Source organism: Streptomyces sp. NPDC037301 (assembly GCF_055602785.1).
The window spans coordinates 1-49,676 of the sequence record NZ_JBVJWD010000050.1 but is presented as its reverse complement, the minus strand read 5'-3'; the positions used below and the strand labels follow the sequence as shown (position 1 = coordinate 49,676).

Below are 49,676 nucleotides of genomic sequence, written 5' to 3'. Positions count from 1 at the left end.
GCGGACCGCGACGGCGAGATGGAGATCCTTCTCTTCCCGGCCACCTACAACCTGGTCCAGCATGCTCTGATCGCCGACACCGTCGTCTCCGTCCAAGGACGCCTCAACGACCGTGACGGCGCGGTCAGCATCTACGGGCAGGAGATCCAGGTACTGGACGTGTCCTCAGCAGAGAGCGGCGGCCGGCCGCCGGTCACGCTGTCGTTCCCTGCTCACAAAATCAACGAGCCGACGGTTTCCGAGCTCAAGCGCATCCTCGCCGCGCACAAGGGCGAGAGCCCGGTACGGATGCGAGTTCAGACGCCCGCGAAGACTGTCCTGTATGAGCTGGGCTTCCTGGTAGACCCGACGTCCGTCGCCTCCGACATCAAGGGAACTTTTGGCCCCGACGCCTGGCAGGGTATGGCCGTATGACAGCGGCCCAAGGGGACGAGATTGTCCTACGGGTTAGCACCCCGCCGCGCTGCGCATGGTGCGGCGGGGACACGCTGCTGCACGTCGAGTTCCGGCAACCCTGGAGCGACAGACATATCGGAAGCCGTCGCCCGGGGCCGCGGGCTGTGCCTGCGGACACCCCTCGCGGCGAAGAGAACCATGCGCTGCGGGAAGCCGTTCTCTGCCCGGCTTGCGACCATGGCGAACCGGCAGCGGACGGCCTCCTGGCCTTCTTCGCCATCAACGCAACGCTCCGGCCCGCTCAACTCGACACGTTCCACTCCCTGGTCGCTGGCTGGGTCGACGTGCTGCGAGGCCGACGCGTCAACGAGCAACAGCTCGACGACGAGTATGAGCGCTGGCGTGCCGGCGATCTGTAGAGAGCACAGGGCGTGACAGCACGACGTTGCCAGCGCACCATCACACGCGGTAGCTACAGTCTTCCTTGAGGAGAGGCTCGGACGCGGGGACGGGTAGACGGTTGTTCATCGCGGTGCTCCTGTATCCGGTCTGGTGATGTGGTGGCGTGCCTGCGCAGACACGCGTCGTTCAGGTGTTGGCCGTGCTGCCGAACAGGGGTTCCGGATGCTCGCCGTCGGGGCCCGGGCAGGCCCGGACGGTGCACCAGTGCAGTCCGGCGAAGGTATCGCCTCCCCACGCGATCAACGCGGCGGCCGTGAGACCGCGGGCCAAGGCGTTGAACGCCTGCGCTGCCTCACCCTTCTTCGGCGACACGAACTGGAGGACGTCTCCCTTGGAACCGATGACGCCGGCCGCCTCCACAGCTATCCGCTGAAGCGCGGCAGGCTTGAGGCGGCTGAGGTCGGCGATGTGGAGTGGAACGGCGATGCGCAGGGTCTCTACCAGGGTCACGTTCTGTGCCGCGGCGGATTCAGCTGCACTGGGACGTGCACGCAGACCGACAGGAGACGGCGGTGTGGACGGGGGGACGGCCATTGGGTTTCCTCGGCGGTCGGCTGCGACTGACGAGGTGGACGATGAGGTCAGAGAGCGCAATGACCTGCAGCGTCGCGAGAATCTGCCGGGCGCATGCAGTTGGCGAAGGGCACGTGCGCCCGAGGGCGGACAGGCGATGCCGTGACTGCCAAAGGAGGGTGCGGACTTGGTGATGAGGCAGAAGTCGTGAACAGCGGCGACGACCTGCCCGGTGGAGACATCAGCTTTCCACTGAGCAGGTCATCGCCGACGGCAGCGGGCCCGCGTCAGGACGTTGACCGGACGACGCGCAAGGCCGCCTGGGCATATTCAGCCGCCGATGCCCCAGGACGGTGGATTCGGGTGATCTCCGCGAGCAGCAGCGTGTACAGGTCCAGCTCCGCCTCGGGAACAGCATCCTTGACGAGCTGGAAGGCCGGTGCGCTGAACCGCTTCAGGGCGATCTTGACGGACTTCCCCGTCGTTCCGTGGGCGTCATGGGTGACGACGCACTCGGCGCGGTCCTCGGCGATGGCAACGACCCGCAGCCGCCGATCGCGTGCAAGCTGGTCCTTGGCCATGTCGCGCCATTCCTGGTCGACAGTCACCTCGGTCATCTGCTTCCTCTCTACCTGAGAACTTGCAATGGGAGCGTTGTTGGTGCGGCGACCAGCCGTCGTCAGGGCCTGACGACGGCTGCCGCGCACTGGCGCGGGAGTCAGCCGCGAGGAGTGGCGGACTGCTGATCCGCGACGGTCAACGACGTGGCCCGCACGTGTCGCGCCACGTGCGCGTCGTTGCCGGTGTAGAGGTCGAACCCACGGCATCCCGGGGTGTCGTCGCACATGCACAGCTCGGCGTGCAACTTGTGTCCGCGCAGCTGACGGTGGGAGCCGGTGTAGTAGACCTTCGTCCAGCCGAAGCGACCGGCCGAGACGATTACCCGAACGGGATCCGGTGCGGGCTCGGCGGTGACCGGAGTCGGCTCCGGGTCCACCCGGGATCGGATGCCCCGCCGACGCGCGTGCCCGTACCGTTGCCGCCTGTTCTGCCGAGGACCGTGACGTCGCCCGGCACTGGTCACCGCACTCCCCACAGACATGGACAAGTCGGACGGCGCATGGTGGCAGGCGGCCTTGCTGGCCGATACCTTAGACATGGAAGCGGAGGCGACGCGCTTTCGCAGACGAGCGGGAGAACGGGTCAACGATTCCTCGGCCATCGGGGCCATCGTCAAACAACTGAGCGATGGCGATCCCCTCGCCGTCCGAGCGGAAATCTTGAATGTCGCGGCCCGAACCGGCGAAGACGGCGTCCACTACGAGACTGTCCGACTGCTTCTCGACTTCGGATGGATAGCCGAGGCATGCGAGCACGTATTCCGGCACGCCCGCGAGCCCGGGATTGCGCCCTTCTTGAGAAACGCGGTCGTCGGCATGACGATCACGGCACAGCCCACAGACGCGGCCCTGCAACTCGCGGCTGCGTTGGCTGAGGTGAGCGATCCTAGTGATCCCTCGGGCGATTTCTGGTCCCGGACGTGGGCCGAGCTGACGGAAGACCTCCAGCCACTCGAGGACGTCATGGCCCGGGGCGAACGCTGGCCGCCGTCGGAGTCGGCCAAGAAGGGCACATGATTCTTGTCCAGTACTGCCCCATGCCCCAGCCCGACACATTGTTCTCCGACAACCGACTTGCCTAATGAACGCCGAGGGTGTCCGGGAGATCCCGGGCGGCCGCGTAGCGCTGACAAGCATCGGTTCCGTAGTTGCCATGAACGGCTTGCCGACCACCACATAGGGTCAAGGGGTGACGAGAACCCTCTTTGAGACGGTCTTTCAGGATGCTGTTCGCGCGCTGACGTCTGGGAACTGGTTGATCCTGCAGCCGGACATGGACGCGGCTGCGGTCCTCTGGGAGCGACTGTGGACGTCCTTCCAGGACGTTCTGGAGGCGGAGCAGCCTGATGCCCAGCGGGTGCGAGCCCGACTGGACGCGGTGCCTGCCGCATGCACAGCGGCACTCGAAGTACCGGGCATCGACCAGCGGTTCACCGCACTGCTAGAGACGCTGCCGCAGGCCCTGGCCGAACAGGACCAGGTCCTGGGCAGGTTCGGCACGCTGGTTGCCGCGATCTGCAGTGGCCCCGAGGTGGAGTGATGCACTCCGAACGGGCCCTCGGTCCGGCGGTCTGGCAGGCAGGGACCACCCTCGCCAGACCGTGCCGCAGTCACGTCACGGGCCCGTACCTCCGATGCGTGGGAGCGTGCTCTCGCGCAGGTGGGCCAGCAGTGGCAGAAGGGTCTCCGGCGTAGCGTCGCCGACAAGGATGATGTAGCTGAGGACGGCCCGTGCGATGGCCTCCGACTGTGCTGGACTCGCGGTCGGCGCGATGTTGGTGAGCGTGTCAATGAGGAGCTTCGACACCCGTACAGCTGGGTCGGCGTGCATCGCCTCGGCAGCGTCCTGCAGTTCCTGTGGGGACAGACCGTCGTGGATACCGAACCGGCCGGTCAGCAGGAGTTGCATGATGTTGTCACCGAGTTGGGTGACCAGGACCGGCGTGGATGTCTCTGCAGGACCGTGGTCCAGGAGCGCCGCCATACTTGCCGCGTCCTCCCTCCAGACCGCCTCCAGGTACCCGCAGGCCCGAAGGACGTCGTCAGGGGCCATCCTGTCAACCACTCGTACTCCCACACAGTCGTCGGTCCACGCAGTCAGGGTAGCGATGTGAACGAGCGGCCACACCAGGATCACTGAGTCGATCCGGGATGTGATCAGCCAAGGACGGAGTGTTCGGTGCCGCCGCCGACCGGCACGTCGTGGGCCACGGTCACGCCTTCGCCACCCGTGCCCAGACCCCCTACTTCCGTGCCGTCCTCTCCGCCCCGATGCCGCCGTGTGGATGGGCGCACGCAGCCCGGCCCACCGCCAGGTCACGCCCAAGCGGCTCGGAGCGGAACAACTATTGGCACGCTGCACGCCCAGAGTGACCACGCCATCAGAAGCATCGTCTGGTCGAAATGTTCAGCTCTTCCTGCCTTCAATCCTGAAATCGACAGATGGTGAAAGGCAGGGAACGGCCGTGCCCCCGGCCTGTTGGCTATGGTCTGCAGCACACCGACATTGCTTTGGGGGACCGTGTGCAGCTGCGCATCACCACGTTCAATACCCTCTTTGGTGGACACTCCATGCAGGGGTTCGGAGCCCCGGAGCGGTGGACAGGGCAGATGGAGTTTCTGCGCAAGCTGGGCTCGGACGTCATCGCACTTCAGGAGTGCAACGGGTGGGACGTACTGGGCAGGCAGCGCCTGCACCTGGCTGTTCGCGACGCTGGGATGGCCGCTGGGGTACTGGCCGAGGCAAACCACACCACGGCCGGGCACCGCTTTCACACCGCGATCCTAGCCAGCTCTAGGGTCCTTCTCGCCGGTGAAGGAGCGAACCGGGAAAAGTACCATCACACCCTGGGCTGGGCGGACTTCTTCATCCCTGGCCTGGCCCGGAAACTGGAAGTCCGAAATGTTCACCTGGACCCTTTCGGCCCGCATGGAAGGATCACCGAAGTCGAGCCGCTCAAGATTCACGGTGACCCCAGCAGACTGTCGATCATCCTGGGGGACTTCAACTCTGTACCGCCGACGGCTCCGGAGGCGGACTGGGAGACTCTGCCCCGGCACTCCCGGCTCCACCACCGAGAGATTGCCGATCCGTCCCGGCATGCACGGACCGCTGCCGAACTGCTGATTTCCTCCGGTCTAGTTGACACCGCCGCCCTGAAGGGGCAGGAAGGTCTTCCGACCGGCGGATTCGAAGCCGGCGACGTTACTCGCCGCCAGGACCTCATTCTTGTCAGCCCTCCGCTCGTCCCTCTCGTTACTCAATACAACGTCCACATGGAGCCTGTGCATCTGGGCTTGTCTGATCACGCAGCTATCACCATCACCTTGGACCTCAACGCCCTGGCTTCGGATAGTTGACCCGGTCTCGACCCATCGTGCCGGCCTATGCCGAAGACGTAGAGGTATCTCCGGTTCAACTGTGTATCGGGCTGTTCGTAACGTGATGCGGGGAGAAAGCGCCTGGCACCTGCGCTGATGCGACCGATGGGGGCGCCCCCTCGGTGTTCGTGTCTCAGCGGGCGCGGGGCGGATTCATCCGGGCATGCAGCAGGGCGCTGCGGGTGAGTTCGGCGCCCTGCTTGTGGTCCTCGTTGAACAGCGCGGTCAGGCCCTTGGGCGTCTTCCAGTGTTCGCGCAGGTTGAGGATGGCGCCGAGGTCGGCCAGGAGCGCGTCGACGACCGTCGCGGCCTCACTGGGCCGGTCGCCCCAGCCTTTGCCCCACCACAGGTGCTCGGCCGGTGTGCACGGGGCGGGGTGGAGGTGGCCGTCGCCGGTGGTGACCCACACGGTGTGGTGCAGCACGACCGAAGCGAGCTCCCCACCGCCCCGCTGTCACCTCTACATGCACCAGGCCGGGGCGTGGCAGGGCGGCCGTGATCTGCTCTGTCGTCATCGTCACGACCACACCCACGCCAACCGCCGCTGATGCGGTTCCGGGAAGGCCTGTGTCCCACCCTTGCGAGGGACAGAGCCCGGTCAGTCGAGTACGCGGAGATCAGTGTCTGGCCGACAGTGGAGGCAGGCCCGGACTCCGCCCATGAGTGCGGCCACTGCTTGCTCACGGGTGATGGCGCGGTGCTTCTTCCCAATGACGTAGCAGTGACCGGCATGGACCTCAGTGGGGGTGATCCAGCACCGATGCCCAGTTCGAGCATCCAGTCCGGTGGGGGCGGGCGGCGCTCCTCGCCCTGCTGGCTCGCGGCCTCCCGCCGCTCGGCCGCCTTGATCGCTTCGTCGATCTCCCTCAGGCACGCCGCAGTGCATATCCGCAGGGTGCGGAGGCGCAGCAGGTCGGGCGGCAGGCCCGATCACATGTGCTTGACTTGGGTGGACGCGGTTGACGTCACTCTGGTTGGGGTTGCTGGCCGGTACGCCGCTCATCCGGACTCCGTCAGTGCACGAGGCCGTCGATCAGTTCCTCCAGCGCCGCGCTGATCTCTTGCGGTTCGGTGAGCATGGTCAGATGGTGAGCGGTTCGACGTTTGACGCACCAGCCCTCTCGCTTGGCCTGGAGAGCTTCGGCCTCGTAGGCATCGCTCAACTGCAGGTAGGCACTCCGGGAAGGGGCGGGGCCTGGATGTGCCGGGGCACGTTCCTCGAAGTAGGCCAAGGGAAGACGGGGGAGCTCCGCGCAGAAGCGAGCACGCAGGTGCGGGTCGGGCAGCAGTTCCTCAACGGTGCCCGGCGGGAACCACTCGTTCCAGGGCGGCAGCCTTCCGTCCAGAGCAAGCCCCCACAACTGCTCACGAAGTTCCACCGGGGCTGTGTCGAACCACCTGAGGTCGGCGTGTGGCAGGAGGGCATCGACGAAGATCGTGCCAACGACCGTCGCTGTCGTCGTGCTGGTGATGGCGGGCAACAGGGCACCTGCACCGCTGTGCCCCACCAGCACGATCTGTCTCCCACCTTCGTGTCGGTCGACCTCCTCCGCGACAGCCGCAGCAACCCTCGGGTAGAACGGTCCGGTGCCGCCGAATACCCTCGCCAACGAGGGCACGATCGTCACGTGCTCTCGGGCGCGCAGCACTCTCGCGACGGGCTGCCAGGTCAAGGCCCCCACGAGAGGGCTGTGCACCAAGACCAGGGCCGGTCGTCCTCGCATGACACCTCACTCACGATCGGTCACGGCTTCCGGAATGGTGTGCCGTTGGCCACTCGGTGATCCGTTTGTAGGCTATGCGGTGAGTTCGGTCGGGAGGACGGGATTGTCGGTTCCTCCATCGATCGGGTGCAAACGGTCCTTGGCCGCCGCGGTCACTCGACGCGCTGCTCTTCCTCCTCGGGGACGGCCTCACCCGGGGGCGTGCACGAGCGGAACATTCCCGATCTCGGAACCCGCCTCCGGCAGCCCCAGATAGTCACGCACCGCAGCATTGTCCGCTGTGGCGTCGGCGAGGCGCGCGGCCTGCTCGAACGCCCTGGCCTGGATACGGGCGATCTCTTCGGAGGCGTCCTCGATCGGGTATCCGGCGTCCATGAACATCCGCACACCGGTCTCCAGCGACATGACCCCCGCACCGACGGCCTTCACGACATCTTCCAGGATCGCGGCCCGGTCGGTCGGGGTGTGGGGGCCGAACGCAATGCGGGCGGGCAGGGTCTGCCCGGCGGGCCAGACCCGGCCGGCCTGGTGGAGGCGCGTAACCATGCGGAGCAGCACGGCGTACTTGTGCGCCCGAGCCAGACGCAGCTGCCCGACGAGCGCATCCAGCGGGCCCAGCCACAGCGCGAGAGCGTAGCCGCAGGGGAGCGCGGTGGGGTCGATGGTGCCGAGGCCGGCGGCCGTGATCCGGCTGTTCGTGGCGACCCGGTCGATGAGGTGGTCGGTGCGGTTGCGGAGTTCGGCGAGCTGGTTGGAGGTGTCGAGGACGTCCATGCTGCCGCCCTCACGGAGGCACAGGACCATGCCCGGTGTGGCGGTCAGCGGCTGGGGCTGGCCGGTGGTGCGGTCGACGGGCAGATTGGCGCCGGACACGGTGAGGATCGGTGAGCCTGTGGTAGCCGAGGCGGCGGAGGAGTCGGTGTCAGTCGCGGCGATCTCGTCCAGGCCCTGGATGACCTTCGCGAGGATGGGCTGGCCCCAGTGCTCCCCGGCGTCCGGGATCGTGTTCGTGACGTGAACGACTGGGAGGAAGTCGACCATCAGGTCCAGCTTGTCGAGGACTTCGCCATCGGACCGGACACGGTAGGCCGCCTTGTTCTCCGGCAGGTTGTAGACGTCGTGGCCGCCCTTGAGGTCTTCGAGGAGCCATTCCGCGTCGGAGGGGTAGCAGGTGATTCCGGACGGCTGGTTGGGTGCCCGGGGATAGGTGCGGCGGATCCTGCCAGTGTCCGGGTCGATCCGGTCGGCGTTTGCTGGTGTCCGGGCTGACGGCAGTCCTCGCCGCCGGGGGCGGAACGAGTCCGGCCCTCGCGAGGCCTCCACTCCCCGACGCCACCACAGGACGGGCGAATCTTCCCGGTCGGAGGACTACTTCTCGCGCAGAGTCTCGACTTCGGCGGCCAGCACAGCCATGTCGCGGACGTGCGTGTAGTACCTGGTCGCGTACTCGTCGTCGATCGCAGGGAGAACCTTCTCGAACACCGCCGTCAGCCGGATCAAGCCTTCACCGCGCCGTTCGTCGAGCGGGCCTTTGAGAACGCCCAGGGCGTAGCCGTAGGCGTCCGCATCAAGCGTCACCATGTCCTGGTCCTCGATGTCCAGGCCGCGGAAGCTTGGCGGGAACGGCATGACCGTGTGCTCGGCCATCGCCTGCGAGAGCGCTTCGAGCTTCTCTTCGAACATGCACAAGATCCTGCCGGATCCCACCCGGCGAACCAGTGCGGTCAGGGCACCAGATGGATGGCCGTCGCCCGGGGCTCCGCGGGGAACCCGGGGAACAGAACCCGGCGTACAGCCCGACTCGTCCGCCGGTCACCTCGCCCGGGGCGTGCCGCCCTTCCGCTGACCGGGGTTCACCTCAGCCGCCTCCGCCCTCGTCGGGTGTCCCAACAGCCCTGGAAGTTGGGTGGGTTCGGTTTCGGCATGAGTGTGGTTGGCTTGAAAGTGGCTGTTGGTGTTCGGAGTTGGCGTGTGGAAGGTGCTCACTTTTACAACTTGGACACTTCGTCAACGCATTTGCAGCCTGTCCCTGTGCGCCAGCCTGGCTGAGGGGAAGCCATCTCCCATATCACGGCCGGGCGTTCAAGAGGCTGGTTCACGACGAACTCGGGTCACCGGCAGACTATGCAGATAGTCAGATCTTCTCGCGCGGCAGTGTGGCTAGCATGAGCGAGTACCCGGTCGGAAGATCGTCGTCCTCTTGGCGACCCCCTTTCCGACCTGCGGCCGCCATGAGTCGGCTGCCCCGTTTCTTCTGATCTCATGGACCGAGGGACCGCGGAATGTCAGTGCCTGCACCGCTCAGTCAGCACCGGCCGGCGAAAGCGCCGCGCACCTCACCGACCACGCCCCTGGTCGTGCTGGTGGTGAGTGCCGCGGCCAGCGGCGTGGCCGTCGCCCTCGCGCCGTCCGGCGCCCGCTCCTGGGCGCTGACCGTGGCGGCGGTCGCCTGGGTGTGCGTGGCCGCGGCCGCCCTCGTCAGCCACCGGCTCGTCCAGCGGGCCCGGCGCACCGCCGCCGCGCAGACCTCCGAGACCGGCCGACTCAAGGCGCAGTCGGCGCAGCTGTCGGCGCAGACCGCGCACCTGGTCAACGTGACGCTGCCCGCCGTGGCCAAGCGGCTGCGGGACGGCACGAGCGCGGCCGACGCGCTGGGCAGCGTGCCCCCGCCGTCCGACCCGCAGCTGGGCCGGATCGTGCACACGTTCGCCGCCGCCGTCGAGGAAGGCGTGCAACACGCGGCCGCCCTGGACGGCGAGCGCCGGCAGGCCCAGTACGAGCTGAACGAGGCGGCCACCGCGCTGGAGCGGCTGGCGCAGGAGACCCTGCCCGCCGCGCTCGCCCGGCTGCGCGAGGGCCAGTCCGCCAACACGGTGCTCGCCGAACTCGACCTGCCGCGGCTGCCCATGGTCCGCACCCCGACCGAGTCGTTCGTCCGCGAACTCGCCCACAGCGAGCGGCGCGCCGCCGCGGCACAGGCCGCCTCTGCCAGGGCGCTCAGCCGCGTCCAGGCCAAGTCCGTCAGCATGCTCGCCGACCTGCGGGACATGCAGGAACGACATGGCGAGGAGGTCTTCGGCGACCTGCTGAAGCTGGACCACAGCACCTCCCAGCTCGGCCTGATGACCGACCGGCTCGCGCTGCTCATGGGCGGCCGGTCCAGCCGCGCCTGGAACAAGCCGATCGTGATGGAGAGCATCCTGCGCGGCGCCGTCGGCCGAATCGCCGCCTACCAGCGGGTGCGCCTGCACTGCTCCACCACCGCCGCGATCTCCGGCTTCGCCGCCGAGGGCGTCATGCATCTGCTCGCCGAACTGATGGACAACGCCGCGAACTTCTCCCCGCCCATCGACGAGGTGCACGTCTACGTCGAGGACCGCAGCGCCGGCATGGTCGTCACCATCGAGGACAGCGGCCTGAAGATGGCCGACGCGGCCATGCGCCGCGCCGAGGAGGCGGTGTCTGGTCACATGACCGACCTCGCCTCGCTCCAGGGCACCCGGCTCGGCCTCGCCGTGGTCGGACGGCTCGCGGTGAAGTACGGCATCAGCGTCAACTACCGCCCCTCGTCGCGCGGCGGCACCGGCGTCGTCGTCCTGTTGCCCCAGCAACTGCTCGCTCAGCAGCGCGAGTCGGTGTCGCGTGAGGCGGCTGGCCGCCCCGCCGCGGGGACCGCGCCCACGCCGGGCCCCGCCGCCTCGCCCGCCCCGGCCCCGGCGCCCGAGCCCTCCTCGCGCCCCGGCGTCCCGGAGCGGCCCGCCGCCTGGCGGGAGCTGCCCGAACAGGGACAGCCCGGGCTCGCCACCGGCTCCACGCGGAACGGCCTGACCGTCCGCGCCCCCGGCCGCACCATGGCCGAGGCGGACCGGGAGCGCGAGCTGCGCCGGTCGGCGTCCGAGGTGGCATCCGGGGCCGCGTCCGAGACGGAGGACGGGGACCGCCCGGAGCAGCGCCCGGCACGCGACGCCGGCGCACAATTCGGCGCCTTCCACCGCGGGCGCCAGGCCGCGGGCGGCACCGCAGGGCCGGATGCCCGGCCCGAGTCCGAACCGCCGGCCGCCCCGTAGCCGCCGACCCCTTTCCCGCACGGCGCCCGGGGCGTCGGCGCCCACTTCCCGCTCGAGTTCCTGAGATTGGAGGAACGGGCCGGTGACCGGTCAACCGGCACCACCGTCCCATCACCCATCATGCAGACCACCGACAACAGCCTCACCTGGCTCCTCCAGAGCCTCCTGGAGCGCACCCCCGGCACCCGGCACGCTCTGGCCCTGTCCCGGGACGGCCTGAAGCTCTGCTGGACCGAACACCTGACGGTCGACCAGGGTGACCAGCTGGCGGCGATCTGCTCCGGCATGCAGGCGCTGGCCCACGGCGCGTCCGTGGAGTTCGGCGACGGCACCGGCGGCGTCCGGCAGTCCATGACCGGGTTCCACGGCGGCCTGCTGTTCATCGTGGAGGCCGGCGAGGGAGCGCATCTGGCCGTCCTCGCCGAGGAGGACGCCGACCCCGGCGTGGTGGGCCATCAGATGACGGATCTGGTGGAGCAGATCGGCGAGCACCTGCGCGCCGAACCCCGAGAGCCCGTTCCGGGGAGTGCCGCGTCGTGATACGCAAGCCCGTGGACACCGGTGACCCCGACCGGCTCTACACGGTCACGGCCGGCCGGAGCCGCGCCGACGACTCCTTCGACCTGGTCACCCTGATCGTCAGTGAGTGCCGGCCCACGGCGGGAATGCAGTCGGAGCACGCCCGGATCCTGGAGCTGTGCCAACACCCCACGGCTGTCGTCGAGATCGCCGCGGAGCTGAAACTGCCCATCACGGTGGTGCGGATCCTGCTCGGCGACCTGCTCGACATGGGCCGCATCACCGCCCGCCACCCGCGCGCGGCGCGGTCCGTCGCCTCGCTCCCCGATTCCGCCCTTCTCAAGGAGGTGCTCCATGGGCTCCGCAACCTCTGAGCTGCCCTCCCACCGCACGCCACTGGCCGACGCGGCGGAGACCGGCCTGAAGATCGTCATCGTGGGCGGTTTCGGTGTCGGCAAGACGACCCTGGTCCGCTCGGTGAGCGAGATCCGGCCGCTGAACACCGAGGAGGTGATGACGCAGGCCGGCGTCGGCGTCGACGAGACCAGCGCGGTCGCGACGAAGACGACCACGACGGTGGCGTTCGACTTCGGACGGATCAGCCTCAACGAACGCATGGTGCTCTACCTGTTCGGCGCGCCGGGCCAGGAACGCTTCTGGTTCCTGTGGGACAGGCTGTTCTCCGGAACGCTGGGTGCCGTGGTGATCGTGGACACGCGCCGGATGAACGACTCCTGGTACGCGATAGACCGGCTGGAGCACCACAAGACGCCGTTCGTGGTGGCCGTCAACCGGTTCGACGACGACACCCACCGGTACTCCCTGGAGGAGATCCGCCAGGCGCTCGCGCTGCCCGAGCACGTGCCGATGCTCGACTGCGACGCGCGGGTCCGGCAGTCCGGCAAGGACGTGCTGGTCACCCTCGTGGACCACCTGTACGAACTGGCGATGGCCCAGGAGGCGACACCATGACCGACCCCTCTTCCGCGCAACCGGCTCCGCCGGGCTGCCCCGCCCACACCGACGCGGTGCGCCTGGCGGGGCTCGAGTACCAGCAGACGCCGTCGCAGCTGTACCGCGCGATGCGCCGCGAGCACGGCACGGTCGCGCCGGTGCTGCTCGACGGGGACATCCCGGCCTGGCTGGTGCTCGGCTATTCCGAGGTAACGTACGTGACCAGCCACGACGAGCTGTTCGCGCGGGACTCCCGGCGCTGGAACCAGTGGGAGAACATCCCGGCGGACTGGCCGCTGCTGCCGTACGTCGGCTACCAGCCGTCGGTTCTGTTCACCGAGGGCGACGAGCACCGGCGGCGGGCCGGAGTGATCACTCAGGCGCTGGAGGGCGTCGACCAGTTCGAGCTGGCGCGCAACTGCCAGCTGATCGCCGACCGGCTCATCGCCGACTTCGCGGGCAGCGGGCAGGCGGAGCTGATGACCGGATACGCGCACGCCCTGCCGATGCGGGCCGTGGTGCAGATGTGCGGGATGCCGACCTCGGGTGAGGATACCCAGCAGCTCGTCGAGGACCTGCGGATCTCGCTGGACGCGGCGGAGGGCGACGACCCGGTGGCGGCGTACGGGCGCGTGGGCGAACGGCTGCGGCAGCTGGTGAAGGACAAGCGGGAAAGCCCCGGTCCGGACGTCACCTCGCGCATGCTGCTGGATCCGGCGGGACTGACGGACGAGGAGATCGTCCAGGACCTGATCTCGGTGATCGCCGCGGCGCAGCAGCCGACCGCGAACTGGATCTGCAACACGCTGCGGCTGCTGCTGACGGACGAGCGGTTCGCGGTGAACGTGTCGGGCGGCCGGCTCAGTGTGGGCGAGGCACTCAACGAGGCGCTGTGGCTGGACACGCCGACACAGAACTTCATCGGGCGCTGGGCCGTTCGGGACACCCAGCTGGGCGGGCGGCAGATACGGGCGGGCGACTGCCTGGTGCTGGGGCTGGCCGCAGCCAATACCGATCCGCAGATCTGGCCCGATTCGCACGTGGGCGCGGAGAACGCCGCGCACCTGTCGTTCAGCAACGGCGAGCACCGCTGCCCCTATCCGGCACCGCTGCTGGCTGACGTGATGGCGCGGACGGCGGTCGAGACGCTGCTGGAGCGGCTGCCCGACCTGGTGCTGTCGGTGGAGCCGGAGACGCTGACCTGGCGCCCGTCGATCTGGATGCGGGGGCTGACGGCGCTGCCGGTGCAGTTCACACCAGTGGTCCAGTAGGCCGGGCGCCCGATGACCCGGTAGGGCAGGCGCCCGGTCGTGCGGCTGCCCGGCCCACCTGGTGATGCGGCAGCGCGGGCACATGGGCTCCTGGGCGGGGCCCGTCACCTCGGCGGTGGTGCCGGTAAGGCGGTCAGGCGGCCGTCACGGGCGTGAACCGCACCGGCAGGCGCTGCGGTCCGCGGGTGAAGACGCCTTCCTCGACCGGGTCGAAGCCGTCGGCGAGGCGTATGTCGGGCATGGCGTCCAGCAGCTGGCTGACGCCGATCTCGACCTCCGCCTTGGCGAGCAGCGCGCCGACGCAGAAGTGCCGGCCGAGCGCGAAGGCGAGGTGGTCGGCGGCGGCGGAGAAGGCGGTCGTGGTGGTCAGGTCGTCGCGGAAGATATCGAAGCGGTCGGGGGCGCGGTAGCGGCTCTCGTCGCGGTTGGCGGCGCCTATCAGGCAGGTGACGGTGACACCGGCGGGTATGGTGCCGCCGCTGAGCTTCACCTCGGTCGCGGACTGCCGCATGATCATGTGGACGGGCGGGCTGTATCGCAGGGTCTCGGCGAAGGCTCGCGGGATCAGGTCGCGGTTCGCGCGGACGGCGGCGAGCTGGTCGGGGTGGAGCAGCAGGTTCGCGAAGATGCTGGCGATCGCCTTGTCGGTGGTTTCGCCGCCGGCGGCGAGCAGCAGGCTGCAGAACGCCTTGATGTCCTCGTCGCTCATCCGCACACCGTCGACCTCGGCGGCGCACAGCGTGGACAGCAGGTCGTCGCCCAGGTTCTCGCGGCGTTCCCGGATGATCGGCAGCATGTACTCGGCGAACTCGACACGGGTCCGTTCGCCCGCCGCGGCCACCTCGGGGTCACCCGAGAGGTTGCCGAGGAAGGCGATGACGGACGTGTACCAATGGTGGAAGCGCGCGTGGTCCGCCTTGTCGAGGCCCAGCATGTCGGCGATCACGTTGACCGGGAAGCGGGTGGCGTAGTCGTTGACCAGGTCGGCGGAGCCGGAGTTCCGGAAGGTGTCGAGCAGTTCGCGCGAGTTGCGCTCGATGACGGGGAGGAACTTCTCCTGGAGGTCGGCGCCGCGGAAGGCGGGGGCGACGAGGGCGCGGCGCACGGCGTGCTCACGGCCGCTGAGCTGGAGGATCGTCTTGCCGTGCACGGGCTCGATCTGCCAGTCGTAGTTGTTGGTGGTGAACTCGCCGTTCTTGTCCTTGAAGACGCGCTCGACGTCCTCGTAGCGCGAGATGATGTAACTCTGCGTGGCCTCGTGCCAGATGAGGGGCGCGGCGTCGCGCATCAGACGGTACGCCGGGTAGGGGTCCGCGGCGAACTCGGGCGAGAGGATGTCGGGCACCTGCTGCGCGGTGGACATGGGGCTCCCTCAAGGTCAGTGACTGGCTTACAGCACAAGGTAATTGATCAATAGTCAACCGAGACAGCCCCCACTGCCTCCTCCCCGGCTACCCCACTGGCAACCGTTGGCTGAAAACCGCCACTTGAACTCGGCCAAAGCGGCCATGCCGTCGTATCGGCCCATGCCTGCATGCCTGTTTGCCTGCACCTCGGGGGCGGCAGCGTCCGCCGTGGACAGCGGGGCTCAATCGCCAGATCCGCCGGGCTTTCGAGCATGTGCCTTTCGGCCGCTCCGTGAAGCCCTGTTTGGTGCCCGGCTTGGTGCTTGGCGTAGTGGCTCGGGAGGTCGGTCAGGACCTGGTCGAGGTGTTGGCGCAGGGTGAGGGCGTCTTCGGCCAGGGCGGTGAGCAGGGTGGCGGTGCGGGAGAGGAGCATGACGGCCGCGTCGGCTTCGGCGGGTGCGGTCGGGTGGGTGCCGGACGGCTGGTCGAGGTCGATGACCAGCAGCGTGCCCAGGCCTCGGTGGCCTCCGGTCACTGCTGGGCCGTGCCAGCCCGGAACGTCCGGGCAGACGGCGTTTCCCTGGTCATGGAGGGGGCGGCCGACGAGGGTCACCCGCAGGGCTGGCGGACGGGGTCTGGCGACTCCTTGACCCGTTCGCGGTCCACGCGGCGTCGCCCGGTTCAACGGCGTGTCAAGCCGGGACGGTGATGATTGCCTTGCCGACTTGGCGTCAAGACGAGAGGAACGTGATTGTCATCGGCCTGTTCAGTCGAGCACGTCGTACTCACCAGCCGCCCAATCAGCGAAGAGCGTGAATGCCTTCTCAGTCTGCGTGCGTTCGGCTGTGGTGGAGGTTGCTGGCCACCAGTTCTCCACGTGGCGGGCATCCATCAGCACACAATCGCGGTATCCATCGAAGCTCCCCGGGTCTTCAGCGACGCCGATATGGATGGGAACATCATCGGGCAGGCCCCTGATTGCTTCGCGGAGCTGCGCCGCGTTCCATACCTGCGGTGCGTGTTCAAAGGTGTCGGCCATGGGCACAGGATGCCGGACCGGGCGGGTAGTTCAGATGAAGACACGGCGTGCCCACGAGCGCGTACGGCCACCCGGCTGGTCACCGAAGCTGGCTGAACCTGGAGCCGATACGTTCCCGGCGACCACACACGGTGACGGACTCGGGAGTCTGTCACCGCTGGGCAGTCTGGCCCGCCGGATGAGGCAGTCGGTGGTCAGGTGACGGCTGACTGAACCGTGAGGGTTCCTTGGGTGGTGTCGATCGTGGCCTGGGTGCCGAGCGGGATCGTCGGAGGGTGCAAACCGTGTCCGGCGGGGAGTCCGCCGAGGACGGGGACGCCCAGGCAGGTCAGCCGGTCACGCAGCACGTCGGCGATGCCCCATCCTCCCAGGGTCGGATCTCCGGCATCCTGGTCGAAGCCGAGGAACTGACCGAGCGCGACACCGCGCAGCCCCTCCAGGGCCCCACTACGGGTCAGCTGGGTCAGTGCGCGGTCGACCTCCCCAAGCCCTGTGCCTCTCTGGTGTTCGAGAAAGAGGATGGCCCCCTGAAGGTTCGGAAGGCCGGCTCCGGCCTCGGTACGGAGCGCGTCAAGGTTGCCGCCGATCAGGACTCCGGTCGCGGTGCCGTCGAGGGTGACCGCCGCGCTGGCCTCGCTGGAGTCCCGGTGGAGAATCACGGGGTCGGTGGTCATCAGCGCGCTGCGAAGCGCGCCGGCCGAAGCGGGCCCGGACCATTCGTCGCTCCAGTTAGCGAACGGGCCATGCAGTGATGCCAGGCGGCATTGCGCCCACAGGGCAAGGTGGATGTGCGTGATGTCGCTGAAGCCGACCAGGGGTTTCGGGACGCGCTGCAGGGCGTCGGTGTCCAAGCAGTCGACGATACGGTAGGCGCCCTTGCCGCCCCGTGTGGCGATCACGGCGCGGACTCCTGGGTCGCCGAACGCGGAGTTTAAGTCGAAGGCACGATCCTCATCCCGACCAGCCATATACCCCCATTGGTCGAAGACGTGCTCACCCAACTCGGCCTCAAGCCCCCATGACGTCAGTAGCCCGACGCCACGGGCGACTCCCTCACGGTTGGGCGGACTGGCCGGAGAAACGATCCGCACCCGATCCCCGGGCCGCAGCCGCGGCGCTCGCACGCTCTGGAGACTGTCGAAGGTGTCCATGCCGAGATCTCCTACACTTCCCGAGCCGAAGCGGAGCCCTGCACATCAGTCTCGCCGGGCCACTGCCACACCCTTGGGTTCCGGGCAGCGCGCAGCTGGATTGGATGGTCGACCGTGTCGGTGACGAAGAAGCAGCCATGCACCGCGGCCTTGGGCAGCGTGGCCACGTGCGCGGCGGGCGGGATCCAGTCTCCGCTCACATGTATCTCCTCAGGTTTGACGGGGCAACTGCCGCTGGTGGAGGCGGCGGTCGCCCGGCGGGGCGGTGTCTTCCTGGTGGCTCGCGAGGGTCAGATCGTCAGCTGCCGCAGGCCCGGACGACGCAGTTGCGGGTGTCGGTGCCTGCGGGGCCTTGCCTGACCTCGCGCGTACGCCAGCGGCAGTCCCGGCAACTACACCGGTTCCGGCCTGCGGATCCGCCCTCACGCCCCTTCCCCAGCAGGCTGCTTGTCGTCCTTCACGCCGCTGCTCTGGGCGGGGACCGTGGGGTGGTAGGCACGGGACTGCAGCAGATACGCGTCCCGGAACGCTCCCGTACCCGCCTCCGGATTCATGAGCTCCTCGAACGTCCCGGACTCGGCGACACGTCCCTGGTCGAGGACGTAGATCAGGTCGGCATGGCGTACCGAGTGCAGCCGGTGCGTGATCAGGATGACCGTCTGGCCCTGGCCGGCGAGATTGCGGATCTGGTCGAAGACCCGCTGCTCAGTGACCGCGTCGAGGGCGCTGGTGGGTTCGTCCACGATCAGTACCTCGGCGCTTCGGAACCGGGCCCGGGCGATACCCAGGCGCTGCCACTGCCCTCCGGAGATCTGATGCCCGCCCCGGTACCCACGGGCCAGCAGCGTCGACAGACCCCGCGGGAGCTTGGCCAGGACCTCATCGGCGCCCGCATAGGCGGCCGCAGCCTCGACGGCGGTGTCGTCCATCGGCCCGGTGGAGCGGCCGATGCCGATATTGACCCGCGCGGTGAACGGCCACCTGTAGAAGTCCTGGGCCACCATGGCAACCCGCCCGAAGATCTGGGACCGGTCCGCCTCGGCAGTGTCGACGTTGCCCCACAGGACCCGTCCGCTTCCCGGATCCGGTTGGTAGAGGCCGCACAGCAGTTTCACGAGCGTCGACTTGCCGCTGCCGTTGCTCCCCACGAGCGCGACGATCTTCCCTGCCGGAATGGTGACGTCGACATCGCGCAGGGAGGGCTCCGGGGTGGTGCTGCCGGGGTAGGTGAAGGTCACCTTCTCAAAGCGGATCCCCTCCACCCGCTCCGGCAGGTCGAGCCCGGTTGTGGGGATGGCCCGGTCCGTGGCCTCCACGCACAGCTTCTCGAAGTCGGCGACGAACAAGGCTTCCTGGTGCAGGTCGGTGATCTGCAGCACGAGCTGGTCAAGGCTTGCCGAGCCGGTGCGGATCGCCAGGACCGCGGTGCCGGCCACCGAGAGTTCCATCCCCCCGGTCCACAGCAGCACACCCAGCACCCCGTAGGTGAAGACCGCCGCCAGGCCCGTGGCGCCGTCGGCGATCAGCCCTTTGCGCGCGGACTCGCGGGCCAGGCGTGTCTGCTCACGCTCACTGGTCTGCGCCATGCCGCGGAAGTGAGTCAGCAGGAACGGGCCGACATCATGGACCCGGACCTCTGCGGCCGCCTGCTGATCGATCAGCAGCCGCCCCAGCAACTGCCCAGCTCGGGCATGCTGAACGAACTGATGAAAGGAGACGTAGCGCATCTTCGCGATCGTCAGCGAACTCCACGCGCTCGGCAGCGTCATCGCCACCAGCAACGGCAACAGCGCCACGTGCAGAACAGTCAATACACCCGCCGCGGCGACCAACGAGATCAGCGAGTTGAGGACCGCGGTGCAGTACTTCACCATCCGCCGCGCCGATTCAGCCCCGTAGCTGGCAGAGTCCAGCAACCGGTGAAACTCATCGTCCTCGATCGCGGACAGCTCCACCCGGGCCACCAGCGACAAATACCGCTCGGTCGCCACACGCTGCACCTTCGGCTCCAGCCCACCAGTCGCCGAAGTCGACGCCGACCGCAGCAACGACCCGATCACCCCGGTGACGGCGACAGCGGTCAAGGCCGGCACAGCCCGGTCCAGCCGCTCGACCGTCGAACCGCCAGCCAGCAGATGCCCCAGGACCACGTTGACCGCAACGAGACCAACAGCCTGAGCAATGCCCCGGCCCAACTCGGCCATCCACACCGTGCGCAGCGCCCGCGCGTCAGCCTGGTGCGCCAGCCGGACAGCGATGGCAACCAGCTTCGGCAGCGTACGCGCCATCGCCCACAGATCGAGGGCGAGCCACGCCCCCTGGTGCCGGTTCCAGCCGATGTCGTATGCCAACTCCCCGCCAAACAGAAGGCGTTCGGAATCCGAGACCTCAGCGCCGGCCTTCGTCTGGTCAGCGGACTCCTCACTCATGCCCTCCACCTCGTATCCGGGCGTGCTGAACGGCGGTCGCAGGTGTCAACCTGCTGCACCCCGGGGGTGGGAAGGGCCGGGACGGGCCGCCGTCGTTCGAATCCGAGGGGCTGATGCGCGGGGGCGGGTACAGGATTCATCGTGTCCTCCAGCAGGCCATCGAATGGCACGGATGCTCTAGAAACGGGACTTCTGGCTCGCCGTAACGGGTGACGGCGGGGGGAATGCGGGACGCCTGTACGAATGCCGAGGCCGATGCCAGGCGCCGTGGGGCGGGTCCTTTGAAACGCCCTCGTTCGAGGGATGGTCGCCCGTTCGGCCGCTACCTCGGAGAGTTTCCGGCCAACCTGAAGCCCCGGCCGACCCGTGCAGGAACAGCGCACCGACGGCGCGCGCCGCACGGAGTCACGGCGGCAGCAATGGCCCAATTCCGTGCGGCCACACCCCCGCCGCCGAGCCGGCGTGCCAGGCTGCCACCCACCGCGGCGCCCCCACCCGCCCCAACTCCGCCAGCGCACCTGCCCTCTTGCGGCACGGCGACGCGCCTCCACCACCCCGACGATGCCGCGACAGCGAGGAAACCCCCATGATCGACAACCTCACACCAGAGGTGTTCACCGGCGGCTGCCTATGCGGGCACATCCGTTTCGAGGCGACCGGGGAGCCTTACGACCCCCACTTGTGTTCCTGCCCCCACTGCGCCCGCCTGTCTGGCGGCCCGCTCATGGGCTGGGTCGGTTTCCGCCGAAGCGCCTTCACCTGGACCGGGCCCGGCATACCCACTTCGTTTCGGTCCTGGCCCACGATGGAGCGGTGGTTCTGTTCCTTCTGCGGAACGCCCCTGGGAGGGGCGGGCGACGGGGCGGAGTACCTCGGGATTTGTCTCCCGGCCCTGGACAACTGGGCCGGGATCACCCCCATCGGTCACAGCTACCGTGACATAACCCCCGCATGGCTTCCGCCCATCCCCTCCACTCAACCAACGTCCTGATCTTCCAGGCCCGAGGGAGTCCCGACGAGCACCGTCACCGGGTGGGTGCAGGTCACTGGTGTCCTCCCGTGGGTATCAAGGCGGCTGAGACTAGGCGCGGGAAGCGGTCACGCGCGGACCGCTGGCCGGCCTGAGTGTTCACGGGCCGAAGATGGTTGGCATTCGGGACCGAACGGCCCGCGTTCGGATTCCTCCACTTGGCAGAGCGACGGCGGTATGCGAAAGCGAGCGAGGCCGTGCTCAGCCACGAGCTCACAGGATCCCGCCCGTGTGGGGGAGCTCGGTGACGGGTTGCCGGACCGGACGGGGCAGGCCGAGTCGTTCCCGTGCGGCGTGAACGGCGGCAAGCTGATGGTCTCCTTCCGGACCCCAGTCGAACAATTGGCGGACTTGTTCTGAGGTGGCGAGGAGACGGGCGTAGGTGTGTCCCGTTGCGGGGTCGGGCCGCCATGGCCCGAAACTCGTGAGCCGGCCGGCCATGCGTACGCGGGCGCACGGGCCGGGCTGCCGGACGGCGCTGTCGTCGTACAGGTACCCGAGGTGGAGCAGCCGTTCACCGATGCGGGCGTGGGCTTCTTCTGCGGCTTCGCGGCGCAGGGCCGCGGAGGGGTCGCCGTGGTCGCCCGGATCGAGAGTGCCGCCGGGCAGGCACGCCGATCCGGTGTCGGTGCCGATCAGGACGAGGACTCGGCCGTCGGGTGCAAAGAGCCAGCCCCAGCTTTGCTGGACGGGGAGGCCGCTCGGGACCGTTGCGCTGTGCCAGGACCAGCGTTGGGGCTTCCGGGTGGTGGCCAGGACTTCGTACCGGTCCAGCGGTGTCGGATCGAGGGGGCGACTGTCTTCGAGCAGAGCGGTGGTGCCGTTGATGCGTGCTCGGAGCGCGGACAGAGTACGGCGTGCATCTCCGGGTTTCATGATGTCAGGGAGTTGGGCGGGTTCGGCGAATTCGATCGCGAGGATCTCGCGGTCGGGCAGGCGGACTGCGGCGATCTGCTTGGCGCTCCAGGTACCGCCGTCGTACACGAACAGCACTTCGCCGGGGAAACGAGTTTCGCCGGGGTACCCGGGGGCGCTGGAGGGAATCCAGTCGACGGCGAGGCCACGAGTGTACCGGGCTGTGACACCGAGTTCTTCGAGCGTCTCGCGCGCGGCGGCCCGGGAGGGCGATTCGTGGGCGTCGACGGCACCGCCGGGCAGCAGGTGGACATCGCGGTAGTCGACCCTCTGGACGAGGACTCGTCCGTAGGTGTCGGTGATCAGGGCGGAGGCGCCCGTCCACAGGGTCACTCTGGACGCGCCGTATTCCGCGTCCGTCATCGCCGTTTTGGAAGGGGATGGGTCATTGGGGACGAGTGTCATCTGCTCTCCGATGCAGGCTCATGTTGACGGCTGGATGGGTGATTCGGACCGGAGACGACGCTCTGAGCAGTCCTCGACCAGCCGAGTTTCCGCGGCTCGTAGCCGACGCTCCGGTGAAATGGTTTGTCGTGCGGTCGGCTCGGGCGGCCCACTGACGCTGGTGAACCCGGTTCTGTGCGGGAGTTTCGAGGCAACATGCTTGCAAGGCCGCGGCTGACGACTCATGGACCGATAGCTGACTTGGGGCCCACGTACGAACCAGCCCCCGCCAGCTCGGAGCTGGGCCGCGAGGCCGCTCCAGAGCCGATACCGGCAGCCGGTTCCGGAAGCAACCGGACCGCGGACGGCTGCAGCTGAGGCGAGGCATGCTGCGCAGCATGTGTGCCTGAGAGGGCGTGCTCACGGCGGACAGACCGAGCCGGTCTGGGAGCTGCTCGGCCTGGACCAGTTTCGCGATCACCGGGACCCGGTTCCCGCCAGCCGAGGCCAGCAGCATCATCGCGCGCCGGAACCGCATCGAACTGGTGCTGCCCCGGCGCGATCTGCTGCAGGTTCTGCTCCTCCTGGTCGGATAACCTGCGCACACGGACAGGCTTGGCCATTGCGCCTCCAGCGGTCGGGTCGGACGTCACCGCATGCATCCAACCGCCGCGACCGCGAGCCGGGCGAATCTTCCCGGTCGGAGAGCTACTTCTCGCGCAGAGTCTCGACTTCGGCGGCCAGCACAGCCATGTCGCGGACGTGCGTGTAGTACCTGGTCGTGTACTCGTCGTTTGCGGAGTCGAGGACCACGCGGGAGAGATCGAGCAGTCCGCACTCGTGAATGCGGTCGAGGACGGCTTCGTGCAGCCGGCCCCAAAGTCCGGCTCTGGACCAGATTGCGAAGCGGCGGTTGGCGGTGGACTTCGAGATCCGGAAACACGGTGGCAGAGCCCGCCAGGCACACCCACTCACCAGCACATAGACGATCGCGGCGAACAGCATTTCATCAGGCGTGTCCTGAGTCTCGCCGCCCTGCGGCCGCAGCTTCGACGGCGGGATCAGCGGCTTCGCAATCTCCCACAGCCCGTCCGGGACAATCCAACTCCACGTATCCCGCCCCATGCACAGCCCAACGAGCGATCACCACGTAGGACACCGTCTTACGCGGGAGCGGTTCTCGTTAGTGGCCGAGAGCCAGGTCGGGCCGGGCTGCGACCGTATCGCGCAGAAAGCTCCGCTTGGAGTAGAAGGTGTGATTCTTTGCCCAACCGCGGGCGGCGAGGTGGCTCCGGAGCCAGTGGTCGATGCGTTTCATCTCGCTCAGGATCTCGTTCTCGTCCTGGATCAAGACGCTGCGCGAGCGCCTGTACTCCAGCTCGCACTGGGACAGGACAACCTCGGGTGCTGCTAGGAGGGAGCAGCGGTCGAAGAAGATTCCGTAGACGTGGCCGGTGCCCATCGACTCGCACTGGACGTCGTAGCGGACGCGCCGGAAGGGCGGCATGGCCCGAACTTGGAGCCCCAGTTCCTTGCGCAGGTACTCCTCGAAGCCGTCGGATGTGATGGCGATGTTGGAGAACAGCTCCTCGCGGCGGGCGAAGGCGTCCTCGGCGAACCACTTTCGCTTGAGTACGTGCCCGGCGGAGACCGTGGGGATGAACGAGGCATAGCCGATTTCCTTCTCGGGCCCCGTGACGTCGAATAGGTGGTTCTCGGTGTGGTGGATCTGGAACTCCTCCCGGTACTCCGGTCGGCAGCCCTTCAGTTTGCCGTCACGCAAGGCTTTCAGCAGCTCTATAGACGCCGCCCAGATGTCCGGCGTCGGGTCGAGGGTGTACTTGAACTCCAACTCGGTTCCGGCGAAGTGCGTGCGGAAGTACCGCAGGTGGTTGTTGAGCGCCAGGCTCGACTCTGCGTGTGCGGATAGCACCTGGTCCAGCCAGCGCAGGGCCTCGGCCGGGCCGTGACCGACCGGCTCACGGGTGGTTCGGACGAAGCAGGCGTCCTCGGGGTGGAACCGGATCTGCGCGTACGCGTGGTATCCGCCGCCGGGATGTTCGGACAAGTAACACAGTGGCACGAGCCCCGGGGCGGCGCTGGCACCGACCAGTTCTTGCAGAGCGGACCCGGCGATGGCGTCGGGGAACAGGGCGCTGCCGTCAACCCGGGCGGACCCGAGCCGAGTGCCGCTCGTACTCAGAGCCTCGACCGGGCACATCCCGAGCGTGTCCCATCGGATGACCACGGTGGTGCTCGGCAAACAGATCTCTTGTGGGGCCACGCGGACAAGGACGATCAGCTCGTCCGGCCGCTGCGGCGTCGTCTGGTTGAGGAGGTGGATTCCGCCCAGGACTACCCAGGCACCTCGTTCTGTTCTGTTGTCACCGTTCATGACCGGGATTCCTTCCTGAAGCAGACCCAACGGAGGGACACGCACTGCTGACCGCCTCGACGCGACCGGCCACCATGCCCGGCCCACCGCGGCTCAGGGATTCGGTTGAACACGACCGGGTGACGTGCGGGCCGCTGCGCCCCGCGTGCTCGCCGGCCGCATAGGGTGTGGCGAGTGGGTCATGGGGAGCTTGGGCAAATGGTTCTGAATGAGGCAGTCTCTGACGTCCGCATTGCTGCGCTGGAGGTTCACAGCGGACGGGCCTGGCTGGAAGGGACCCGGGCGGCATACACGCCTCGGACTGGTGTGGAGGTGACCCGTGGCGATCAGTGATTCGGACATCTCTGCTGTCCTTGCTGCTTACCTCAAGCGCTACCCTGAAGAGGCCGAGCAGATGTCCGAGCCGCAGCGGCTCCTGGCTCAAGGTCAAGACTTCAGTTCCCGCCGGAGCTTCCCGATGCACGTGACCGTCGGCGCACTCCTCGTCCGCGGTGACACCGAGATCCTGCTCATCGAACATGTCGCGTACGGGATCACCCTCCAGCCTGGCGGCCACCTCGAGCCGACCGACACCACCCTGATCGACGCGGCAGTGCGCGAGTTGACGGAGGAGACCGGCATCGACCCTAGCCAGGTGTTCCCCGCCTCGCAGGCTCCCGTCTACATCGAATACGGCCGGGTTCCAGCCCGGCCCAAGAAGAACGAGCCCGAGCACTACCACCTCGACATCGGGTATGCCTTCACGACAGCCCACGCCGAGGTCGGGCGAATTCAGGAGTCTGAGGTGACCGGGGCTGACTGGTACCCAGTGGCCCTGGCCGAGCGCCTGGTCGGTCACCGCATCGCGCGAGCGATCAGCGCGCCGGCCGGAATCGGCTGACCAGCCCCCTGTGAACGCTTCCGGTCTGCAGTGGCACCGGATCACCCTGCGCACCGGTCGAGGCTCCGCGGTCGTTGGTTGCCTCCTTGCCAAACCGAACGCGGGAGCCTCGACGCGCGCAGCCTCACCCGACGTCTGCCGAACTGTGGTGGCTTGAGTGATCGCACGGGGATCGCGGCACGACGGAGCTGTCACTCCCGCCCCCCATCGAGCTGGGCAACGACGACAAGCCAGCTCGTCACCGCGACTTCGTCGGCCCTAGTCTGGGCGTACGCCTCTTTGAGGATCTCCATCTGCTGTTCGTAGGAGAAGTGACCGTCGGGGCGGGCGAAGACCGGGATGGACAGCCACGCCTTCCTCTCTGCCGTGGTGGTGTGCTGGGCCGTAACCTCTGCGTCTACCAGCGTCAGCCCGGCTTCGGCCAGGTGGCGGGTGACGGCCGGGAGCGGCAGCTTCGGGGGGCCGCTCGGCGGAGGCGGGGTATAGCCGTAGTCCCGGGCGGCGATGTGATGAACCAACGAGTAAAGCGAGGGGCTGGCAGGTCCGGTCTGTCCGTCGGGGTGGGTGACTCCGGCGAAACTTCCGCCGACGTTGAACACAAACCGGCCTCCGGGCCGCAGAACACGACGGACTGCGGCGAACACGGCAGGAACATCGGTTTTCCAGATGGCCGAGTTGCACACGACGGCGTCGACGCTGTTGGCCGGGACGTGTTCGGCGAGGTCCTCTGCGGGTGCGCCGACCCAGGACAGTCGTGGATCGTTCAGGGTGTGGCGGCCGATGCGCTGCATTGCGGCGGAGTTGTCGAGGGAGACGACTCTGGCGTCAGGCGGGGCAAGGGCGAGGAGTGCCTCGGCAGTCGTTCCGGTGCCGCCGCACAGGTCAACGATCAGGTGGCTGTCGGTGAGGTGGGCGCGGCTGGCGAGGTCACGGCTGGAGGCGCTGTACATGGGGAAGGTGCGGGTGAATGCGGCATAGGACTCGGCGGTGGTGTCGTCGTCCCAGCCGGTAAGGGCGTCTTGTGCCAATGTGGCAGCCTCGCTTCATGGGTGGGTGCTGCGGCGTGTCGAGCGGCTCATCTCGTCATCGGGGGCCAAGCGGGTCGGGGTGATAGGGCACATTGAGTGCTTCCGGGCGTCACCGGCTCGGGGCGCACCATCGAGGCTCCGCGGCCGTCGTTCGCCCGCAGGTCGGTCCGAAGGCAGGAGCCTCGATGGATACAGCCGGACTCCACGCCGACCGGGCTGTGGTTCCACTCAATCGAAGGAAGGCTTGCTGTCCCGGCTTCGCTTGAGCTCGAAGAAGCCGTCCGTCCCGGCCACAATGACCAGGGCGTCCCAGAGCTGTCCGGCAGGTTCGCCGCGGGGGGCCTGTCTGAGCACGGGGCCGAACAGGGCAGTGCCGCCGATACGGAGAATGGGCGTACCGACGTCGAGGCCGACCTCGTTGAACGCCTCGTTGTGCGAGTCCTTGATGAGTTGGTCGAACTCAGTGCTTGTGGCGGCCGATGCCAGCGAGACGGGAAGGCCCGCCTCGGCGAGCGCCTCGGTGATCACGGTGGGATCTTCGCGTCGCCTCTGGTTGTGAAGGCGGGTGCCGATGGCGGTATACAGCGAGCCAAGGACATCCGGGCCTGCGTGTTCAGCGGCTGCCTGGCAGACCCGCACCGAACCCCACGCCTTCTCCATCAGCGCGCGGTAGTCGTCGCTGAGCCCCTTGCCCTGGCGCTGTTCGAGGTTCAGGTAGGCCAGGGACATGATCCGCCAGTCCGCGCGCACCGGCCGGACCTGCTCGACTTCCAGGAGCCAGCGTGAGGTGATCCACGCCCAGGGACACAGCGGGTCGAACCAGAAGGGAACGTCGTCGAGTTCCGGCTGTTCCTTACTCATTGAATTGAGCACCATCCTCTCTCAGATCGGTCTTGCAGGTGTCACGCCCGTCGCGGCTAGACGTCGAACAGCCCGGCTTGGACAGGCAGGTTGAACTTGGCCGTACGCCCCGCGGTCTTCACCACAGCCGCGAGGTCCCTGAACTGAGCGTTCTCGTCGGCGGCGCCAATGAGCCGGCGGAACACCTGGGCGGTGACGTCGACGTCGGCGGCGGCCCTGTGCCGGTCTGCCGGCTGGGGGATGCCGAAGTGCCCGAGCAGCGTGTCGAGTTTGTAGTTCGGCAGCCCCGGGATGAGGTGCTTGGCCAGCGGGATCGTGTCAAGAAAGTCGGTTCGGGCCAGCTTCGGACAGTGCTCCGCCTGGTTGCGGATGACGTTGGCCTCGGTGGCAGCGTGCTGAGCCACCAGCAGGTACGTGCTACCGGCCGTGAGCCGCCGGTCAAGCGCACCCAGTGCCTCGGCCGGGGTGGGTGCCTGCTGAAGCTGCTCGGGAGTCAGGCCCGTCTGAGCTGTGTCAGCTGGTGTCACCGGGGCGAACGCGGGAGGCCGGATCAGGGACTCACTCCGTCCGGTCTCCTGCCACGCGCCTTCCGCGTAGCGGAATGCGAGGGCGGCGACCTCGATGGGCTGCGCCGGGTAACCGGTGGGGGTCGTCGTCTCGAAGTCGATGACCACGAACGTCGTCGCCCGGAAGCTCGGGTCCTGAGTCAAGCCCATGTGTTCACCGTTCTCCTAGGTTCCGTGGCGCCGCCGACCCGGGCCCGCGTACGCGCATGGAGGAGCATGCCCGAGAGCCGGCCCCCGTGGTGTGCCGTCACCGACTGCTAAGGCCGGCCACGGCCTGCACGGCGGCCGACAGGTTCGGCGCGTTCCACAGGCGCTCGCCTGTCCAGGTCTCACTCAAGGACCGGTACAGGTCCGCCATCACCAGCGGGAAATCGAGCGGGAGCGGTGCAGGCTTCGGCCACTGATTCCTGGGCACGCCGTTGGCGATCAGCCTGCTGACCGGGATCTCTTGCCCGTTGTCCACGTACCAGTCCCGCAGGACCTGCTTGCCGCAGTGCACGCCGTTGAACATCAGACGGCTCTCGTCAGGCGTGCCGGGGCTATCGGCGAGCACCAACTCCTCATTGCTCGCCACCAAGTACTCGGCTTTGCCGTCGCAGTGGCTCAGCCCGAGCCCTGCCGCGTGCCTGGTCAGCACCTCGTTGACCTTGACGGTGATCTCGCGCAGGGACTGGAATTGTTCTTCGTCCAGGCCGGCGAGGCGCTGGGCCTCGGAGGGGGTGATGAAGCGGTTGACGTCTTCCCGTGTCGTTGCGTACTCGATGAGCGGCTGCTCCAGCTTCTCGCCGACCGCGGGGATCGCGCGGAGCCCGATGGCGGCCGGTGTCAGGTCACCGGTGGTCAGCCGCCGGTGGACGGAGCTTCCCGCTGGGAGCTCGTTGCGGAAGAGAACCTGGAGGGGGATGAGGTAGTTGCCGGAGTCCGGGGTGAGGGGGCGGGCCGCCGGGTCCGGAAGGCGCGCGAGGGTGAACTCGATCCGGTTCGGGGCGATGAACCGGCGGAAGTGAGTCCGTACACCTGCCTTCTCCAGCATGGTGAAGTTGAAGACGGCCATGCGGCAGATCGCCTCGCCTTTGCCCGGGATCAGGTCCGGCATCCGGCCGTAGTGGAAGACGGTGTAGTTGTCCGTGTACTCGAAGACGCCGACACCTTCTCTCGTGGCCGTGGGCGGTTCGACGACCTGGAGATCCTTGGTCGAGTGGAGGACGGGCATCATGCTCCTCGGGTCCGACGGCGTCGCGCCGTCATCGGGTGGGATCTGCGGATCGGGGCGCAGTGGTGCCATCGGCAGCAGTTGGACTGAGTCCGCCGGACCGGGTCCTTGCGTGTGGGGTGACGGACTCCCATGCCGCCTCTTCATCGACGGGTGCCAGGTGGCCGCCGAGCACGGTGATCACCTGCATGCCCGCGGCGCGGGCGGAGGCGATGCCGTCGGGAGCATCGTCGACCGCGAGGCAGCGACCCGGCGAGACGCCCAGGCGCCGGGCGGCCGCCAGGAACAGTTCCGGGGCCGGTTTGCCGTACGTGACGTCCTCGCGCGCGACGACGGCTGCGAGCTCGTCCTTCAGGCTCAGAGCGTCGAGCCCCGGTTCGACTAGGAGCCGACTGGCGCCCGACGCCACGGCGCAGGGCAGCCCGGCACGGCACGCCTGCTGCAGGAGCGAGACGACACACGCGATGGGTGCGATGGTATGGGTTGCGGCCAGCAGGTGGGTGCGGCTCTGCAGAATGACCGTGTCGGTGGGCAGCGACCGGCCGCCGGGCAGGGCTGCCAGGAGATCGTGGATGGACAGGCCGACGTGCCGGCCATACCACTCGTGGTCCAGCTCGATGCCGTACGGATGCAGGGCCGCTCGCAGCGCCTCCTCGTGGCTGGGGGTCGTATCAGCGAGAGTCCCATCGAAGTCGAAGATCACAGCCTCGACGCCGTCGGGGATCGCGGGCATACAGTTCCCTGCTGGCGGCCGGCCCGGGCAAGCGGAAAGCCGGGCTGCCTCGCTCATGTCGGCTCCACGTCGGCGCGGTGGCCGCAGCACATGCACGGAGCTCCCGGGCCCTGCCACGGCTCAACCATGCAGCCCAGGTCGCCCCCGGCACCCTGGATCCATGCCCGGATCTGCTTGACCGCCTCATGCTCGTCCATCAGGCGCCGGTCCACGACCCGGTAGCGGCCCGGATCGGTGGCAGCGACGCGCTCGAAGAGCGTGCACGCCTCGCGCATGAACATCGCCTGCTCGCGGGTGAAGACGCGCTCATCACGCCGTTGTGCGCGCACCCGCGCCTCGGAGGCGTCGTCGGTGACGAGGATCGTGAGATCCGGCAGTGGCCTGTAGGAGGACGCGAGGTCCAGCAGGGCAACTGCCGTCTCCAGAGCAGCATCCGGGTCATCGGGATGCAGCAGCACCGCCTGGCACACCGCCGTGGTGTCCACACTGCGGCCCTCAACGACGGCACGCCCGCTGGCCAGGTCGGGAATGACAGTGTCCAGGTCATGCCGCTTGATGGCCATGAGAAGCAGGGCCTCGGTCATGGGGGTGCCCCCGAGCAGGAACGGATCCCCTGCGCAGGCCTCACGCAGCGAGCGGAGCAGGGCGCCCCCGAGCCCAGGGCGCCCGTCCGCCCTCTGGGAGAACTCGTCGAGCATCAGCGGCTGGTCGTCGAGGGCTTCAACTGCGCGGTTGGTGAGATACGTCTTGCCGACTCCGTTGAGGCCTTCGGCGGAGATCAGCGGCCCGCGGGTGCAGGAAGGGCGTACCGGTGTGACCGTCATGTAGCAGCATCCGTTCGGGGTGTTCGGCGTGGGCTCGGGGGTGTCGACTACGCGCTCCATGCGGCGGCTTCCCGGGCGATGACGGCGGCGTAGCGGTCGAGCACCGCTTCGGAGTCGCGCTCGGTGAGGACGAGAGCGAGGGTGCGATCAAGGATCTGGGCGGCGCCGCGACACGGCGTCCGGTCCGGGCTGGTGAACATGGGCCGGGTGTCGCACGGCACGAGCCTGAAGCTGCCAGTGGAGTTCGGCACTCCCTGTTGGGCGAGGCGCTCGGCGAACAACCGGGGATTCGTCAAGCTGACACGGAGAAGCGGGGCGTAGTGGTTCCACGTCTCGTCAGCTGCCGGCTCGAGAGGCGTGATGCCGCGGATGCCCTCCAGAGCGCGGATCAGGTGTGCGGTCTGGGCGCGGCGGTGCTCCAGCAGGGAGGGAAACCTGCGCAGGTTGGCTTGGGCGAGCGCGGCGAGCGGTTCGGCCAGGCGCCCGTTGAGAGAGCTCCGTTCCTGGGGGCGGCTGCCGGGCGGGGGCTGCAGCCAATGGCTACGGAAAGCCCGGGCGTCCGCGGAGAGTCGGCTGCCGTCAGCCAGGATGAAGCCGCCCTCACCACTCCAGAGGATCTTGCCGTCCTTCAGGCTGAAGCATCCGGCTGCGCCCACCGTTCCGGCCTTGATGCCGGCGCGCGACGTTCCCATGGCCTGGGCGGCGTCCTCGACGATGGTGAGACCCCGCGCGGCCGCGAACGAACGGAGCCTGGCTGGGTCTCCCATCCTGCCCCACAGGTGCACAGGCACGATCGCCTTGGTACGAGCCGTGACCTTCGCTGCGGCGTCGGCGTAGTCCAGGTCGAGGGTGTCGGGGTCGCTGTCGACGAATACCGGTGTCGCACCGAGCAGAACGAGCGGTGCGGCAGTCATGACGACGGTGAGGGCCGGGAGGAGGACTTCGTCGCCCGGCCCGATGCCGATCGCGGACAGCGCGGCGTGCAAGGCCGTCGTACCTGAGGACACCGCGACCGCGTCGCGGGTGGAGAACGCCTCCGCGAGGTCGTGCTCGAGCCGGGTGGTGAACTCGGTTCCGGCAGGGTCTGGCATCCCCGACAGTGCGGCCGCCATGGCCTCGCCGAGGGCCTCCCCGCCGGGGAGGGGTGGCAGGCCGGTCATGTTGCTCCCTGGGCGAGGAGGCGGGGCATGCCGAGCACGAGGGGGCCCATGTTCACGCAGTCCCGACTGAAGTGGGAGCAGTCCGTGCACGCCGGGCGGTCGGCGAACAGGGTCCGTGCGTCGGCGCCGATGATGGTGCGCTGCGCCTCGAGCGCTGTGGCAGCGGTCCGCCGGTCGGAGGGGCAGTCCCACAGCGAGCCGTCGGGCTGGATGAAGAACAGCTGGGCCCCGCCGAAGCAGTTTTCGACCCGGCCACTGGCCTGGGTGGAGATCGAGGCGAGGAACTGCTGCATGTAGGCGGGGTCCGGGATCGTGAGGCTGCCGGGGTCCTCCTGGAGCCGACGCAGTTGGTCGGCTACCGCGGGGACGTCCTGGAGGGTGTGGCACCGCTCCTTGAAGAGCTTGTGGTCGGGCGGGAGGGAGATGGGCTGCGGAACGTAGTAGTCGACGCCGACCTCGCGGGCGATCCGGGCCACGTCGGTGATCTCCTGGGGGCGGTCGCGCACGACCACCGTGTAGATGCCGACCCGGGGGCCCGGCCCGGATCCTCGCTCGCTCAGCAGGGTGCGGATGCCGGCCAAGACCTCATGGTGCCCGACCCGGCCGGACCGCGAGGGTCGCAGCAGGTCGTTCGTAGCAGCGTCCGCGCTGTCGAGGGACACCGAAACCCCGTCGACACCGAGGTCAACGAGCCGCCGGGCGATGCCGGGCCGGGTGAGCGGTACGCCGTTGGTCGCGACGACGACCTGGCACCCGGCCTGCTTGATCGTCTCGATCAGGGTGAGGGTGGGCAGCCAGTCCAGCGGTTCGCCGCCGGCCATGATGACCCGTTCGACCGGCGAGTCGGCCAGGGTCCGCGCGAACGCGTCCATAACCGTCCGGTCGAGGTCGCGGACGGGGATGTGAGACAGGACGCCCAAGCCTTCCGGGAGGACTCTCTTATGGTCCTCCAGCTCCCCGAAGTAGCAGTGCGGGCAGGCGAACGAGCAGGGCGACCTCAAGGCCCACAGCAGGGTGATGTCACGAGGCATGGTTGACCTCCCTGTGCGCCACGGCGGCTCGGACAGCGGCTTCGACGGCCTTGCCGGTCCCCTCCGCGTCCTGGCCGGTCACGTCGATCACGGTGAACCGGTCGGGTTCGGCGGCGGCCAGGTCGCGGTACAGCTGGTCGGCCTGTTCGATCACTTCCTGGTCGTGTGTCGTGAGCTCGCGGCCGATCCGTGCGGCGAAGCGAGCCGCGCTCACCTTGCGGTCGCCGGTCAGCAGGATGGTGGCGTCCGGCACCGGCCGCCACCGGCGGGCGGTGGCCAGGATCTGTTGAGCCACCGTCCGGGCGGGCGTCGGACGGTGCGCGCCGTGCAGGATCGCCCCCTGGTAGACGGCCACGCTGTCCACGCCGCGGTCCTCAACGATCACATCAACGCCGTCAAGACGCGCGGAGTTGAGGCGCTCGAATTCGCGGAACTTCAGGGCCAACAGCGCCAGGGTTTCGACGACCGGGTGCCCGGTCCGCAGGAAGACGTCCCCGCTCGCACTGAGGGCGGCGATCACCCGGCCGGGCAAGGAGTCGGTGGTCTGATCGGTTAGCTCGTCCAGACACAGACACCGCGAGCCGAGGGATGCGGCCGTCGCGTAGACCGCGCTGGTCTTCCCGATGCCGTTGATGCCCTCCACGCTCACCCACAGAGGCCGGCCGGAATCGTCATCGGCGCGGGGGGCGGGAGGCGTGATGGTGATCGTGCTGGCCTCCGGCCGATCACCGGCCTGCCCAGCCGGGTGCGGTACTGCTCGTTCAGCGTCAGCGCTCATGCTTCTCCTCCCAGGGGAAGACGATCCAGGTGTCGGTCAGCGATGCGATGTGGTCGATTTCGCGGTGGGGCTCGGGCCCCTGTGCCCAGTTGGCTCGGTTCACGGCGAGGACTGCAGTGCGCACGCGGGTGGGGCCGAGGTCGCGGAGCATGTCCGCCGTGTGGGCGAGGGTCGCGCCGCTGCCGGCGATGTCGTCGACGAGCAGCACGTCCAGGCCCGTCAGGTCGCCGAGCGATGCGGGGTTGCGGGCGGTCGGCAGCGCGGTCTTGGCGGCGTTGATGCCATCACTGGTGGTGCGGGTGACCTCGACGGTCCGCACGTCGCGGATCCCGAGACGATGGGCGAGCCACACGGCCGGGATCATGCCGCCCCGCACAATGCCCACCACGGCCTGCGGCGCCCCCGCAGCCGCCACCTGCTCGGCAAGGGCCCTTGTCGCGGCGCTGATGTCGTCCCACGTCAGGTACAGGGGGCCGGGCCGGTCAGCGTCGTGCGCCGACGGCGTCGGTGACATGGCCATCTGTTTCACCTCCTTCTTGGTCTGCTTGCCGGTCGGGAATCAGGCCGCGTTCCACTGGGCGGCGGCGAGGGTGAGGAACTGCTGGTTGAGCACCGGGTCGCTTCTGAACCGGCCGCCGGTGCGCACCGTGGTGGTGTGCGCGGTCTCCATCCGCACGCCGCGCATGCTCATGCACAGGTGCACACCGCGCACGGCGACGGCGACGTCCTTCCGTCCGATCACCTCGGTGAGTCGCTCGATGACCTGTCGGGTGAAGCGCTCCTGGACCTGGAGCCGTCCGGCGAAGTGCTGGGCGATCCGGCCGAACTTCGACAGGCCCACTACCTCGCCGTCCGGCACATATCCAGCGGCGACCTGCAGGTTCATGGGCAGCATGTGGTGCTCGCAGAGCGACCACACGCTCATGCCGCCCACGACGACCAGTTGGCCGCTCAGGTGGGACTCGGTGAAGCACGTGATCGTCGCGGTGCCGTCCGGGGACAGGAACGCTTTCCACCAGGCCGCGACCCGGTCCGGGGTATCGGCCAGACCTTCGCGGGTGGGGTCCTCGCCCAGCTCGACCAGGAGCTGGTTGATGAGGTCGGCGACCCGGCCGGTGTCGACCGGCTGGCCGGGCGCGGGTATAGCGGTGCTCACGGCGGGGATGGGGCTGGCGACAGAGCTCGTCATGAGTGTCTTCTCGCTTCCGGGACGGGGAACGACAGGGGGAGTGAGCGGTGGGTGTGGTCACCGGCCTCGGGCGTCGGCGAAGGCCAGCACATGAAGCCGGGTGGTGAAGTGCCAGTGCCGGACCGCGACCGCGTCCGCGAGCACTCGCGTCGCCGCAGTGAGGGTTTCCGCCGTGGTGCCTTCCGGCATCACCCACACCGGGGAGAGCTGGTGGGCATCGGCCAGCTCGGCGATCCGGTCGAGGTCGGAGACCGAGGATGCGACGAACTTGAACACGGCCCGGTCCGTCGCCGTCAACGCTGCCAGCGCGGCGGGCACAATGCTCTTGGCCTCGTCCACCCCGAAACTGGCGAGTTTGGGCGACACGTTGAACCGAACCCCGTCGACCAGCAGAGAGGGGTCGGGTTCGATGGTGCCGTTCGTCTCGAACTCAACCCGCTTCCCGGCGGCCAGCAGCCCCTGAACAAGGGGTACCAGACGCGGCTGCTGGATCAGCGGCTCACCGCCGGTGATCACGACCAGCTCGACCGGCGAAGACGCGGCCCAGGCCACCAGACTTGCGACCGTCCTCCTCGTTGACTCCTGACGTGGGTCGAACCGGGACCAGTCCCAGGTGTACTTCGTGTCGCACGACGTGCAAGTCAGGTTGCACCGCGACAGGCGGACGAACAGGGCCGGATGCCCGCAGCTGGGGCCCTCTCCTTGGAACGTCGGCGTCTCGATACCGAAGCACTCCGCGACGATCAGAGAAGGCTCGGCGTCGCTCGTCGACAGTTCAACCGAGGCCGGCCCGGGGACGGTCACTGCCCCTCCACATCGAACCGGGCCCAGCTCCGTCCGGTCTCCCGGACGCAAACGGCGACCAAGCGGCCGGGGATCGTCGGCTGGAGGTTCTGGATGAACCAGCCAGCCAGAAACTGGGCCAGACGCTCCGAGGTTGGCTCGAAGGGCAGGACCTCGTGCAAGTTGTGGTGGTCAAGCTCGGCGTCAAGGAACTTCTTGAACGGAGCGAGGGCCCCGAAATCGGTGACGAAGCCGGGCTTCTCCAACGCGGGAGCGGTCAGGATGACGTCGACCTGGTAGCTGTGCCCGTGCTGATGCGAGCACTTGTGATCGGGCGGCAGGCCGGGCAGCCGGTGGCCGGCCTCGAAGTCGAACTGCTTGCCAATGGTGTGCGTACCGGTCGGAAGCGGTACCGAGCTGAAGTCCATGAACTCCCCTTGGGGTTCGGCGATATAGACGGCCGGAGGCCGCAGAACAGGTGAGTGGGCCGGGCCGCGTACGCGCGTGCGGCAATGCTGGATGCGGCTCCGTGAGCCGCCACGCAGATCGGCAGCTCTCGATCAGGAGATCGAGTTCAGCTCAACAATGCGACAAATTCAAGGAGTTGACGGGGGTCCCGCAGGGGTCCCGCCCGTTCCAGCACTACGCTGCTGAGGACACCCGGTGATTGGATTCCTGTGTGGACGAGCTGATCCTCCATCCCCTCGCGTACGCCCGGCGCATCCGCGGCATGACCCGCGCCGAACTGGCCCAGGAAATCTGCGCGGCCGCAGAGCGCCGAGGCCTGCGATCGGGAACGGACAAGAGTCGGGTGCACAAGTGGGAGAACGGCGTCACCCCTGACAAGAACTCCAGGACCTACATCGCCGACGTCTTCACAATCCCCTTTGAGGACGTACTCGCCCGCGACTGGCCATACTGGCTGCCCGGAGCAGACGAGAGAGTGATCCCGCTCGGGCCTGACAGTGCCGTCCCAGCCCTCCGAGAGGCATTGCGAGCTGCTATGGACCCCCTGGACCGCCGCAACTTCCTGACCTTCTCCGGCTCTGCACTCACCGCCCTGGCTACGAGCTGGTCCACCAGCGACACCCGACCCCTCGCGCAGGCCATGAATGGCGGCACTGTCGATGAGGACCTCGTGACGATGCTGGAAGAGACCAGCCCTCAGCTGAACCGCCTCGCCACTGAGCAGCGCCAGCACGCCGTCATCCTCCTCGACGCCCACCTGTCCACCGTGGTCAACCTGATCAGACACGGCCGCCACACCCCCGCCATCGCCCAGCGACTCCACACGATGGCTGCATCCCTGTCGCAGACCGTTGCCTGGAACCGGTTCGACCGGGGCCTGCATACCGCCGCCGCGAAGCTCTGGATTGCCGGCCTGCACAGCGCCCATGCCAACGGGGATCGAGACATGGGCGCAGCCCTCCTTGGTGACCTCGCCTACCAGGCCAGCTGGCGCGGGTACCCCCAAACAGCAGCTGGCATTCTCGAACGGGCATTGACCCGCACCTCGCACCCCACAGCCCGTTCCCTGCTCCAACTCCGCCTGGCCCGAGCTCATGCGGCACAAGGTGATACTCGGGCCACACACGCAGCCATCACCGTCGCAGAGAAGTCGCTTGCCGCCGCCTCCGGACGCCCCGTGCCCGCATGGTGCTCCTGGATGTCTGAAGCCGACCTCGCCGTCGACACCGGACAATGCCTCCTCGACCTCGGAGAAACCCGCCGCGCCCACCAGCTCATCCGCGAAGGCCAGGACCTCCTCCCGCCGAGCCGCGACAAGACCCGAGGAGTCTTCCTCACGTACCAAGCCAAGAGCCATCTCGACCTGAACGAGCCCGAACTTGCTGCCGCGGCCGCTCTCAAATCGCTGGAACTCGCTCAGCGAATCGGTGCTCCCCGTTGCGTTCAGCTCGTACGCGATCTCATCCCGCGTTTCGAGGAACACCCGGGAGCCCAGGGAATTCCTGAGCTTCTGGAGCGGGCTGCCGCTTGATCTGGCCGTCGTGGCGGCGACGTCGATGGCGGCTTTGCAGGGAGACGGCCCGGTTGGCCAGGAGTTCGGCGGCAGGCGCTTGTAGCCGGTGACCGTGCCCGATCGCGGGATGTCCCGGGCCCTGCCAGCCGTAGGTGATGCGTGCGGCGCAGTGGCAGTTGCGTACGTGAGGTCGTGCGCTGGGCGCGCGCGGCGTGGGCGGGCTGCCGTGGCATTGGCCACCGGGGTGGGCGGCTGCGCTTCGGCAAGGGACTGGTCCGCGACCACGGGGGAGGGAACGGCGGGAAGGGCGGTCGGGGCTCCGGCGACTTCGGTGATGGTGATCCAGGCGGTGAGCGCCAGGCCCGTCGCGTTCATCGGGCTGTACAAGACGGCGAACGTACTTTCGGAGCGTGGTGCGCGATGGCGGCCACTACCCCGGGACCGGAGCGGAGAAAGAACGGGGCCGGGTAACCCGCCGTGCGCGGTGGCGCTCACCGCGCTGGCCGCGACGTGTCGAGGTCAGCCCACACCTGCTTGCCACCGTCGACGAGTTCGCTGCCCCACGCCCTCGCGATCGAGGCGACGATGACGATCCCGCGGCCGGACTCGGCGTCAGGCCCGGGGAGCGGCGCCGTGGCGGGAAGGGTGCGACAGGAGGTGTCGGTGACCGTGACCCGCACTGTGTCCTGGCTGGTACGGGTCACGGACATGTCGATCACGGGGGAGTTCGTGTGGTCGAGGGCGTTGGTGAGCAGTTCGGATACGACCTGCCTGGCGGCATCGGTCACGTGGTCCAGGTCCCAGGCAGCCAGGGCAAGGCCGACGTGGTGACGGGCTTCGGCGGGCGCGGTGCTGTCGGCGGCGTATCGCTCGCCGTACTGGGGCGGCCCGATGGGGGCGGTGTGCGTGGCGGTTGCGGTCACACCTGCCTCCTCATGGCTGTGTGCGTGTCAGAGGCGCAGGAAAGCTCGATGCAGGGGCGGAAGGTTTCGGAGGGCCAGGGCGAGCTGCCGCCGTGGGCGTGCGCGAACCTTCTCGTGGCCGGACTGTGCCGTGTGGAGATGCGTCGAGGGAAGGTGCTCCGGTCCGTCATATCGACCTCGTGGAGTCGGGGTTGTGGAGAGGCGGTCCCGTTGTGACGGGACTACCAGCCGGGTCCAGGGCGGACTCAGCAGCTCAATGGCATAGCTGTGTGTGGGCACACGGGTGGCAACTGAAGCGGACTACCCCGGCCTGTGGATAGCATGCTCCTGTTTGCTGCAACTCCGCAATATTGCGGGCTCAATCCGCAAGAGATTGGAACTCCCGTTCTCCTGCCACCGCCACAATGTTGTGGGAGACTCCGCACATGGCCACTACTCAGACGACACCGCCGGTCATGAGGCGGCGACTTGGGGGTCAGCTGCGCCGCTTCAGAGCCGAAGCAGGCCTCACCCTCGCCAAAGCCGCCAAGTCCCTCGAATGGGAGAGCACGAGGCTGTCACGCGTAGAGACCGGGCAATACCTCATCAAGGCCTCGGAAATCCGGACGCTACTGAAGGCGTACCACGCCGACGACCCTGAGGCCGTCGCTGCGCTCTGCGAGGCGGCAGAGGGCGGACCCCGGCAGTGGTGGGCGGCATACGACGACATCCTCCCCCGGCCGTACGCCGACAGCATCGCTCTGGAATCGCAGGCGCTGACCATCCGCGCGTACTTCCCCCAGCTCATCAACGCCTTGCTGCAGACGCCGGCCTACGCGCAAGCGGCCATCTTCAGCTCACCCAGCGAGGCCGTCCGCAAGCACGCGGATTCCTTCGTCCAGGTGCGGCAGGCGCGCAAAGCGGTCCTCACCCGGCCCGAGAACCCCGTCGCCCTCCACACGGTGATCGACGAGTCCGCCCTGTATCCCCGTGTGAGTACCACCCCCGATGTGATGCGAGATCAAATCCGCAGCCTGCTCGACATGTCGGAGCGCGGCAACATCACCATCCGCGTCATGCCGCTGGGAGCACCACCGCACCCTGGGCTCACCAGCAACATGACCATCATGGACTTCCGGTACCCCTGGCCCTCCCTGGTGATGGTCGATCACCTCCGCGGAGGAATGTTCCTGGAACAGCCAGAGGACGTGGCGGCCTTCTCGGAGGCATTCGACGCCGTTCTCGACGCCGCGCTGCCCGCAGAAGAATCTCGGCAAAAGCTCAAAAGCTATATGGAAGGAAACCCCCGTGCCTAGCAAGACCGTCCTTCGTGCTCCCGACCTGGGACCAGTTCGGTGGCGCAAGCCGTCCTACTCCGGAGGTGGAGAAAGCCAGTGCGTCGAAATCGCTGACGTACCTTCACACCAGGGCATCGCCGTCCGAGATTCGAAGAACCCGACTGGCCCCGCCATTATTGTCGGACCGGCCGCGTTCGCCGCGTTCATCACCGACATCCAGAACGGCACAACTGATTGAAACCTCCCCTCCCTGGAGGGGAGGAGTTTCCTACCCTCCAGGACTGAGCGGGGATTTCGAGCTCAGGCTGCCGGACGGGGCGGTGCCCTGTCTGGTCTTACGCGATCAGCACCAGCCGGGTTGAGACCCGCCCGGACCAGCACATCTTTGAGCTCGGCCCACACGTCGCGCGGGCCCGCAGACGCCAGCGACAGCCACACATCGTCCGGGGCTACTTCGGCGGCCCCGCCGTCCGCTAGGACTTCACTAGTGGCAACGACAGTTAACGCCGGGAGAATTGGCGCGCTGGGAGGGCCGATCTGCCGTGGGCGTCGAAATCCGCCAGTGCACCATGCACACGGGAATGAGCCTCCCGCGCCCGCCGACGACGAAGGGAGGGAGGCCCATTCCCGTATGGGATGTTGCTGCCCCACCAGTGTGGGGATGTGGGAGAGCGCCCTATCAGGATTCCCGAAAGCTTGGTGCAGCCTCACCGATGTGAGGAGATGACGCTCAACAGCAGAATATACCTGGTGGGAGGGTGCGCTGTGGTTCATTGGACATGCCTTATACGCAGGAGCCCGCACCCGTAGGCCTTGGCCTGTCCCAGGCCTTGTGTCATGGCCTGTTTGAGGAGGTCAGGGGCGAGTATGCGGCAGCGTGCCGTCATGTCCCGGTAGACCACGGTGATGCGGTTGTCTGACTGGGCGTGCGTGCCGGTGGCGCAGATGTTTTCGCCGGGACGGATGAGGTTGAGGGATGTCTCCAGTCCGCCGCGGGCCAGGTAGCCCTGCAGCCAGCGCGAGGCGTCGTCGGGGGCCGTCAGGCTGACGCGCTTCCTGGAGTGGAGACTGCGCATGAAGGGGTTGGCGATCACCTGGACGTTGATGATGTCGCCGACGGCGAAGTTGTGTTCGACAGGGAAGACCTCGGCTTTGATGAGGCGTCCTGAGGTCAGGAGGGGCTCCCAACGGGGAGGGGCTGGCGCTTGGACGAGAATTTGTTCGGGTGGTGCGGCCTGGAGCTTTCGGGATCGGTTGTGTTGGGGTGTTCCTCGGCGCGCGGCGAACAGTACGTGCTTGGGGCGGGGCGAGTTCGGGGTGCTGAAGCCGGTGAGGACCAGCGAGTGCAGCTGGTGTACGTCGTCGCACGCGGCCTGCTCGGGCGGGGAAAGAGTAAGCGCGGACCGGACTGTGGTGAATCGGGTGACCGTGCGGGTGGTCATGACCAGGACTCCAGGGCGGGGGGTGTGACCGTCGAGGTTTGGAGGAACAGAGCTCTGTGGCTGCGGTCGGCGAAACTGACAGGGTTCTCGGCACTGGGAAACGCACCGGTCGTGGGCGGCACTTCGGTCCACACGGTGGGCTGTGCATCGGTGGCTTCGGGAAGCAGACTGACCTGGCTGGGCCACAGATCAGGCCCGTGCGAGGTCACGCCGTAGGCGATCGGCCGGGCGGGTGGGCAGCAGTGCCGGCCCAGGAAGAGCAGCCGAGCCGGACGACGCAGGGCGCTGTCGATGGTGTGGGCGAGCTGGAGGTCCTCGGTGCTCAGCCCGGCGAGGAACGCGGCGTCCTCCAGGTAGTGCTTTGTGACCTGGACCGATTGGCGGCTGCCCTTCTTCCGCGAGGCTCGGAGCGTGCCCTCGGGTGTCAGGGCTGGGTCGCGCGGGGCGCCATAGTCCGGGCCCGGGTTCGGGTTTCGCGGATCGGCTGGAGGGAAACAGCCACCGCCGGCGGTCTGCTCGTCGCGCATCTGTCGGCCGGGACGGTCGACGCGGACGGTAAAGGTCATGCTGATGAAGTCGTCCAGCGGTGTGTCGGCGCTGAGATCGAGAGCGTTGACGATCAGACCGATGACCGCGCTTTTCGTGGGGCGTGACCGGGTGGCGCGTTCTTCCCAATGAGATGAGGTTCCGTAGGCCTGCATCGGGCCGGAGAGGCGGAGGAGCACGGTGGCCACGTCAGTACCCCGTCACGGCCAGGACGTCCGGGAGGTCGGGTGGTGCGTCGCCCGTGGGCGAGTGCCACAGAGCCGTTCCACCGCGCAGGCCGAGCTCGTGGAGATAGGTGGCCAGGCGGGTAGCGGCGTGAGGGCCTGCGGGCTGCTCACGGATCGCGTCTTCGAAGGCCGGCGAGGCGGTCAGCGCCTCATCGGTGGTGGTGACCACGGCCAGGGTGGGGCGAGGCGGGGAGCCGGTGCGGGAGCGTTTGCCCGAAGGCAGGCTGCGGACGATCGCTCGTGTCCACCTGCGTTCGGCGCTCTGGGCCAGGGCTTCGACCTCGTCCTGGGTCTTCCCAGACAGGGCTAGCGTCTTGCGAAGTTGGCGCCGGTCCAGCGCCGCTTGCCGGTAGAATGTGCCCGAGACCAGGTACTGGCGTCCGAGCATGCCAGTGCCGGCGAAGACACCGCCGTCCTGGTAGTCGTCACCCGCCGCGAATTCGTCAGTGATCAGCCGGAGAGGGTCAACGCCAAAACCGTGGGCGACGTGAGCGGCGGAGATGACCCTGCCGCCGGGGAGCCCGGCAAGCATCCGGCCGAACAGCGCGATCTCTTCCACGGTGCCGGGTTCCAGGACGGCCTGGGCGGCGGTGACCACGCTCTCTGGCAGGTCCGCGACCGGAATGGGTGCATGCGGCTTCCTCCGGGACGACGTGCCTCGCTCAGCCGGCTGGAGTGCTTCGGCGATCAGATCCTCCACTCGCTCGCGCTGGACGGCGAGCTCGTCCCAGTGTGAGATCACGAGCCGACTGAGCTGCTGCGCACTGTCTTCGGGTATATAGGCCATGACATTGGTCCGGCCAGGATCGGCCGGGCTGACGCCCAGGCCGGTCGCGGCGACGATGAGGGCTGCGGCGGGTCCCGCGTCGGCGGGGTCGACGTCGTGCTCCGTCTCCAGATGCTGGGCCACCGCGTGGGGCAGGGACTTGGTGGAGAGAGCGCTGATGCGGTCATGACTGCCATCCGCGCGCATGTACTCGCGGGCGGCCCGGACCAGGGACTGGGAGGAGACCCGCATCCGCTCGGTCCCGCCATGCCAAAGAGACTTGGGAAGGTCATTCATGTCCCTGTTGAGATTCACCCCAACCACAGTGGTGAGTGAGTGCACCACCACGAAGGGACCGGGACTCCGCGTGACGTCGGTGACCTGTCCCTCGGCCCGAACGGGCCTGGCAGCAAGGTCAGTGGCGTGAGTGGTCATGTGAGGAGGTCTCCTATTCCAGCGGGCGCGAACTGTCGTTCGCGGAGCGGCAGCCGGCCGCGGGTGTAGAACTGCGTCTGCCAGCGGTCCCTGGTGCCTGGGCCCCAGTGCGCGAGATCGTTCATGAGACTGCTCCAGTCCGGGGTCAGTCCCTGATTCGCGGCGAAGCGGATCTGTTGCACGAGCAAGGGCCTGAGGTCCTCAAGTCGCTGCGCACCGAGCATCAGCGTCATGGCCGCGCGGGTGGGCTGATGCCGGGGCCCGTAGCTGAGTCCGGTGCCGAAGGCGCGCATCAGCCGGGCCAGCGGAGCGTTCCCGTACGGGTTCTCGGCCCGGGACGTCTTTCGGTGCACGGCGAAGAGCGCGGCGGTCAGCATGCCCGGCTGATGCAGATTGTCGGGGAGGAGCCGGGTCACGGATGCGTAGGCTGGGTTGGTCACTGACGGGACAGCGGCCCAGGAGACCAGGTACGCCATGAGGTCCCGGGTGTGGCGGCTGAGTGCCCATTTGCCCAGCTTCCGGGTCAGCACGTCAACGGGATCGATGGACTCGTCGTCCTCGGGGCTGTGTGGCGTTTCGGCCGTGGTGAACAGGCTCTCGTCGAGGTCGACATCGGGTCCCCCGTCGAGCAGGGCATGGGTCCGCTCATCGTCGGACGCGAACATGAAACTCTCCTGGAACAGGTGGGAGGAGCCGAAACCGGGCGCGGCGCCCGCGGTTCGGCGGCGGGCTTCCATGACGCAGGCCGCAGCGTTCTTCCCTCCGGCATCGGCGAGCAGCGAGCCGGGCAGAAAGACGTGCCGCAGGCATTCGATCTTCTTGCGAGACGTAGTCAGGCCGGTGACACGAACGTCCGGCGGGTGACGGGTGGTGGCTTCGGCGGCCAGGCGCGCGGTGTGGGCCCAGCTGGATTCGGGTGCTGTCCACCAGCCGTGGAGGAGGGGCGCGACGTCCTCCTCGCTGGTCACAATTTCTGCGGGCAGGCGGCCTCCTGCGTCAGTCGTCAGGAGGTCTCGGCAGCCGGGGTGCTCGGTGACCCGGTCTGTCTGCGTGCCAGCCGGCCAACCTTGGGCGAACATCGCACGGGCCACTGTGCCGTCGGCCTGCGGTAGAAGAAGGACCCTGCGAGGATGCCAGGTCAACGCATCCGCCTCCCCATCGGGAGCCGGGCCGTCCTCGCCCACGTCCTGCCCCTTTGAGGGTTCCGGGCGGGGGAAGTAGGTCCAGTGGGCTGTGCCGAGCCCGGGGCCGGGCAGAGGCATCAGCCGCCAGGCGAGCATCTGCGCCACGACGCCGTCCGGCTGGATGACCAGTCCACCGCACGCAGCAGACCTGCGCCCGATATAACACTCCTTTCCGTAGACGGACTCCCGGGCGGAAATCCGGCCGCCCAGGCACCACATCTGCTGGACGAGCAGCAGCTCAGTGGCGCGAGCGGCACTCACCGGCGTGGAGGTGTAAAGGTGGCGGTGGTCGGACAGCAGCGGCCGCCGGATGGCCGCCGTCATGTCCAGGTACAGCACCTCGATTCCGACGTCGGGCAGGCCCTCGGCGACTGTGTGCAGGGAGCCGTCCTGGAACAGCGGCTTGGTCGGATGGAACACGTCCAGGTCATCGGCGTGGTCGTGAACCCAGTGCACCGCCGGCGTCAGGTCGATGCCGTCACGGATCTGCTGCCAGTACTCGTGCTGCCCGGACGGTCCGCACCCCGCCGTGTACGCGACTGCGGTGAGCAACCGGGCCGTTGCGGCCCACAGCAGCGGGTCAGTCGTGGCGAGACGGACCTGGTCCGCCTCTTCCAAGACCTGTGCGAGTGACAGGACCGCGCACTTCCCTGACGGATACACCGTTTCGACGAACGGCAGAACGGCCAGGCTGGCCGAGGGCCATGACGTCTCCGGCATGCCACGCGTCACTGGCCCGGCTCCCCGTCCGCGGTACCGGTCAGCTGCGTGGCCAGGTCCATCAGCGCGCGGGCATCCTCAGGTGACTGGACCAGAGCCTGCGTACCAGCAGTGGCCCGCAGCACCCGCGCCAGCCACTCCTCCTCCGTGGTGTTCTCCGCGTACACATAGAGAGTCAGCGAGCGCTGGCCGTCCCGTTGCGTACGCCCCTCGGCCTGCAAGGCGCGCCTGCCACCGGTCAGGACATCAGCGATCACACAGGCGCGGGGGGTCAGCGTGGCGTCCTCCCCTCTGCCCGCACCACCGCGTTCGCCGGCGTGGAAGTTCACGCCATCCAGCGAGTTGGTGACCGCGACCAGGGCCTGGCCTCCCTGGAACAACTGCCGCTTCCGCTCCCGCAGGTGACGCTCGGCACCCGTGATCTCCACCACCCGGTCCGGCAGCCCCCGCGCCTTCAGTTCCGCCGCGGTCAGGCGCGCGATCGCGGAGACGCTGTCGAGATACCAGGCGGGAACCACGACCTGGTAGCCGTCTTCCACCAGACCTGCCACGATCTTCGCCACCTTCGGAGCCTTGAGCAGCGACGCCTTCTGCACACGGCGCAGCACCTCGGACTCACCGTCGAGCGTGCTGTCGCTGACTTCCAGACCGTGGTGAGCCCGGAACTCGCTCCAAGCGGACTCGTACCGGACCTGGTCACCGGGAGAGAGCTCCACCGGACGAAGCTCCCGCGTCATGGACGGCAGCCCCAGCTCCTCGGCAGTGGCCGTTGCTCCGACGCCCTGGGAGAACAACAGGTGGTCGACCTTCTTCACGTCGTCTTGGTTCACGTCATGGGACCACCGGTGTGCGTGGTCGGTGTTCAGCTCGAACCCGAGGCTGCTCAGCCATGCCTGGTAATCGGACCGGCTCAGCACACCCGGGGCCTCCACGCCCGCGGCATGGGCCATCAGGTCACTCAGGTAGGCCGTTTCCTCCGGGTTGGAGAAGGGGGATGCCGAGGCGCGCAGAAACCACGGCCGCCGGTTGGATCCGTGCATGGGGAGGAGCAGCCGCTTGACGGTCCGGGACCGCAGTGAGGTGGGTGAGGCCAGCATGTGCGACTCGTCCACGATCACCACGTCGAACGGAATCCGCAGGATCCCGCCCTGGGCCGCGAACTCGGCGGCCTTGTCCACCGGCAGAGAGTTGAGGTCCCTTACAGGGTGGATGAACAGTCTCCACAGCTGCTCGGGATTGATCACCGCCCAGCGCTTGCCGCCACTGCCGAAGTGGCCGATTGCCTTGCGCCAAGCCGGGACGACGTCCAGTTTGGTGACGACGAGCACTGTGTGTACATCGGGCAGGTCGTGTGTTGCGCATATGGACATTGCGGTCTTGCCTGAGCCCGTCGGATACGCCAGGAGGAAGCCGGGCGCCCCGGACGCGCGCGCCTCCTGCATCAGTCTCACCGGCTCGTCCTGATATGCCCGAAGAGGCGGGCGCTCCCGCGTTACGGGAGGAGGCGGCAGCCGCTTGTTCAGAACGTCCTGAATCATCCATTCCCACGAGAAAATGGGTGCCGCGTGGGGAGCCAAGGCTTTGGGGAGACGCCGTCCCGTGAAGACGGGGACTCTCCAGCGGGCATTCGTTCGTACCCCAGGGAGGCTCGGTGCCCCCGGGCGCAGAACGAACGAGTGCGTGTCGGGCTTATCAGACAGGTTTTTCATGACGTTCTGCATTCCTGGCTACGGGAAACTGGGCTGTGGTTCTGAGTGCATTGCGCACGCAGGCGACCCTTGATCGGTCCGTCTCCTTCTGCCCTTCAGCTCGGCGGCGCAGTGCAGGGCTTGTGCAGTTGAGGCGATCTCAGGGGCGACCTGGCTCTGCCGAGCCGTGTCGCGAGATCAACCGGCGGCGGAGGCCGTAGTGGTGACCGACTGACTCTGTCCGCGTGAACACTTCGTTTGCGGCCTTGTGGTCGTCGTTGGCGCGCGTGCGCATCTACGGATACGCCGGGGGGACCGCATCGGTGGTAACCACTCGGAAGGCGTGGCCGAGGCGGACCAGGTGCGCCGGACTGTTCGCCCCCGCCTTGTCCATCAAGTCCCGACTGGCCCTGGTGACAGCGCTTGGCTCCACCCCCGCTGCGGCGCCGAGGAGAGCGGGGGCGGAGTGCAGTGCGAGCGCCAGCCACAGACGGCGATCCGCCTCACTGAACGTGACGGACGGTACGGCCGGCTCCGGCAGGGCGAGCTGTTTCATCACATAGGCCATCTGCACCCGAACAGCTGCCCCTTTGACCTGAAGCTTGTGGCCCGCTCTTGTCAAGTACACGTTGAACGTGCCTTTTGTGACGCCGAGTTCGGCGGCGCCGGCAGTGATGTCACGCCCGAGGGACAACTGCTCAAGGGCCCGCTTCTCGCTATCAGTCAACGGGACGATGACAAGATTCGTGTGGCCAGAGCTGAGAACCATGCGGAGACCTCCAGGACGAGCATCGAGGGAGCGGGCAGGATCGTGCTGCACTGCAGTCACCGGGTCTGAAGGGCCCTGTTGTAATGGGTCGCATTCGGAGTCCTGCCGCTGTGCTGCGGTCTCGCCCGGAGCAGCGGTGGTGGCACCGGTGGCAGACGGCTGAGCCGGGCCGCTGCTGTCCGGGCCGGCGGGCGCTGACCATACGTAGGCAACAGCCAGGCAGCCGAGGGCGAGCAATGTGAACGTCAGGGCCCAACCCGGCGCGTTGCCGCGGACCAGGCTCGTGATCGCCGCAGCGGAGATCAGCGCAGCCTCAACGAGGAAGTAGACCCCGACGAGGCGCTTCTGCCCGGCTGCGTCGAGGAACAGGCACCCGGCCCACACGCTCCGTGCAGTGCTCCGGTCAGCGTTCCGCAGGACCAGCCCCAGGGCGACAACGAGGTGCAGGAACAAGGCACCTCGCGCCAGCAGGGATACGACTTCAGGTAACTCGGACATGTGAATCGATTCCATTTGACTTGTTGGGGGATGCGGAGCCCTATGGCGGTGGGCGGTCCGGCCGGCACGGGGCGGTGATGCGGGCTCGGAACCGGGGCGGGCCCGGCACCAGGGCGCACCCGTCATCGGCCCACGACGGCCTCTCACCGGCGAGGAGGCTGCGTGTGCGGTGGACGGTGTAGTCGGCAGGGCGGTGGTCGGTCACCCGCCACCGGTCGCCGAGGGGTCCCGCATCGGTCAACTGCATCGGCGCGGGGCGCTGTTCGCAGGCCGAGCACCTGGTGAAGTCGTGCAGTTCGCGCAGTGTGAGCCGGGTGCCGGGGACGAATAGGCCCGAGCCAGGCGTAGGAACTCAACTCGTCGCGAGGAGACCGTGGCCCGCTGATGCCGGCAGATGCATCATTCGTGACGGCAGATACCTCAACTGCAGGTTGAGTCTCAAGTTGTTGCTTGAGGCTCAACGGGGTCGCTGGGAAGGCGGTATTTGACGACGTAGACAAGATTTGAAGCCCTTTCAGAGGCCAGGGATGGGGTATGTGGAGGACTGCACGGGGCTGTGCGGCATGGGCACGCTGTCTTCGACGAGCGCGGCAAGACCCGGACCGGACATCCGCTCGGCCGGACGCTGCAACAGATGCAGTGCTCTGTCCTGCTCATGACGGCTCCGGACGTATTCCCAGCCGAGGTCCGTGCACCAGCGGTCGGCCAGCCGCAAGGCCGGTACACAGACGCGGACCCACTCGTGCTCTGAGCGGGCCGCGTAGTCGACGGCCCAGGAAGTGAGGAGCCAGCTGAGGCTGTGCTCCGGCGGCGGTGTCGTGATCACACGGACCAGGCCGATCGTCCGCTGCGCCGACTCGCGTCGGGTCCAGCCCGCATACGGCGGCTGATCGACCAGGGTGGCGGTGGCGATGACCTCGCCGTCCCAGGTGACGACCAGCGGATGGGCTGTCTCCTTCTCTGCCTGTGTCAGCTGCCGGTACCGGGCGGTGCCGATACACTTCCGGGTTGCCCGTCGGGCCCTTGCGACCCGCAGGTGTTGTATGGCGGGAAGGTCGGCGGACTCGGCTGGTCGTATGGCATACACAGGATGTCCTTGCAGGGGCGCGGCGGTCGGACCGATGAAGTCGGCCTTGGTCGAGGGCCTGGATACGGGTCATCGGCGCGTCGGGGGTGCGAGTTCGAGGCCGGAGAACCACACGGTGGCGCAGCCGACAAGGCGGAGAATGAGTTGGCCCTTCAACGTGACGCCTCTGCCGCTGCGGGACTGCTGGCCGCCGACGGGCCCTGTGGCGAAGACGGCAAGCTCATCGACCCGGCGAGTCGGAGCTGTTTCGGCAGAGTCACCTTCAAGTGGTGACCGCTGTTGTGCTCGGCTTGGGCCTTCTTGAGCGCGAGGGCGCTGTCGATCAGCGCGAGCATGGAAAAGGCTTGCGGGAAGTTCCCCACCTGGCGCTGCAGCCTGGGATCCCATTCCTCCGCGAGCAGGCCCAGATCGTTGCGCAGGGACAGCAGCCGCTCGAAGAGCTGGCGTGCCTCGTCGACCCGGCCGATCATCGCCAGGTCGTCCGCCAGCCA

Annotated in this window: 53 protein-coding genes and 3 pseudogenes; 15 read left to right on the top strand and 41 right to left on the bottom strand. The window is 68.0% G+C overall.

Annotated features, from left to right (window positions below):
- A pseudogene (locus ACZ7IB_RS40640) lies at nucleotides 1-414 on the top strand (DNA polymerase III subunit alpha); the annotation flags it as partial.
- Entirely contained in the window at nucleotides 411-815 is a 405-nt protein-coding gene (locus ACZ7IB_RS40635) for a DUF6300 family protein (RefSeq protein WP_470919716.1), read from the top strand. The pseudogene ACZ7IB_RS40640 and the gene ACZ7IB_RS40635, both read left to right, overlap by 4 nt.
- A gap of 169 nt (nucleotides 816-984) precedes the next feature.
- On the opposite strand, the gene ACZ7IB_RS40630 is transcribed toward ACZ7IB_RS40635, so the two are convergent.
- From ACZ7IB_RS40630 to ACZ7IB_RS40620, 3 genes are all read right to left on the bottom strand, one after another.
- The gene (locus tag ACZ7IB_RS40630; protein WP_470919714.1) at nucleotides 985-1,308 is read right to left on the bottom strand and encodes a hypothetical protein; all 324 of its coding nucleotides are present in this window, start codon (nucleotides 1,306-1,308) and stop codon (nucleotides 985-987) included.
- 350 nt (nucleotides 1,309-1,658) lie between these two features.
- Nucleotides 1,659-1,988, bottom strand: a complete 330-nt coding sequence (locus ACZ7IB_RS40625; RefSeq protein WP_470919712.1) for a DUF6354 family protein — start codon at nucleotides 1,986-1,988, stop codon at nucleotides 1,659-1,661.
- A 101-nt stretch (nucleotides 1,989-2,089) separates the two neighbouring features.
- The gene (locus ACZ7IB_RS40620; RefSeq protein ID WP_470919710.1) at nucleotides 2,090-2,368 is read right to left on the bottom strand and encodes a hypothetical protein; all 279 of its coding nucleotides are present in this window, start codon (nucleotides 2,366-2,368) and stop codon (nucleotides 2,090-2,092) included.
- Between the two features lie 103 nt (nucleotides 2,369-2,471).
- On the opposite strand from ACZ7IB_RS40620, the gene ACZ7IB_RS40615 reads away from it, so the two are divergent.
- The gene (locus ACZ7IB_RS40615; RefSeq protein ID WP_470919709.1) at nucleotides 2,472-3,008 is read left to right on the top strand and encodes a hypothetical protein; all 537 of its coding nucleotides are present in this window, start codon (nucleotides 2,472-2,474) and stop codon (nucleotides 3,006-3,008) included.
- A 172-nt stretch (nucleotides 3,009-3,180) separates the two neighbouring features.
- Nucleotides 3,181-3,531 (top strand): hypothetical protein, encoded by a 351-nt coding sequence (locus ACZ7IB_RS40610; protein WP_470919707.1) that lies wholly within the window; start codon nucleotides 3,181-3,183, stop codon nucleotides 3,529-3,531.
- Nucleotides 3,532-3,606: 75 nt separating this feature from the next.
- On the opposite strand, the gene ACZ7IB_RS40605 is transcribed toward ACZ7IB_RS40610, so the two are convergent.
- Complete coding sequence (locus ACZ7IB_RS40605; protein WP_470919706.1) at nucleotides 3,607-4,044, bottom strand: hypothetical protein; 438 nt, start codon at nucleotides 4,042-4,044, stop codon at nucleotides 3,607-3,609.
- A 470-nt stretch (nucleotides 4,045-4,514) separates the two neighbouring features.
- On the opposite strand from ACZ7IB_RS40605, the gene ACZ7IB_RS40600 reads away from it, so the two are divergent.
- On the top strand, nucleotides 4,515-5,351 hold the full coding sequence (locus ACZ7IB_RS40600; protein WP_470919704.1) for an endonuclease/exonuclease/phosphatase family protein: 837 nt from the start codon (nucleotides 4,515-4,517) through the stop codon (nucleotides 5,349-5,351).
- A 154-nt stretch (nucleotides 5,352-5,505) separates the two neighbouring features.
- Here ACZ7IB_RS40600 and ACZ7IB_RS40595 read toward each other — a convergent pair whose 3' ends face one another.
- The 5 genes from ACZ7IB_RS40595 to ACZ7IB_RS40575 all read right to left on the bottom strand — a co-directional run bounded on the left by ACZ7IB_RS40595 (nucleotide 5,506) and on the right by ACZ7IB_RS40575 (nucleotide 8,779).
- Nucleotides 5,506-5,796, bottom strand: coding sequence for a hypothetical protein (locus ACZ7IB_RS40595; protein WP_470919703.1), 291 nt, complete (start codon nucleotides 5,794-5,796; stop codon nucleotides 5,506-5,508).
- A 174-nt stretch (nucleotides 5,797-5,970) separates the two neighbouring features.
- The gene (locus ACZ7IB_RS40590; protein ID WP_470919702.1) at nucleotides 5,971-6,258 is read right to left on the bottom strand and encodes a DUF6233 domain-containing protein; all 288 of its coding nucleotides are present in this window, start codon (nucleotides 6,256-6,258) and stop codon (nucleotides 5,971-5,973) included.
- Nucleotides 6,259-6,385: 127 nt separating this feature from the next.
- On the bottom strand, nucleotides 6,386-7,096 hold the full coding sequence (locus ACZ7IB_RS40585) for an alpha/beta fold hydrolase (protein WP_470919700.1): 711 nt from the start codon (nucleotides 7,094-7,096) through the stop codon (nucleotides 6,386-6,388).
- Between the two features lie 189 nt (nucleotides 7,097-7,285).
- Nucleotides 7,286-8,419, bottom strand: coding sequence for a hypothetical protein (locus ACZ7IB_RS40580; RefSeq protein ID WP_470919698.1), 1,134 nt, complete (start codon nucleotides 8,417-8,419; stop codon nucleotides 7,286-7,288).
- Between the two features lie 45 nt (nucleotides 8,420-8,464).
- On the bottom strand, nucleotides 8,465-8,779 hold the full coding sequence (locus tag ACZ7IB_RS40575) for a hypothetical protein (protein WP_470919696.1): 315 nt from the start codon (nucleotides 8,777-8,779) through the stop codon (nucleotides 8,465-8,467).
- A 599-nt stretch (nucleotides 8,780-9,378) separates the two neighbouring features.
- On the opposite strand from ACZ7IB_RS40575, the gene ACZ7IB_RS40570 reads away from it, so the two are divergent.
- The 5 genes from ACZ7IB_RS40570 to ACZ7IB_RS40550 all read left to right on the top strand — a co-directional run bounded on the left by ACZ7IB_RS40570 (nucleotide 9,379) and on the right by ACZ7IB_RS40550 (nucleotide 13,907).
- Complete coding sequence (locus ACZ7IB_RS40570; protein ID WP_470919694.1) at nucleotides 9,379-11,163, top strand: sensor histidine kinase; 1,785 nt, start codon at nucleotides 9,379-9,381, stop codon at nucleotides 11,161-11,163.
- 120 nt (nucleotides 11,164-11,283) lie between these two features.
- Nucleotides 11,284-11,703 (top strand): roadblock/LC7 domain-containing protein, encoded by a 420-nt coding sequence (locus tag ACZ7IB_RS40565; protein ID WP_392185939.1) that lies wholly within the window; start codon nucleotides 11,284-11,286, stop codon nucleotides 11,701-11,703.
- Nucleotides 11,700-12,056: a DUF742 domain-containing protein gene (locus ACZ7IB_RS40560; RefSeq protein WP_470919693.1), complete on the top strand. Its 357-nt coding sequence runs from the start codon at nucleotides 11,700-11,702 to the stop codon at nucleotides 12,054-12,056. Before ACZ7IB_RS40565 ends, ACZ7IB_RS40560 begins: the two co-directional genes overlap by 4 nt.
- Entirely contained in the window at nucleotides 12,037-12,654 is a 618-nt protein-coding gene (locus ACZ7IB_RS40555) for a GTP-binding protein (RefSeq protein ID WP_470919692.1), read from the top strand. The genes ACZ7IB_RS40560 and ACZ7IB_RS40555 overlap by 20 nt, the downstream gene beginning before the upstream one ends.
- Nucleotides 12,651-13,907 carry a cytochrome P450 gene (locus tag ACZ7IB_RS40550; protein ID WP_470919690.1) on the top strand — a complete coding sequence of 419 codons (1,257 nt, stop codon included), beginning with the start codon at nucleotides 12,651-12,653 and terminating at the stop codon, nucleotides 13,905-13,907. Before ACZ7IB_RS40555 ends, ACZ7IB_RS40550 begins: the two co-directional genes overlap by 4 nt.
- 133 nt (nucleotides 13,908-14,040) lie before the next feature.
- Here the strand turns inward: ACZ7IB_RS40550 and ACZ7IB_RS40545 are convergent, their stop codons facing one another.
- From ACZ7IB_RS40545 to ACZ7IB_RS40520, 6 genes are all read right to left on the bottom strand, one after another.
- Nucleotides 14,041-15,270 carry a cytochrome P450 gene (locus ACZ7IB_RS40545; RefSeq protein ID WP_470919689.1) on the bottom strand — a complete coding sequence of 410 codons (1,230 nt, stop codon included), beginning with the start codon at nucleotides 15,268-15,270 and terminating at the stop codon, nucleotides 14,041-14,043.
- A 47-nt stretch (nucleotides 15,271-15,317) separates the two neighbouring features.
- On the bottom strand, nucleotides 15,318-15,788 hold the full coding sequence (locus ACZ7IB_RS40540) for a hypothetical protein (RefSeq protein WP_470919687.1): 471 nt from the start codon (nucleotides 15,786-15,788) through the stop codon (nucleotides 15,318-15,320).
- 231 nt (nucleotides 15,789-16,019) lie between these two features.
- Nucleotides 16,020-16,292 (bottom strand): DUF6225 family protein, encoded by a 273-nt coding sequence (locus tag ACZ7IB_RS40535; RefSeq protein ID WP_470919686.1) that lies wholly within the window; start codon nucleotides 16,290-16,292, stop codon nucleotides 16,020-16,022.
- Nucleotides 16,293-16,486: 194 nt separating this feature from the next.
- Complete coding sequence (locus ACZ7IB_RS40530) at nucleotides 16,487-17,443, bottom strand: S66 peptidase family protein (RefSeq protein WP_470919684.1); 957 nt, start codon at nucleotides 17,441-17,443, stop codon at nucleotides 16,487-16,489.
- 11 nt (nucleotides 17,444-17,454) lie between these two features.
- Nucleotides 17,455-17,643: a hypothetical protein gene (locus ACZ7IB_RS40525; RefSeq protein WP_470919683.1), complete on the bottom strand. Its 189-nt coding sequence runs from the start codon at nucleotides 17,641-17,643 to the stop codon at nucleotides 17,455-17,457.
- A gap of 222 nt (nucleotides 17,644-17,865) precedes the next feature.
- Nucleotides 17,866-19,872: an ABC transporter ATP-binding protein gene (locus ACZ7IB_RS40520; protein ID WP_470919682.1), complete on the bottom strand. Its 2,007-nt coding sequence runs from the start codon at nucleotides 19,870-19,872 to the stop codon at nucleotides 17,866-17,868.
- Nucleotides 19,873-20,458: 586 nt separating this feature from the next.
- Here ACZ7IB_RS40520 and ACZ7IB_RS40515 point away from each other — a divergent pair.
- Entirely contained in the window at nucleotides 20,459-20,863 is a 405-nt protein-coding gene (locus ACZ7IB_RS40515; RefSeq protein WP_470919680.1) for a GFA family protein, read from the top strand.
- 252 nt (nucleotides 20,864-21,115) lie between these two features.
- On the opposite strand, the gene ACZ7IB_RS40510 is transcribed toward ACZ7IB_RS40515, so the two are convergent.
- From ACZ7IB_RS40510 to ACZ7IB_RS40495, 4 genes and pseudogenes are all read right to left on the bottom strand, one after another.
- Entirely contained in the window at nucleotides 21,116-22,180 is a 1,065-nt protein-coding gene (locus ACZ7IB_RS40510) for an NUDIX hydrolase (RefSeq protein WP_470919678.1), read from the bottom strand.
- A gap of 472 nt (nucleotides 22,181-22,652) precedes the next feature.
- A pseudogene (locus ACZ7IB_RS40505) lies at nucleotides 22,653-22,824 on the bottom strand (IS630 family transposase); the annotation flags it as partial.
- A gap of 169 nt (nucleotides 22,825-22,993) precedes the next feature.
- A pseudogene (locus tag ACZ7IB_RS40500) lies at nucleotides 22,994-23,326 on the bottom strand (transposase); the annotation flags it as partial.
- A gap of 58 nt (nucleotides 23,327-23,384) precedes the next feature.
- Nucleotides 23,385-24,596, bottom strand: a complete 1,212-nt coding sequence (locus ACZ7IB_RS40495; protein ID WP_470919677.1) for a hypothetical protein — start codon at nucleotides 24,594-24,596, stop codon at nucleotides 23,385-23,387.
- 319 nt (nucleotides 24,597-24,915) lie between these two features.
- Here ACZ7IB_RS40495 and ACZ7IB_RS40490 point away from each other — a divergent pair, with 319 nt between their 5' ends.
- Nucleotides 24,916-25,476, top strand: coding sequence for an NUDIX hydrolase (locus tag ACZ7IB_RS40490; RefSeq protein WP_470919675.1), 561 nt, complete (start codon nucleotides 24,916-24,918; stop codon nucleotides 25,474-25,476).
- A 191-nt stretch (nucleotides 25,477-25,667) separates the two neighbouring features.
- Here the strand turns inward: ACZ7IB_RS40490 and ACZ7IB_RS40485 are convergent, their stop codons facing one another.
- The 13 genes from ACZ7IB_RS40485 to ACZ7IB_RS40425 form a co-directional block, all read right to left on the bottom strand.
- Nucleotides 25,668-26,504 (bottom strand): class I SAM-dependent methyltransferase, encoded by an 837-nt coding sequence (locus tag ACZ7IB_RS40485; RefSeq protein WP_470919674.1) that lies wholly within the window; start codon nucleotides 26,502-26,504, stop codon nucleotides 25,668-25,670.
- A 228-nt stretch (nucleotides 26,505-26,732) separates the two neighbouring features.
- Nucleotides 26,733-27,365 carry a mycothiol-dependent nitroreductase Rv2466c family protein gene (locus ACZ7IB_RS40480; RefSeq protein WP_470919673.1) on the bottom strand — a complete coding sequence of 211 codons (633 nt, stop codon included), beginning with the start codon at nucleotides 27,363-27,365 and terminating at the stop codon, nucleotides 26,733-26,735.
- A gap of 56 nt (nucleotides 27,366-27,421) precedes the next feature.
- Complete coding sequence (locus ACZ7IB_RS40475) at nucleotides 27,422-28,081, bottom strand: 3'-5' exonuclease (RefSeq protein WP_470919672.1); 660 nt, start codon at nucleotides 28,079-28,081, stop codon at nucleotides 27,422-27,424.
- A 97-nt stretch (nucleotides 28,082-28,178) separates the two neighbouring features.
- Nucleotides 28,179-29,147 carry a phosphoribosylaminoimidazolesuccinocarboxamide synthase gene (locus tag ACZ7IB_RS40470; protein ID WP_470919671.1) on the bottom strand — a complete coding sequence of 323 codons (969 nt, stop codon included), beginning with the start codon at nucleotides 29,145-29,147 and terminating at the stop codon, nucleotides 28,179-28,181.
- Between the two features lie 28 nt (nucleotides 29,148-29,175).
- Nucleotides 29,176-29,877, bottom strand: a complete 702-nt coding sequence (locus ACZ7IB_RS40465) for an HAD family hydrolase (protein ID WP_470919669.1) — start codon at nucleotides 29,875-29,877, stop codon at nucleotides 29,176-29,178.
- Nucleotides 29,878-29,930: 53 nt separating this feature from the next.
- Complete coding sequence (locus tag ACZ7IB_RS40460; RefSeq protein WP_470919667.1) at nucleotides 29,931-30,761, bottom strand: dTMP kinase; 831 nt, start codon at nucleotides 30,759-30,761, stop codon at nucleotides 29,931-29,933.
- Complete coding sequence (locus tag ACZ7IB_RS40455) at nucleotides 30,749-31,861, bottom strand: DegT/DnrJ/EryC1/StrS family aminotransferase (protein WP_470919665.1); 1,113 nt, start codon at nucleotides 31,859-31,861, stop codon at nucleotides 30,749-30,751. Before ACZ7IB_RS40455 ends, ACZ7IB_RS40460 begins: the two co-directional genes overlap by 13 nt.
- Complete coding sequence (locus tag ACZ7IB_RS40450) at nucleotides 31,858-32,892, bottom strand: radical SAM protein (protein ID WP_470919663.1); 1,035 nt, start codon at nucleotides 32,890-32,892, stop codon at nucleotides 31,858-31,860. Before ACZ7IB_RS40450 ends, ACZ7IB_RS40455 begins: the two co-directional genes overlap by 4 nt.
- Complete coding sequence (locus ACZ7IB_RS40445; RefSeq protein WP_470919661.1) at nucleotides 32,882-33,670, bottom strand: dTMP kinase; 789 nt, start codon at nucleotides 33,668-33,670, stop codon at nucleotides 32,882-32,884. Before ACZ7IB_RS40445 ends, ACZ7IB_RS40450 begins: the two co-directional genes overlap by 11 nt.
- Nucleotides 33,660-34,190 carry a phosphoribosyltransferase gene (locus tag ACZ7IB_RS40440; protein ID WP_470919659.1) on the bottom strand — a complete coding sequence of 177 codons (531 nt, stop codon included), beginning with the start codon at nucleotides 34,188-34,190 and terminating at the stop codon, nucleotides 33,660-33,662. Before ACZ7IB_RS40440 ends, ACZ7IB_RS40445 begins: the two co-directional genes overlap by 11 nt.
- A 39-nt stretch (nucleotides 34,191-34,229) precedes the next feature.
- The gene (folE, locus tag ACZ7IB_RS40435) at nucleotides 34,230-34,859 is read right to left on the bottom strand and encodes a GTP cyclohydrolase I (RefSeq protein WP_470919657.1); all 630 of its coding nucleotides are present in this window, start codon (nucleotides 34,857-34,859) and stop codon (nucleotides 34,230-34,232) included.
- 57 nt (nucleotides 34,860-34,916) lie between these two features.
- Nucleotides 34,917-35,663 (bottom strand): 7-carboxy-7-deazaguanine synthase QueE, encoded by a 747-nt coding sequence (locus ACZ7IB_RS40430; protein WP_470919655.1) that lies wholly within the window; start codon nucleotides 35,661-35,663, stop codon nucleotides 34,917-34,919.
- A complete protein-coding gene (locus ACZ7IB_RS40425) occupies nucleotides 35,660-36,070 on the bottom strand; it encodes a 6-pyruvoyl trahydropterin synthase family protein (RefSeq protein WP_470919653.1) in 411 nt (136 codons plus the stop codon). The genes ACZ7IB_RS40430 and ACZ7IB_RS40425 overlap by 4 nt, the downstream gene beginning before the upstream one ends.
- 251 nt (nucleotides 36,071-36,321) lie before the next feature.
- On the opposite strand from ACZ7IB_RS40425, the gene ACZ7IB_RS40420 reads away from it, so the two are divergent.
- The gene (locus ACZ7IB_RS40420; RefSeq protein WP_470919651.1) at nucleotides 36,322-37,641 is read left to right on the top strand and encodes a helix-turn-helix transcriptional regulator; all 1,320 of its coding nucleotides are present in this window, start codon (nucleotides 36,322-36,324) and stop codon (nucleotides 37,639-37,641) included.
- Nucleotides 37,642-38,114: 473 nt separating this feature from the next.
- On the opposite strand, the gene ACZ7IB_RS40415 is transcribed toward ACZ7IB_RS40420, so the two are convergent.
- Nucleotides 38,115-38,546 (bottom strand): ATP-binding protein, encoded by a 432-nt coding sequence (locus ACZ7IB_RS40415; RefSeq protein WP_470919649.1) that lies wholly within the window; start codon nucleotides 38,544-38,546, stop codon nucleotides 38,115-38,117.
- A gap of 425 nt (nucleotides 38,547-38,971) precedes the next feature.
- On the opposite strand from ACZ7IB_RS40415, the gene ACZ7IB_RS40410 reads away from it, so the two are divergent.
- Together ACZ7IB_RS40410 and ACZ7IB_RS40405 are read left to right on the top strand one after the other, a co-directional pair.
- Entirely contained in the window at nucleotides 38,972-39,841 is an 870-nt protein-coding gene (locus ACZ7IB_RS40410) for a helix-turn-helix domain-containing protein (protein WP_470919647.1), read from the top strand.
- Nucleotides 39,834-40,061 carry a DUF397 domain-containing protein gene (locus tag ACZ7IB_RS40405; protein WP_470919645.1) on the top strand — a complete coding sequence of 76 codons (228 nt, stop codon included), beginning with the start codon at nucleotides 39,834-39,836 and terminating at the stop codon, nucleotides 40,059-40,061. The genes ACZ7IB_RS40410 and ACZ7IB_RS40405 overlap by 8 nt, the downstream gene beginning before the upstream one ends.
- Nucleotides 40,062-40,593: 532 nt before the next feature.
- Here ACZ7IB_RS40405 and ACZ7IB_RS40400 read toward each other — a convergent pair.
- The 8 genes from ACZ7IB_RS40400 to ACZ7IB_RS40365 form a co-directional block, all read right to left on the bottom strand.
- Nucleotides 40,594-41,265 carry a type I-E CRISPR-associated protein Cas6/Cse3/CasE gene (locus ACZ7IB_RS40400; RefSeq protein ID WP_470919644.1) on the bottom strand — a complete coding sequence of 224 codons (672 nt, stop codon included), beginning with the start codon at nucleotides 41,263-41,265 and terminating at the stop codon, nucleotides 40,594-40,596.
- Nucleotides 41,262-41,999 (bottom strand): type I-E CRISPR-associated protein Cas5/CasD, encoded by a 738-nt coding sequence (gene cas5e / locus ACZ7IB_RS40395; protein WP_470919642.1) that lies wholly within the window; start codon nucleotides 41,997-41,999, stop codon nucleotides 41,262-41,264. The genes ACZ7IB_RS40400 and cas5e overlap by 4 nt, the downstream gene beginning before the upstream one ends.
- Before the next feature lies 1 nt (nucleotide 42,000).
- Complete coding sequence (locus tag ACZ7IB_RS40390; protein ID WP_470919641.1) at nucleotides 42,001-43,239, bottom strand: type I-E CRISPR-associated protein Cas7/Cse4/CasC; 1,239 nt, start codon at nucleotides 43,237-43,239, stop codon at nucleotides 42,001-42,003.
- Nucleotides 43,236-45,155, bottom strand: a complete 1,920-nt coding sequence (casB, locus tag ACZ7IB_RS40385) for a type I-E CRISPR-associated protein Cse2/CasB (RefSeq protein WP_470919639.1) — start codon at nucleotides 45,153-45,155, stop codon at nucleotides 43,236-43,238. The genes ACZ7IB_RS40390 and casB overlap by 4 nt, the downstream gene beginning before the upstream one ends.
- The gene (locus ACZ7IB_RS40380; RefSeq protein WP_470919638.1) at nucleotides 45,152-46,681 is read right to left on the bottom strand and encodes a DEAD/DEAH box helicase family protein; all 1,530 of its coding nucleotides are present in this window, start codon (nucleotides 46,679-46,681) and stop codon (nucleotides 45,152-45,154) included. The genes casB and ACZ7IB_RS40380 overlap by 4 nt, the downstream gene beginning before the upstream one ends.
- Before the next feature lie 445 nt (nucleotides 46,682-47,126).
- On the bottom strand, nucleotides 47,127-48,098 hold the full coding sequence (locus ACZ7IB_RS40375) for a hypothetical protein (RefSeq protein ID WP_470919637.1): 972 nt from the start codon (nucleotides 48,096-48,098) through the stop codon (nucleotides 47,127-47,129).
- Between the two features lie 514 nt (nucleotides 48,099-48,612).
- The gene (locus tag ACZ7IB_RS40370; protein WP_470919635.1) at nucleotides 48,613-49,185 is read right to left on the bottom strand and encodes a GNAT family N-acetyltransferase; all 573 of its coding nucleotides are present in this window, start codon (nucleotides 49,183-49,185) and stop codon (nucleotides 48,613-48,615) included.
- 152 nt (nucleotides 49,186-49,337) lie between these two features.
- The coding region (locus tag ACZ7IB_RS40365; RefSeq protein ID WP_470919634.1) for a glycoside hydrolase family 15 protein at nucleotides 49,338-49,676 on the bottom strand (339 nt) is incomplete at its 5' end.

Bases quoted from the DNA above. Each gene is read 5' to 3' on its own strand.
- ACZ7IB_RS40635 (WP_470919716.1), top strand. From the start codon at position 411: ATGACAGCGGCCCAAGGGGACGAGATTGTCCTACGGGTTAGCACCCCG.
- ACZ7IB_RS40625 (WP_470919712.1), bottom strand. From the start codon at position 1,988: ATGACCGAGGTGACTGTCGACCAGGAATGGCGCGACATGGCCAAGGAC.
- ACZ7IB_RS40615 (WP_470919709.1), top strand. From the start codon at position 2,472: ATGGACAAGTCGGACGGCGCATGGTGGCAGGCGGCCTTGCTGGCCGAT.
- ACZ7IB_RS40605 (WP_470919706.1), bottom strand. From the start codon at position 4,044: ATGGCCCCTGACGACGTCCTTCGGGCCTGCGGGTACCTGGAGGCGGTC.
- ACZ7IB_RS40590 (WP_470919702.1), bottom strand. From the start codon at position 6,258: ATGCACTGCGGCGTGCCTGAGGGAGATCGACGAAGCGATCAAGGCGGC.
- ACZ7IB_RS40585 (WP_470919700.1), bottom strand. From the start codon at position 7,096: ATGCGAGGACGACCGGCCCTGGTCTTGGTGCACAGCCCTCTCGTGGGG.
- ACZ7IB_RS40575 (WP_470919696.1), bottom strand. From the start codon at position 8,779: ATGTTCGAAGAGAAGCTCGAAGCGCTCTCGCAGGCGATGGCCGAGCAC.
- ACZ7IB_RS40570 (WP_470919694.1), top strand. From the start codon at position 9,379: ATGTCAGTGCCTGCACCGCTCAGTCAGCACCGGCCGGCGAAAGCGCCG.
- ACZ7IB_RS40565 (WP_392185939.1), top strand. From the start codon at position 11,284: ATGCAGACCACCGACAACAGCCTCACCTGGCTCCTCCAGAGCCTCCTG.
- ACZ7IB_RS40555 (WP_470919692.1), top strand. From the start codon at position 12,037: ATGGGCTCCGCAACCTCTGAGCTGCCCTCCCACCGCACGCCACTGGCC.
- ACZ7IB_RS40550 (WP_470919690.1), top strand. From the start codon at position 12,651: ATGACCGACCCCTCTTCCGCGCAACCGGCTCCGCCGGGCTGCCCCGCC.
- ACZ7IB_RS40545 (WP_470919689.1), bottom strand. From the start codon at position 15,270: ATGTCCACCGCGCAGCAGGTGCCCGACATCCTCTCGCCCGAGTTCGCC.
- ACZ7IB_RS40535 (WP_470919686.1), bottom strand. From the start codon at position 16,292: ATGGCCGACACCTTTGAACACGCACCGCAGGTATGGAACGCGGCGCAG.
- ACZ7IB_RS40530 (WP_470919684.1), bottom strand. From the start codon at position 17,443: ATGGACACCTTCGACAGTCTCCAGAGCGTGCGAGCGCCGCGGCTGCGG.
- ACZ7IB_RS40520 (WP_470919682.1), bottom strand. From the start codon at position 19,872: ATGAGTGAGGAGTCCGCTGACCAGACGAAGGCCGGCGCTGAGGTCTCG.
- ACZ7IB_RS40515 (WP_470919680.1), top strand. From the start codon at position 20,459: ATGATCGACAACCTCACACCAGAGGTGTTCACCGGCGGCTGCCTATGC.
- ACZ7IB_RS40510 (WP_470919678.1), bottom strand. From the start codon at position 22,180: ATGACGGACGCGGAATACGGCGCGTCCAGAGTGACCCTGTGGACGGGC.
- ACZ7IB_RS40495 (WP_470919677.1), bottom strand. From the start codon at position 24,596: ATGAACGGTGACAACAGAACAGAACGAGGTGCCTGGGTAGTCCTGGGC.
- ACZ7IB_RS40480 (WP_470919673.1), bottom strand. From the start codon at position 27,365: ATGAGTAAGGAACAGCCGGAACTCGACGACGTTCCCTTCTGGTTCGAC.
- ACZ7IB_RS40475 (WP_470919672.1), bottom strand. From the start codon at position 28,081: ATGGGCTTGACTCAGGACCCGAGCTTCCGGGCGACGACGTTCGTGGTC.
- ACZ7IB_RS40470 (WP_470919671.1), bottom strand. From the start codon at position 29,147: ATGATGCCCGTCCTCCACTCGACCAAGGATCTCCAGGTCGTCGAACCG.
- ACZ7IB_RS40465 (WP_470919669.1), bottom strand. From the start codon at position 29,877: ATGCCCGCGATCCCCGACGGCGTCGAGGCTGTGATCTTCGACTTCGAT.
- ACZ7IB_RS40460 (WP_470919667.1), bottom strand. From the start codon at position 30,761: ATGGAGCGCGTAGTCGACACCCCCGAGCCCACGCCGAACACCCCGAAC.
- ACZ7IB_RS40455 (WP_470919665.1), bottom strand. From the start codon at position 31,861: ATGACCGGCCTGCCACCCCTCCCCGGCGGGGAGGCCCTCGGCGAGGCC.
- ACZ7IB_RS40450 (WP_470919663.1), bottom strand. From the start codon at position 32,892: ATGCCTCGTGACATCACCCTGCTGTGGGCCTTGAGGTCGCCCTGCTCG.
- ACZ7IB_RS40445 (WP_470919661.1), bottom strand. From the start codon at position 33,670: ATGAGCGCTGACGCTGAACGAGCAGTACCGCACCCGGCTGGGCAGGCC.
- ACZ7IB_RS40440 (WP_470919659.1), bottom strand. From the start codon at position 34,190: ATGGCCATGTCACCGACGCCGTCGGCGCACGACGCTGACCGGCCCGGC.
- folE (WP_470919657.1), bottom strand. From the start codon at position 34,859: ATGACGAGCTCTGTCGCCAGCCCCATCCCCGCCGTGAGCACCGCTATA.
- ACZ7IB_RS40425 (WP_470919653.1), bottom strand. From the start codon at position 36,070: ATGGACTTCAGCTCGGTACCGCTTCCGACCGGTACGCACACCATTGGC.
- ACZ7IB_RS40410 (WP_470919647.1), top strand. From the start codon at position 38,972: ATGGCCACTACTCAGACGACACCGCCGGTCATGAGGCGGCGACTTGGG.
- ACZ7IB_RS40400 (WP_470919644.1), bottom strand. From the start codon at position 41,265: ATGACCACCCGCACGGTCACCCGATTCACCACAGTCCGGTCCGCGCTT.
- ACZ7IB_RS40390 (WP_470919641.1), bottom strand. From the start codon at position 43,239: ATGACCACTCACGCCACTGACCTTGCTGCCAGGCCCGTTCGGGCCGAG.
- ACZ7IB_RS40380 (WP_470919638.1), bottom strand. From the start codon at position 46,681: ATGATTCAGGACGTTCTGAACAAGCGGCTGCCGCCTCCTCCCGTAACG.
- ACZ7IB_RS40375 (WP_470919637.1), bottom strand. From the start codon at position 48,098: ATGTCCGAGTTACCTGAAGTCGTATCCCTGCTGGCGCGAGGTGCCTTG.